General features: G+C 43.4%; 51 protein-coding genes (1 of these 51 running past the window's edge). 26 read left to right on the top strand and 25 right to left on the bottom strand.

Annotated elements, in window-relative coordinates; all coding sequences use genetic code 11:
- A protein-coding gene (locus tag NG798_RS16115) for a protein kinase (protein WP_261224706.1) crosses the window boundary here: on the bottom strand, nt 1–222 show its beginning. Its footprint begins 1,191 nt before the window's first position; the window shows 222 of its 1,413 coding nt (coding positions 1–222); its start codon is at nt 220–222; its stop codon lies off the left edge, out of view.
- 368 nt (nt 223–590) lie between these two features.
- On the opposite strand from NG798_RS16115, the gene acsF reads away from it, so the two are divergent.
- The 5 genes from acsF to NG798_RS16090 all read left to right on the top strand — a co-directional run bounded on the left by acsF (nt 591) and on the right by NG798_RS16090 (nt 5,058).
- Nucleotides 591–1,664 (top strand): magnesium-protoporphyrin IX monomethyl ester (oxidative) cyclase, encoded by a 1,074-nt coding sequence (acsF, locus tag NG798_RS16110; RefSeq protein ID WP_261224705.1) that lies wholly within the window; start codon nt 591–593, stop codon nt 1,662–1,664.
- Nucleotides 1,665–1,792: 128 nt separating this feature from the next.
- Nucleotides 1,793–2,449, top strand: a complete 657-nt coding sequence (locus NG798_RS16105) for a hypothetical protein (RefSeq protein WP_261224704.1) — start codon at nt 1,793–1,795, stop codon at nt 2,447–2,449.
- Between the two features lie 38 nt (nt 2,450–2,487).
- Nucleotides 2,488–3,369: a hypothetical protein gene (locus NG798_RS16100; protein WP_261224703.1), complete on the top strand. Its 882-nt coding sequence runs from the start codon at nt 2,488–2,490 to the stop codon at nt 3,367–3,369.
- Entirely contained in the window at nt 3,354–4,745 is a 1,392-nt protein-coding gene (locus tag NG798_RS16095) for a site-specific DNA-methyltransferase (RefSeq protein WP_261224702.1), read from the top strand. The genes NG798_RS16100 and NG798_RS16095 overlap by 16 nt, the downstream gene beginning before the upstream one ends.
- Nucleotides 4,746–4,848: 103 nt before the next feature.
- A complete protein-coding gene (locus NG798_RS16090; RefSeq protein WP_261224701.1) occupies nt 4,849–5,058 on the top strand; it encodes a hypothetical protein in 210 nt (69 codons plus the stop codon).
- Between the two features lie 52 nt (nt 5,059–5,110).
- On the opposite strand, the gene NG798_RS16085 is transcribed toward NG798_RS16090, so the two are convergent.
- Entirely contained in the window at nt 5,111–8,467 is a 3,357-nt protein-coding gene (locus tag NG798_RS16085) for a PAS domain S-box protein (protein WP_261224700.1), read from the bottom strand.
- Nucleotides 8,468–8,693: 226 nt separating this feature from the next.
- On the opposite strand from NG798_RS16085, the gene NG798_RS16080 reads away from it, so the two are divergent.
- Nucleotides 8,694–9,413, top strand: a complete 720-nt coding sequence (locus NG798_RS16080; protein ID WP_261224699.1) for a response regulator transcription factor — start codon at nt 8,694–8,696, stop codon at nt 9,411–9,413.
- Between the two features lie 191 nt (nt 9,414–9,604).
- Here the strand turns inward: NG798_RS16080 and NG798_RS16075 are convergent, their stop codons facing one another.
- Nucleotides 9,605–10,030, bottom strand: a complete 426-nt coding sequence (locus NG798_RS16075; protein WP_261224698.1) for a response regulator — start codon at nt 10,028–10,030, stop codon at nt 9,605–9,607.
- 1,098 nt (nt 10,031–11,128) lie between these two features.
- Complete coding sequence (locus tag NG798_RS16070; RefSeq protein WP_261224697.1) at nt 11,129–13,039, bottom strand: acetate--CoA ligase family protein; 1,911 nt, start codon at nt 13,037–13,039, stop codon at nt 11,129–11,131.
- Between the two features lie 200 nt (nt 13,040–13,239).
- Between NG798_RS16070 and NG798_RS16065 the strand changes: the two genes are divergently transcribed.
- Together NG798_RS16065 and NG798_RS16060 are read left to right on the top strand one after the other, a co-directional pair.
- Complete coding sequence (locus NG798_RS16065; RefSeq protein ID WP_261224696.1) at nt 13,240–13,437, top strand: hypothetical protein; 198 nt, start codon at nt 13,240–13,242, stop codon at nt 13,435–13,437.
- A gap of 258 nt (nt 13,438–13,695) precedes the next feature.
- Nucleotides 13,696–14,538 carry a cyanophycinase gene (locus NG798_RS16060; RefSeq protein WP_261224695.1) on the top strand — a complete coding sequence of 281 codons (843 nt, stop codon included), beginning with the start codon at nt 13,696–13,698 and terminating at the stop codon, nt 14,536–14,538.
- A gap of 367 nt (nt 14,539–14,905) precedes the next feature.
- On the opposite strand, the gene NG798_RS16055 is transcribed toward NG798_RS16060, so the two are convergent.
- The gene (locus tag NG798_RS16055; RefSeq protein WP_261224694.1) at nt 14,906–15,139 is read right to left on the bottom strand and encodes a hypothetical protein; all 234 of its coding nucleotides are present in this window, start codon (nt 15,137–15,139) and stop codon (nt 14,906–14,908) included.
- A 581-nt stretch (nt 15,140–15,720) separates the two neighbouring features.
- Here NG798_RS16055 and NG798_RS16050 point away from each other — a divergent pair.
- On the top strand, nt 15,721–17,373 hold the full coding sequence (locus NG798_RS16050) for an alpha-amylase family glycosyl hydrolase (protein WP_261224693.1): 1,653 nt from the start codon (nt 15,721–15,723) through the stop codon (nt 17,371–17,373).
- Between the two features lie 19 nt (nt 17,374–17,392).
- Here NG798_RS16050 and NG798_RS16045 read toward each other — a convergent pair whose 3' ends face one another.
- The 4 genes from NG798_RS16045 to NG798_RS16030 form a co-directional block, all read right to left on the bottom strand.
- Entirely contained in the window at nt 17,393–17,989 is a 597-nt protein-coding gene (locus NG798_RS16045) for a J domain-containing protein (RefSeq protein ID WP_261224692.1), read from the bottom strand.
- Nucleotides 17,990–18,173: 184 nt separating this feature from the next.
- On the bottom strand, nt 18,174–19,220 hold the full coding sequence (locus tag NG798_RS16040; RefSeq protein ID WP_261224691.1) for a YgcG family protein: 1,047 nt from the start codon (nt 19,218–19,220) through the stop codon (nt 18,174–18,176).
- A gap of 143 nt (nt 19,221–19,363) precedes the next feature.
- A complete protein-coding gene (locus NG798_RS16035; RefSeq protein ID WP_261224690.1) occupies nt 19,364–19,957 on the bottom strand; it encodes an ATP-dependent Clp protease proteolytic subunit in 594 nt (197 codons plus the stop codon).
- Nucleotides 19,958–20,002: 45 nt separating this feature from the next.
- Nucleotides 20,003–20,692, bottom strand: a complete 690-nt coding sequence (locus NG798_RS16030; protein WP_261224689.1) for an ATP-dependent Clp protease proteolytic subunit — start codon at nt 20,690–20,692, stop codon at nt 20,003–20,005.
- Nucleotides 20,693–21,087: 395 nt separating this feature from the next.
- On the opposite strand from NG798_RS16030, the gene NG798_RS16025 reads away from it, so the two are divergent.
- Nucleotides 21,088–22,326: a VWA domain-containing protein gene (locus NG798_RS16025; protein WP_261224849.1), complete on the top strand. Its 1,239-nt coding sequence runs from the start codon at nt 21,088–21,090 to the stop codon at nt 22,324–22,326.
- Between the two features lie 47 nt (nt 22,327–22,373).
- Here NG798_RS16025 and NG798_RS16020 read toward each other — a convergent pair whose 3' ends face one another.
- The 3 genes from NG798_RS16020 to NG798_RS16010 form a co-directional block, all read right to left on the bottom strand.
- Complete coding sequence (locus NG798_RS16020; protein WP_261224688.1) at nt 22,374–23,216, bottom strand: retron system putative HNH endonuclease; 843 nt, start codon at nt 23,214–23,216, stop codon at nt 22,374–22,376.
- Nucleotides 23,213–24,556, bottom strand: coding sequence for an AAA family ATPase (locus NG798_RS16015; protein ID WP_261224687.1), 1,344 nt, complete (start codon nt 24,554–24,556; stop codon nt 23,213–23,215). Before NG798_RS16015 ends, NG798_RS16020 begins: the two co-directional genes overlap by 4 nt.
- 327 nt (nt 24,557–24,883) lie before the next feature.
- The gene (locus NG798_RS16010) at nt 24,884–25,966 is read right to left on the bottom strand and encodes a PIN/TRAM domain-containing protein (protein WP_261224686.1); all 1,083 of its coding nucleotides are present in this window, start codon (nt 25,964–25,966) and stop codon (nt 24,884–24,886) included.
- 182 nt (nt 25,967–26,148) lie between these two features.
- Here NG798_RS16010 and hemW point away from each other — a divergent pair, with 182 nt between their 5' ends.
- The 8 genes from hemW (at nt 26,149) to hpsP (ending at nt 35,243) form a co-directional block, all read left to right on the top strand.
- Nucleotides 26,149–27,414 (top strand): radical SAM family heme chaperone HemW, encoded by a 1,266-nt coding sequence (gene hemW, locus NG798_RS16005; protein WP_261224685.1) that lies wholly within the window; start codon nt 26,149–26,151, stop codon nt 27,412–27,414.
- Between the two features lie 97 nt (nt 27,415–27,511).
- Entirely contained in the window at nt 27,512–28,237 is a 726-nt protein-coding gene (locus NG798_RS16000) for a rhomboid family intramembrane serine protease (RefSeq protein WP_261224684.1), read from the top strand.
- 59 nt (nt 28,238–28,296) lie between these two features.
- The gene (locus NG798_RS15995) at nt 28,297–30,444 is read left to right on the top strand and encodes a cation:proton antiporter (RefSeq protein ID WP_261224683.1); all 2,148 of its coding nucleotides are present in this window, start codon (nt 28,297–28,299) and stop codon (nt 30,442–30,444) included.
- A gap of 30 nt (nt 30,445–30,474) precedes the next feature.
- Complete coding sequence (locus tag NG798_RS15990; protein ID WP_261224682.1) at nt 30,475–30,972, top strand: hypothetical protein; 498 nt, start codon at nt 30,475–30,477, stop codon at nt 30,970–30,972.
- Between the two features lie 10 nt (nt 30,973–30,982).
- Nucleotides 30,983–31,696: a hypothetical protein gene (locus tag NG798_RS15985; RefSeq protein WP_261224681.1), complete on the top strand. Its 714-nt coding sequence runs from the start codon at nt 30,983–30,985 to the stop codon at nt 31,694–31,696.
- 51 nt (nt 31,697–31,747) lie between these two features.
- A complete protein-coding gene (locus tag NG798_RS15980) occupies nt 31,748–32,896 on the top strand; it encodes a retropepsin-like aspartic protease (RefSeq protein WP_261224680.1) in 1,149 nt (382 codons plus the stop codon).
- 12 nt (nt 32,897–32,908) lie between these two features.
- A complete protein-coding gene (gene hpsO, locus NG798_RS15975; protein WP_261224679.1) occupies nt 32,909–34,075 on the top strand; it encodes a hormogonium polysaccharide biosynthesis glycosyltransferase HpsO in 1,167 nt (388 codons plus the stop codon).
- A 1-nt stretch (nt 34,076) separates the two neighbouring features.
- The gene (gene hpsP, locus NG798_RS15970; protein ID WP_261224678.1) at nt 34,077–35,243 is read left to right on the top strand and encodes a hormogonium polysaccharide biosynthesis glycosyltransferase HpsP; all 1,167 of its coding nucleotides are present in this window, start codon (nt 34,077–34,079) and stop codon (nt 35,241–35,243) included.
- Here the strand turns inward: hpsP and NG798_RS15965 are convergent.
- The 7 genes from NG798_RS15965 to NG798_RS15935 all read right to left on the bottom strand — a co-directional run bounded on the left by NG798_RS15965 (nt 35,238) and on the right by NG798_RS15935 (nt 41,894).
- The gene (locus tag NG798_RS15965; RefSeq protein WP_261224677.1) at nt 35,238–35,666 is read right to left on the bottom strand and encodes a hypothetical protein; all 429 of its coding nucleotides are present in this window, start codon (nt 35,664–35,666) and stop codon (nt 35,238–35,240) included. The two genes, hpsP and NG798_RS15965, sit on opposite strands and share 6 nt — an antisense overlap.
- Before the next feature lie 109 nt (nt 35,667–35,775).
- A complete protein-coding gene (locus NG798_RS15960; RefSeq protein ID WP_317619606.1) occupies nt 35,776–37,725 on the bottom strand; it encodes an FHA domain-containing protein in 1,950 nt (649 codons plus the stop codon).
- A 36-nt stretch (nt 37,726–37,761) separates the two neighbouring features.
- The gene (locus NG798_RS15955) at nt 37,762–38,340 is read right to left on the bottom strand and encodes an FHA domain-containing protein (protein ID WP_261224676.1); all 579 of its coding nucleotides are present in this window, start codon (nt 38,338–38,340) and stop codon (nt 37,762–37,764) included.
- Between the two features lie 250 nt (nt 38,341–38,590).
- Nucleotides 38,591–38,992, bottom strand: coding sequence for a type II toxin-antitoxin system HigA family antitoxin (locus NG798_RS15950; RefSeq protein WP_261224675.1), 402 nt, complete (start codon nt 38,990–38,992; stop codon nt 38,591–38,593).
- The gene (locus NG798_RS15945; protein ID WP_261224674.1) at nt 38,976–39,392 is read right to left on the bottom strand and encodes a type II toxin-antitoxin system HigB family toxin; all 417 of its coding nucleotides are present in this window, start codon (nt 39,390–39,392) and stop codon (nt 38,976–38,978) included. Before NG798_RS15945 ends, NG798_RS15950 begins: the two co-directional genes overlap by 17 nt.
- A 101-nt stretch (nt 39,393–39,493) precedes the next feature.
- Nucleotides 39,494–40,807: a cytochrome P450 gene (locus NG798_RS15940; RefSeq protein ID WP_261224673.1), complete on the bottom strand. Its 1,314-nt coding sequence runs from the start codon at nt 40,805–40,807 to the stop codon at nt 39,494–39,496.
- Nucleotides 40,808–41,051: 244 nt separating this feature from the next.
- Entirely contained in the window at nt 41,052–41,894 is an 843-nt protein-coding gene (locus NG798_RS15935) for a prohibitin family protein (RefSeq protein WP_261224672.1), read from the bottom strand.
- Between the two features lie 152 nt (nt 41,895–42,046).
- Here NG798_RS15935 and nfi point away from each other — a divergent pair, with 152 nt between their 5' ends.
- Together nfi and NG798_RS15925 are read left to right on the top strand one after the other, a co-directional pair.
- Nucleotides 42,047–42,706 carry a deoxyribonuclease V gene (gene nfi / locus NG798_RS15930; protein WP_261224671.1) on the top strand — a complete coding sequence of 220 codons (660 nt, stop codon included), beginning with the start codon at nt 42,047–42,049 and terminating at the stop codon, nt 42,704–42,706.
- Between the two features lie 103 nt (nt 42,707–42,809).
- Complete coding sequence (locus tag NG798_RS15925) at nt 42,810–44,768, top strand: tetratricopeptide repeat protein (protein ID WP_261224670.1); 1,959 nt, start codon at nt 42,810–42,812, stop codon at nt 44,766–44,768.
- A gap of 21 nt (nt 44,769–44,789) precedes the next feature.
- Here the strand turns inward: NG798_RS15925 and NG798_RS15920 are convergent, their stop codons facing one another.
- The 4 genes from NG798_RS15920 to NG798_RS15905 form a co-directional block, all read right to left on the bottom strand.
- Complete coding sequence (locus NG798_RS15920; protein ID WP_261224669.1) at nt 44,790–44,999, bottom strand: hypothetical protein; 210 nt, start codon at nt 44,997–44,999, stop codon at nt 44,790–44,792.
- 160 nt (nt 45,000–45,159) lie between these two features.
- On the bottom strand, nt 45,160–46,383 hold the full coding sequence (locus NG798_RS15915) for an MFS transporter (RefSeq protein ID WP_261224668.1): 1,224 nt from the start codon (nt 46,381–46,383) through the stop codon (nt 45,160–45,162).
- A 238-nt stretch (nt 46,384–46,621) separates the two neighbouring features.
- Nucleotides 46,622–47,794, bottom strand: a complete 1,173-nt coding sequence (moeB, locus tag NG798_RS15910; RefSeq protein WP_261224667.1) for a molybdopterin-synthase adenylyltransferase MoeB — start codon at nt 47,792–47,794, stop codon at nt 46,622–46,624.
- Between the two features lie 127 nt (nt 47,795–47,921).
- Nucleotides 47,922–48,380, bottom strand: a complete 459-nt coding sequence (locus NG798_RS15905; protein WP_261224666.1) for a M67 family metallopeptidase — start codon at nt 48,378–48,380, stop codon at nt 47,922–47,924.
- Nucleotides 48,381–48,631: 251 nt separating this feature from the next.
- Between NG798_RS15905 and glgA the strand changes: the two genes are divergently transcribed.
- Entirely contained in the window at nt 48,632–50,107 is a 1,476-nt protein-coding gene (gene glgA, locus NG798_RS15900) for a glycogen synthase GlgA (RefSeq protein WP_261224665.1), read from the top strand.
- A 64-nt stretch (nt 50,108–50,171) separates the two neighbouring features.
- Nucleotides 50,172–53,072, top strand: coding sequence for a poly(A) polymerase (locus NG798_RS15895; protein WP_261224664.1), 2,901 nt, complete (start codon nt 50,172–50,174; stop codon nt 53,070–53,072).
- A gap of 91 nt (nt 53,073–53,163) precedes the next feature.
- Here NG798_RS15895 and NG798_RS15890 read toward each other — a convergent pair whose 3' ends face one another.
- Entirely contained in the window at nt 53,164–53,382 is a 219-nt protein-coding gene (locus tag NG798_RS15890) for a helix-turn-helix transcriptional regulator (RefSeq protein WP_261224663.1), read from the bottom strand.
- Nucleotides 53,383–53,501: 119 nt separating this feature from the next.
- Here NG798_RS15890 and NG798_RS15885 point away from each other — a divergent pair, with 119 nt between their 5' ends.
- Complete coding sequence (locus NG798_RS15885) at nt 53,502–53,849, top strand: hypothetical protein (protein WP_261224662.1); 348 nt, start codon at nt 53,502–53,504, stop codon at nt 53,847–53,849.
- A 177-nt stretch (nt 53,850–54,026) separates the two neighbouring features.
- On the opposite strand, the gene NG798_RS15880 is transcribed toward NG798_RS15885, so the two are convergent.
- Nucleotides 54,027–54,305, bottom strand: coding sequence for a photosystem I reaction center subunit PsaK (locus NG798_RS15880; protein ID WP_261224661.1), 279 nt, complete (start codon nt 54,303–54,305; stop codon nt 54,027–54,029).
- A gap of 290 nt (nt 54,306–54,595) precedes the next feature.
- Here NG798_RS15880 and NG798_RS15875 point away from each other — a divergent pair, with 290 nt between their 5' ends.
- The 3 genes from NG798_RS15875 (at nt 54,596) to NG798_RS15865 (ending at nt 57,608) form a co-directional block, all read left to right on the top strand.
- Entirely contained in the window at nt 54,596–56,140 is a 1,545-nt protein-coding gene (locus tag NG798_RS15875; protein WP_261224660.1) for an FAD-dependent oxidoreductase, read from the top strand.
- A gap of 251 nt (nt 56,141–56,391) precedes the next feature.
- Nucleotides 56,392–57,258 carry an SDR family oxidoreductase gene (locus NG798_RS15870; protein ID WP_261224659.1) on the top strand — a complete coding sequence of 289 codons (867 nt, stop codon included), beginning with the start codon at nt 56,392–56,394 and terminating at the stop codon, nt 57,256–57,258.
- Between the two features lie 11 nt (nt 57,259–57,269).
- Nucleotides 57,270–57,608 carry a DUF2243 domain-containing protein gene (locus tag NG798_RS15865; RefSeq protein WP_261224658.1) on the top strand — a complete coding sequence of 113 codons (339 nt, stop codon included), beginning with the start codon at nt 57,270–57,272 and terminating at the stop codon, nt 57,606–57,608.
- Nucleotides 57,609–57,671: the final 63 nt, after the last annotated feature.

The raw sequence follows: 57,671 nt of genomic DNA, 5'->3' as shown, positions 1-57,671 counted from the left end.
GGTGCCGAGATCGCTGGCAGAAAATTGTTTAATGGCGCAGCGGGGTTTTGAGGGTTTATATTCGTCTTGTGCTAAAAAGGTTCTGCCAAAACCACCGCTGCCAATGAGTTTTAAGGCACGATAACGGTCGGCTAAAAGCATTTTGCTGCCGCAAGTTTGACAAAATACAGCGCCGGTGGGGTTCTGGGGTTTTTGGCAGTGGGCGTTGAGGCAATAGGACATAACGATTTTAGATTTTAGATTAGCGGATTTAAGTTTGGGAATTAAGGGCTTTGGGATGACTCTTGTGTTTGCTGAGGTTCTTGTTTTATGGTGACATAAGCTGAAAAAGACCGCGATAGGGAAACCGTCAAAAGGTGAGAGGTTTCTTGCTATTCTATGTTTCTCACTGTTGTGAGCGCTGGGGCCGTTGACAGCAAAATTTTTACAAAACTTAACAGCGTGTATTAACTCTTAACGAAATTAAAAGTCTTTGCACCTAGAACCACTGGTAAGCTATATTTCGTAGGATAGACACGCAAAGTCGCACAAGCCATCTGGCCACACTCAACTCAAGGCAAAAAACACTTAATAAGAGCCCAAACACAGTTATGGTAGATTCCCTCAAAAAACCAGGCTATGAAGAACTGCGGCCCGGAGTAAAAATCCCAGCCAAAGATACGATTTTGACTCCTCGGTTCTACACGACTGACTTTGACGCAATGGCCAAGATGGATATCTCGGCCAATGAAGACGAACTGAGAGCCATTCTCGAAGAGTTCCGCGCTGACTATAACCGCAATCACTTTGTACGCGATGCCGAGTTTGAGACATCTTGGGATCATATTGATGGGGAAACTCGCCGACTGTTCGTTGAGTTTTTAGAGCGTTCCTGTACGGCGGAGTTTTCGGGTTTCTTGCTTTATAAAGAACTCGGACGGCGGATCAAAGATAAAAGTCCGCTTTTGGCAGAGTGCTTTAATTTGATGTCTCGTGATGAAGCTCGTCACGCCGGCTTTTTGAATAAAGCAATGTCGGATTTTAATATTTGTTTGGATTTGGGCTTTTTGACGAAAAATAAGAAATATACTTTCTTCCAGCCCAAGTTTATTTTCTACGCAACTTATCTGTCTGAGAAAATTGGTTATTGGCGGTATATCACGATTTATCGGCATTTGGAAGCACACCCTGAAAATCGTATTTACCCTATTTTCCGTTTCTTTGAAAATTGGTGCCAAGATGAAAACCGGCACGGCGATTTCTTTGATGCAATCATGCGAGCACAGCCGCAAATGTTGAATGATTGGACGGCTAAACTTTGGAGCCGGTTCTTCTTGCTGTCTGTGTTTGCAACAATGTATCTAAATGATATTCAGCGTTACGGGTTTTATGAGTCGATTGGTTTGAATGCCCGTGATTATGATATCGAAGTAATTAAGAAAACGAATGATACTGCATCTCGTGTTTTCCCCGTAGTTTTAGATGTGGAGAATCCTGAATTCTACCAGCGTCTCGACACTTGTGTGGCAAATAATGCTAAACTGTCGGAGATTGCTAAATCGGATGCGCCTACAATTGTGAAGTTTTGCCAAAAACTGCCCTGCTACCTCTCTAACGTCTGGCAGTTAGGACGGCTTTACTTCATGAAGCCGATTGAATCCGCTCCGGTAGCAACTGTGCGGTAGCACGTTGCAGGAGGTAGTTCGTTAGGTTTCCGGTTTCGCTCCTCTGTTAGTTCGTCTTGCGGTTCTGCTTTGGGTAGAACCGTTTTTTTTGTGGTATTGAGGGGTTTTTGACGCTTTGGGAGGGGATTATGCGGTTTTGGATGGTTGTTGTGGGTTGGGTGGTTTTGGGATGGCAGGGGCGGTGTTTAGCGGAAGATTTGGGTTTGCCGGCAGAAACGATAGAGAGTAGTCCGGTTTTGCAGCGGTGGTTGGATAAGGTGCCAGATGTTTTGGAAGATATCGAGAATGATCCGAGTTTTAAGACTCGTTTGAGGTTGGGTTTTTCTGAGTTTCCTGCTGGGGAAAGAGCCGGTTTTAATGTTGGGGTTGAGGATGTTTTTATTGGCAAGTCTGGGTTAAGTTTGAGTGGCGATTTTCAGGGTTCTTTTGATGGGGAATATAGAAGTTTTGGGGCAAGTTTGCAATATTATTTACGTCCTTTGGGGAGTTATGTAAATTTTGGGCCGGTGGTGGGATATAGAAATTTACAAACCGATAGTTATGAGCGAGATGGGGTGAATTTGGGTGGCCGGTTAATGGTGGTTTTGTCGCGGGGAGGTGCGGCGGATTTGTCTTTGACTCAAACTTGGGTGAAACCGGGGAGTGGCGAAGATGTGGGGATAACAACGCTTTCTGTGGGGTATGCGGTGACGAAAAATTTCCGCATTTCTGCCGATATTCAAAAACAAAATGCACCAGAAGAAAAGGATAGTCGGGTGGGTGTGGTTTTTGAGTGGATGCCGTAGGGGATAGAATTTAAAAAGATTTGGAATAAAAACAAAAGATGACTTCAGGCCCGCGTAATTCCTTTGCAGATTATAAAGTGGATGGACACAACTGGGTAACGTTGACGACAGGAGAATATTATCCAGATATTTTGCAAGTAGCTTGCCAACTTTACGAGCCAGTTTTGGTAATGTTTGGCCAATTGCTGAGAACTTCTGAATCATCGGTGCGCTTGTTCCTCCAGATTTCTGAGGTTCCTAACGCATGGATGCGGGTGCAACTATATCGAGTTTTTCGCAAATATGTCAGCCCTGAAATCCCTGTGGAAATGCTCAGACGAAAGAAAAAAGCAACCGATATATCTAAGCAATTTGGAGGCAGATTTAGGCCGGTGCAAGAAGTGCAAGCGGCTTTTATGAGTCGGCCAATTCCAGATGAAGCGATGTGTGCTTTATTATGGGAATATAAAAGTCGCGGACAAAAAGGATATGACTTGACAGAAAGATTTTTTTCTTTATTTCGTTTGCACTTTCCTGAATTACCAATTCGAGGCCCAGAACGAGCAGGAAAAGATATTTTTATGGGAAAGATTTTTAAAGATTATCCTAATCCCACACGGCCAGTCGATTTTGTGATTTATGATGTTAATGGGCGCGAAATTTTAGCAATCGGATTAGCGAGATATGATTCGGATCGAGGTGGCGCTCAAGAAGATGATAGAACTGGAGGTTATCGCAGTTGTGCAGATGAAATTTTTAGATATACAGAACAACATAACTTAAAAACTAAGATAATTTTTTTGAACGATGGGCCTGGTCTTTTGTTAGGGTCAATGTGGAATGATTACGCCAATATCGAGAGAAGTTCGCCTGATAAAATTATAGTCTTAACGCTGCGAATGGTTCCTGAACGAATTACCCTTGAGTGGCTTCGTTCTTAAAACAAGGAGTTAAAATGGCAACCGGCATCCCCAAAACACAAGGTTACGGCAATATTTCGGAAAGCCTTTCACCGAATAATTTAGATGTCTGCCTTTCCTATGCTGGGAAACTTTCTGAGTCGGAAATTTTGGCAACAGCGCCGGCGGAATGTGTGAGGATATGGCTAGAAAATCAAAGAAAAGATGACGAGTTAGAAAACCGACTTTACTTTGGTGACAATTTACCGATTTTGGCATCTTTATTTAACGATACTACAGTTCGCGGCCAAGTCAGACTAATTTACATTGATCCGCCTTTCGCTACCAACAGTATCTTTCAATCTCGCTCTCAAATGAATGCTTATTCAGATTTGCTAAAAGGCTCTCATTACATTGAATTTATGCGAGAAAGATTGATTTTCTTGCGAGAGTTATTAGCTGAGGATGGCTCGATTTATGTCCATCTTGATGAAAACATGGCTTTTCACATCAAGATCATTATGGATGAGGTTTTTGGTTCTCGTAATTTTCGTAATTGGATTACCCGCAAGAAATGTAATCCCAAAAACTACACCCGCAAAACTTATGGAAATATATCTGATTTTATCTTATTTTACACAAAATCAGATAACTATGTTTGGAACCGGCCTCTCGACCAGTGGACGGAAGAACGAGCACTCAAAGAATATGAATATGTCGAAAAAGAAACCGGCAGAAGATATAAAAAAGTTCCCCTCCATGCGCCAGGCGTAAGAAATGGGGAAACCGGCAAACCTTGGCGAGGAATGAATCCACCCCCAGGCAAACACTGGCAATTTATGCCAAAAACCCTAGATGAAATGGACGCACGCGGGGAAATTTACTGGTCAAGTAATGGCAATCCGCGAAGGAAAATTTACCTGGATGAAAGTAACGGAATTGCCGTCCAAGATATTTGGCTTGAGTTTCGAGATGCTCACAATCAAAATATTAAAATCACCGGCTATCCTACAGAAAAGAACCCAGATTTACTGGCTCGAATTATTCAAGCATCCTCAAACCCTGGGGATTTGGTTTTGGATTGTTTTTGTGGTTCGGGAACTACCTTAGCAGTAGCCTCGCAGTTAGAACGCCGGTGGATAGGAATAGATAATAGTCCCGAAGCTATTTCAACAATTTTACGACGTTTTGCCAAAGGCTGCGAGCGGATGGGAGATTTTGTCAGCCAAAATAAATCTAAGCTTTCTAATCAATCTGATCAAGAACCTCAACAGTTATCTCTATTTAATGCTGATGAACTCAGCCAAAACAGTGACAACATATCAAAACCTTCGGAAAAAATTAACAACTTTTGCCTTTATGCAGCCAAGTCATCTGTTCAAGAATTAGACATAATCTCGACTCAAATCAAAGGTTAAAATAACCGGCCCCTGCTGCAATCTCTTTCTTTTGGGAGTGTAGAATCGCCTCAAAAGCCCTCTAAACTCAAAAATAGAGATTTTTTAAATAGAGGTAAAAACCATGCCGAAAAAATCAGACAAACCGGCTGAAAAAGAAAATAAACAAACCGAACCAGACTCATCGGAACCTCGGATTATCGATCCCCTTGATTTAGTTTATTCCGGTGGTTATTTGGGAGATCCCAGAGAAATATTGTCTAACCCCGCCGTTGCTCCCCAAATGCCAGATGATACACCCAATAACTTACGCGATGACTTCATCCGCGATTAATTAAAAACGCCTTTTTAAACCCCGGTTTTTCTGCAAAACTGGGGTTTTGTAATTAACTGTGACGCGGTAAGATAATCTTAAAAAGAGAACCTTTTCCCAGCGTACTTTCTAAAGAAATCGTCCCCCGCATAAGCTGTACCAAAGAATCAGTAATTGCCAATCCTAAACCAGTCCCCGGAAACCGGCGCGTTAAAGTTTGGTCTACCTGACGAAAAGCCTCAAAAATGTGCTTTAACTCCGTTTCAGAAATACCAATGCCGGTATCCTTGACCAAAATTTCTACGCGGTTCGGTTCAAGATCGCTGACTTCAACTTCAACCGAGCCAGCATCCGTAAACTTAATAGCATTAGAAACCAAATTAATTAACACCTGTCGCAAACAAGATTTGTCTAAAAACACCCAATGATTTTGTAAATTTTCGCTGCGGAATGCCAAGGTTAAATTTTTTTCTTCCGCTTGGGGTTTAAATTGCTGAACAGTGGCATTTATTAGGTGCGTAATTTCAAAAGTTTCGGGTTTCACATCCCGAATACCGGCCTCAATTTTTGACAAATCGAGAATATCATTAATAAGCATCAACAAACTCTTGCCATTATTCAAAATCCGCTGCGCCATGTCCTGTTGTGGCGCCGGTAATTCGTAGCTACGGTTGCGTAACAGCAATTGAGCAAAGCCAATAATGGCATTTAATGGCGTGCGGAGTTCGTGCGACATCGTTGCCAAAAACTGCGTTTTTAAGCGGGCTGCTTGCAACAATTGTAAATTTTGTAATTGAATATGTTCGCGCTGGTGGGCAAGTTCTTTATTTTGAGACGCCAGAATATGATTTTGCTCAGCAACTAATTCTTCGCGTTCTTCCAAAATATGAATTAAACGGGCATTATTAATCGCAATAGCTGCTTGTTCTCCCACCGCTACTAACAATTGCTGCCACATTTCATAATCAAACGCCTGCGGATCATTCCAGTTCCCCGTTGCCAAGACTCCCAACCGGCCCGCCTGGGCAGATTCAATCGGCACACCATACACCGCCGCCGGCAACTCCACACCCTCTCCATCGTCTCCCGGTTCCGAATGGCGCAAAAGACTAGACGCGCCGGTAGAAAACACCGTTGAGAGTAAACCATCTTCGGTATAAAGCGGCATTCTCAGCGGTAAATGTTCAGTGCCGGTGCCCGCAGTCGCCACCAACTCCAGGCGATTTGTTGCAGGGTTATGCAAAACAATCAAGCAAAACATCGCCCCCGGAACCGACTCACAAACGGCATCTACCATTACCTGCAACAACCCAGGCAAATCAGTCAGGCTTTGATTAAGCAAATTCGTCAGCCGTTGCAGGGTTCGTAGTTGCTGTTGCTGTTGGTCTAACACCAAAATCACCTGAGATAAATTCTTGCTCGTTTGTTGTGCTTCGCGGTAGAGTTGCACTTTTTCCAGCGCCGAAGCCGTGCGATGGCCTAAGTCTTCAGCCAATGTTAAATCGGCTGGAGAATAACGGCGGTTTTTGTCAGAAAGCACAAACAATATTGAGCCAAAACTTTGCTGACCTAAACGCAACGGCAAACAAATATACGAGCGAAAATTTAGCTTTTTCAACAAGGCGAAATGTTCCGCATCAACGGCCAGAGTTTGAAGTTGTTGATCCGAAATCCCAAACTCCACATAAATTTCATCCGACTTGTTGATGCCACCGCTATTCAAAGGCTTTAAATAGCTATAAGATCCATCGGCTTCGACAGGATAGCGCTGCTGCAATTGCCAAATTAAATTTTCTTTGGCGGGGTCTTTATGGGCAACAGCAACACACCGGCAAGTTTGGTAGGCATCGACTGCATTAATAACACACCAGTCGCCTAAATAAGGCACAATCAACTGCGCCAAACTTACCAGCACCGTCTCGCTATCTAGCGAACTGGCAAAAAGTGAACTGGCTTCTATAAGCAAGTGCATGGCGCCGATCATTCGTTGTTGCTCTGTGCGGTAGTGTTCTTGTGTGGCAATCAGATTAGCTCGCACGGCTAACTCACGTCCTAACAATTCGTCTTTTAATTGATTTGCAGCTTGCAAATGAATACTGTGTTTGCGGGTGAGCCGGTCAATTTCCCGGTAGAGATTCCCAATTTCCGCTTCCAGTTGTTTGCGAACTGTGATCTCGCGGGTGATAGAAATAATTTCTTCACCGCCAAAGCCGGCTGCTTTGAAACGCGGCAACAGCGTTGTTTCTACCCAGATGTAATTGCCGTCTTTGCGGCGCAGGCGGTTTGTTAGGGTCGTGCTGGCCCTTTCAGAAAAAATGCTTTGATAAATTTTTTGAATTTCTGTTCGCTGTTCCGGGTGGATCAACTCCAGAGCATCGCGTCCTATCAGTTCAGTCGGCGCATAGCCGAGTAACCGTAGCGCTGCCGGCGAAACATAGAGGTAGATGCCGGCCCGCAACCTGCATATTAATTCACTGGAATTTTCGGCTATCAATTGATAGCGTTCTTGCGTCTGTAGCCATAATTCTTCTTTTTGCTTTTGTGCAGTAATGTCGCGCAGCGTCACCAAGGCACCGAGTTTGTCTCCCCTGTTGTTGACAATGGCGGTGCCGGTGGCCAGCAATGAGCGTCTGCTGCCGTCGGCGGATACCACCCTCATTTCCACTTCGCTGACTACTTCGCCGTTTAAGGCTCGCAAGAGGGGGCTTTCGTCGCGCTTGATGGGGGTTTTGCCGTCTGCCTCGTAGTATGAATATTCCAGGGATTGAAGGGTAGTTTGCCCCGAATCAATGCCCGGTTTATTTTGCTCGAAAAAATTTGCTTCTTGTGGGGCCGGTTCGTTGGCCGGTATGCCGTGCAATTGTTTAGCAGCCGGGTTAATAGCGATAATTGCTCCCTCACTATCGCAGAGAACGATACCCTCTGAGGCTTTTGTCCAGAGAGCTTGGAGAAGCTGTTGCTGTTTTTCTAAGGCAGTTTCGGTTTTTTTAAATTTGTCGATGTTGGTGCAGGTGCCGGTGAGCAGGGACTCTGGGCCGTGATTAACTTGAATATGGGCAACAAACCATTTATAGATGTCATCGCGCCCTAAAAGCCGAAATTCTATTTCCTCGACAGTGGCCGGCTGCTGGAAACAGGCTCTCCAGCGGTCGCGGTCTTCTGGGTGAATGACAGCCAGAAAGCTAAAGCCGAGAGATTGGGCTTCGCTGAGTCCTGTAAAGTCATACCACCGGCAATTAAAATAGGCAATTCCCGAAGCACTGCTACCACTCCAGATGATTTGTGGGATGCTGTCGGGATGAGGCTGTTGGCGCTGTGGGCGCGTGGCCGACTGGGGCAGATCCAGGGGAAACCCTTGGCTATCAGTGACGGCTTGCTCTTTTTTGTGCCACTGCGCCTCTGATGCTTGTGGAGGACGGGTATGGTTCATAGCATTTTTATCCAATCCAATCGTCACCCTGTTACAGGCGCAGCTTGGTGGTGAGTCTAAGAGGCTTTTAAAGGGGTGGTCAAAAGTAAGCAGATTTTATAACCTTAATTTATATGGATAAGCCGGCTATCTACAGCTACCCATAGATGGATTCCTCGCAAAATCTTCAACTGCTTTTAGAGTATTTTTTTAATAGTGAAACCAAAATAGGTAAGGCCAAAGAAAGATGAGCGAAATTCGCGTAGTTTTAATTGAAGACCACGATTTGACCCGGATCGGTATCCGCACGGCTTTACAACAGCGTGAGGGTATTAAAGTGGTGGGTGATGCCGCAAATGGTATGGATGGCTTAAAAATGCTTAAATCGCTTAAGCCGGATATTGCTATTGTGGATATTGGTTTGCCGGATATTGATGGCATCGAGGTGACGCAACGCTTTAAAGAATCGATGAGCCCCTCAGATTCGCCGACGAAGGTTTTAATTTTGACTTTTCAAGATAGTGAGCAAGAGGTGCTGGCGGCTTTTGCGGCTGGGGCTGATTCTTACTGCATGAAGGATATTCGTTTTGAACAGTTGCTTGAGGCAATTCGGGCGACTTTTGAGGGGAATTCTTGGATTGATCCGGCGATTGCGGGGATTGTTTTACGTCAAGCTCGCACGACTCCTTCGACGCCGGTTGAGGACAAATCTTTGACGGCAACGGTGACAATTAGTGCGGCTGATCCTGAGTATAGCCAGCTTATTGAGGCTTATCCTCTGACTGAGCGGGAGTTAGAAGTTTTGGAGCTAATCGTGCAAGGTTATAGCAATGCGGCCATTGCTGAGAAGCTTTATATTACGGTGGGAACTGTTAAAACTCATGTTCGTAATATCTTGAATAAATTATCTGCCGATGACCGCACTCAGGCTGCTGTTTTGGCTCTGCGTTCAGGGTTGGTTGGTTGAGCGCATCTATCTTTAGGTAGAAAGATTTGGGCAGAAATGTCTTTCTAACTATCTTTTAAGATTGATTTAAAAAAGCCGGTTGTTTCACGAAAATTAAGAGGAGGAATGAAGGGTTGAGTTTACTGAACCCTTCTGTTTTATTTTGTTTTAGGTCTGATTTTTTTAGGGTAGTTGGTTTTTTCTTTAATTATTTAAAGAGATATCCTTCGCTCAGCAATGGTGGCCACAACTTGAACTAAATTATCTAAGTCTACCGGCTTGCAGATGTGTTCTTCATAACCGGCGGATAATGCAGATGTGCGATTTTCATCTCCAGCGGCGCCGGTGACGGCTATGGCGCGAATGGCTTTACCTTCTTTTGTGGTGTGGCTTTTTAAGGTTTCAATGAGTGCGTATCCGTCGCCATCGGGTAAAGTCATGTCACTGATCAAAATGTCGGGTTTAAACTGTTTGGCAATTTGCACTGCTTCTTGGACGGAAAAACCTGCTTTTACTTCAGCGCCACTTTCTTCTAACACGAAACTAAACAATTCAACAATATCTACTTCGTCTTCAACAACAAGTACACGCAAGCCTTCTAAAACAAGAAATGGTGCGGATGATGTGTGAGTGACCACAATGAAATGCCTCCTTTTTAGGTACACTTGAGATGCCTGTTTCAGTCTTGGCTAATTTTTAAAGCAGCCCGGCGGCACTGTTTAATCATAATGTTTTTAATTTGAGCGTTTTTGAAGAGCGAAATTCTCTACCTAGTTTTGTGTAACTTTTGCATTGGCTTTGTCTAGCTGACTCGCCCGGTTGCTATTTTTAAAAGTTACCTAGATCACTCAATTTTCTGAAAATTTGGCAGGGTTTGGCAAAAATTTTTCAGGCAATTTGAGAATTTCATCAATTTTTCTCCAGTTAAATAAATTGACTCTATTAACGATAATAATGACTATCGTTAAAACCTTCATCTCCCCCCAGTAGTAACTTATTTTTAAATTTTTTAAGAAATATAAAGTTAGTCAATATTTTGCTTACTTAAATATTTCTTTGAGAGAAATCAGCTATCAATGACTGGCATTAATAGTTGGGAGGTGATGTTTTTTGCGGCTTAAGGGTTGGCTGCTTAGAAAACAGACAACAGCGGGCAACCGAAAGCCGGAATTATTATTAAATTGGAGAGCCGGAATTAGAAATCCCAAGAAGGAAAGGCCGGCCTTACTAATAAGACGAGAACGACCGTTTAAAAGTTCCCATGCACCGGGCAGTCCGCATCGACAAAAAAGTTTCAATCTAAAGGCTTAGTTAATAAGAATATAATGCTGTTGACTTTTGTTAGAGTCTATCTAAAGATAGATGTTAAAAGCGGTTTCATCTGGATAAAAATTTTTATTTTCCATTCCTGGGATAGATGCAGGCCAGGAAAAGTTAAGAGGGGAGAATGCCAAAAAGTAGATAAGCTTTTTTAAAGCGAATTTGGAAGGGCAAAAGAAATTATTTATCTGTGAGCCGAGACCGGCAACTAAAATAATTTTGATCGCGTCTAAAAACGTTTCATTGATAGGCGGGCGTAAATCTCGCCTCTACAGAGTGAAATTTAAGCCTTTACATTTCTGCTATCGAAATTAAAAGCTCAAATCTGATATCTCCCATTTAGGAGGGTAGATTGTGGGCTAAAGCCAAGTTGTGCGAACAAAGAAAAGCCATAGCCCAACGGCAAGAAAATCAGCTTAGATAATCGTGCCAATTTCCTTTAAATAAACCCGACTAAACGGTTCATTTTCGCCAAGCTGATATTGTTCTATTAAGCCCTTGCGACGAATCGAGACATTATTTTCGTTTTTGATGATTAGGGTTGCATCATCAGGCAAATCTCGTGTTAGCATCATTTCGGTTTCTGTGGGCTTATCTAGCACAACCATATTGCTGTACTCATAAAACATCCCATCATTTTCCAAAATTTCATCGGGATATTCAGCAATCAACAAATCAAGCTTGGGATGACGCAGTAAACTTTGTACTTTTGTGTTGTAATCCTTGGCAAGATTTTTAAGGGAACGATTGACAAAAGCGCCTTGCTGACAAACAGCACCAATTGTCCATTCGGGATGTTGCAAAAGAATGTGGTCGATAACTTCTTGCAGTTGTTCAAGTGAAATGCGGTTAAAAGTAAGAATCGGAATGCGGGCATCTTTTTCTGAAGCAAAGAAAGTTTTTAAAATTTCTTCACCGACATGAACGCTTTCTCCAATTGCCGGTCTCAAGTGCATGGAGATACCCGGTGCGGAGTTGATTTCTAAAATGCCGAAATTGCCTTCTTTCCAAGACTGAGAAAGACTCGGTGCCATGATATCAATGCCTAAACAAGTGAGGCGGAAATATTGGGCAATGTCTTGGGCAAGGATAATGTTATCGGGGTGAACGGTGCGGGTAGCGTCAATACTAACACCGCCGGCGGAAAGGTTGGCAACTTTTCGCAGATAAACAGTGCGGTTTTTTTCAATGACGCTATCGAGGGTTAAATTTTGCTCTTCGAGATACATTTGCATTGCTGCATCGGACTGAATTTTACTCAGGGGAGAAGTGGGAGTATCCAGACGTGCGGGGGTGCGATTTTCGCGTTCTATTAATTCCGAAATGCTGGAACGACCATCACCAGTCACCGAAGCGGGGCGACGTTCTGTGGCTGCAACAAACCGGCCATTAACACAGAGTAAACGAAAATCGGCGCCGGATAAACTTTTTTCAACAATGATACGCACCGGCTGACCTTCAGGAATTGCTTCTTCGGCGCGTTCAAAAGCAAAAATTAACTCATCTGTGTCTTGGACACCGGCTGTAACACCAATACCTTTATGACCGGCCACCGGCTTAACAGCCACCGGAAAACCTATTTCTTGAGCAGCAGTTATGGCTTGGCTTTGGGTGCTAACAATTTCGCCCTTCGGAACGGGAAACCCTAGTGTTGCCAGCACTGATTTACAATCATCTTTGCGGGTTGTAAAATCCGAATCTAAATGGCTGTCACCATCAAAAGTTGTGGCGATTCCCCGCACTTGTTTTTTGCCATAACCATATTGTACTAAACCTTCATCCCAGAGATAAAAAACAGGAATTTTTTTCTCATAAGCGGTGCGCCATAGTGTGTACACGGTAGGGCCACCATAGGCAGAAGTGCGGAAAATATTTTGTAAAATTTTGATTTGAGAATCTAACTCAAATTCTTGGTTTTGAGTCATCGCCTCAAACCAATCCCAAACAAAATAAATTACCGACCGGCCCGTGCGAGCGTGGAGAGTTTGAACTGCGATTCTGACATAATGAGCGTAGGGTTTTACACTGCTTTGATCGAGGTGTAAATCCATGTCGAGTTTGCCAACTTCTGTAACCGTTCGGGCAAACAGATGAGCGTACGACTGATAAGTTTCCCCGGCCAGATGGGGGTAAAATTGAGTAATTTTGCTAACATAATCAACCAAAGCGAGAGGTTGCAGGTGGCCGGTCAGAGCAAAATCAAAAACGAGAGCAGCTTGATTTAAGTAAGGGTTGGGGCCGCTATAATGCTTGAGGTTAAAGATATCAAAAGCATCAGTTCTTCTGGCATTAATGCGTAGAGTTTGCGTAAGAGTTTCTTGCACCATAGATATTCTGTAATCTAGCTCAACAGATCGAGAGTAACGCTAATGGTGTAAAAATTTCAGCTATCTAAAGGAATAGGCTGTTTGTAGGAGGGGAGATTGGGTACTAGGAAGTTGGAAAGCTATAACTTTTGAGAGGTAACAGGAGGTTTTTTATAGAGTTAAAATTATGGAGCAAAACATTAGGGAGCAGCCAAAAAATTATGATTTACAACCAAGCTGCCATAAGGGAAGAAGTTCATCATTTAGCTGAAGAAGCTTTTCACCGTAAGTTAATTTCGGGTTATGGAGATGGGCCTGATGGCAACGAATATCAGATTGTTTGTGAAGGGAAACCCCGGCATTTTAATTTAGAATATGCCCGTAGCTTCTTGCGGAAAATGATTCATCAAGCCAACTAAACCAGTATCTAGTGGCGATCCCCTCCCAGGCAAGCTTTAGGGGCGTATGGAGTTGGGCTAAGAGGCGGGCCTCGCTTTAGCGCGAACATCGCCAAGACTAAGCGAGTACCCCGGTGTTTCTGTCTGCTTCCTTTTGCCTTAAAAAAAATCTTGGGGGCAGACAGAAAAAATCTGTATAAAAATATACCTTTTGACAGGTTTCAGAGTTAGGTATTGTTCGGCGTAATAGAAATTACAAGACTTTAAGGTTAAAAAAATATGACGGATAACGGTACACAAAAAGGGCAGTTAGTTATTATTGGCGGTGCTGAAGATAAGGAAGGCGACTGCAAGATTTTACGAGAGTTTGTGCGACGTGCCGGCGGGGTAAAGGCTCACATCGCAATTATGACGGCTGCCACCAGTTTACCGCGAGAAGTGGGGGAGACTTATACTCGTGTGTTTGAGCGCTTGGGTGCCGAAACTGTGCGGGTGGTGGATACAGAGCGTCGGGAAGATTCGAGTGATTCGCGTTGGGTGGAGATGATTAATCAGGCAACCGGCATCTTTTTTACAGGCGGCGATCAGGCTCGGATTACGAGTTTAATTAAAGATACTGAACTTGATGCCGCTATCCACCGGCGTTTTAATGAAGGTGCTGTGGTGGGCGGAACTTCTGCCGGTGCGGCGATGATGCCAGATGTGATGATTATTGAAGGCGATTCTGAAACAAACCCGCGTGTTAATACGGTGGCGATGGGCCCCGGAATGGGCTTTTTACCTGGAATTGTTGTGGATCAGCATTTTGCTCAGCGGGGCCGGTTGGGCCGGTTGGTTTCCGCGTTGCTACAACACACGGCGGTTTTAGGAATTGGTATTGATGAAAATACCTCTGTTATTGTCAGTGGAGAGCGTTTTGAAGTGGTTGGTGAAGGTGCGGTGACGGTGATTGATCAAACTGAAAGTACCCACGATAATGTTGAGGGGGTTTTGAAGGATGAGCCAATTGCGGTTTGTGGCGTCAAACTTCACATTTTGCCAAATGGTTATGGGTTTGATTTGAAAAAGCGTAAGCCTATTTTGGAGAATGGGACGATGCCGGCGGTAGCGGCTGTTGGATAGGTTTTTGTATTGTTTATTAACCTCTTTCACTTTGGGAAAGGGGTTTTTTTTATGGAAATTTTAGGTTTTTTATTTAAGGGTAGATTTTCCTAGTGGATGGCGGCACAGGATCAGCAGATATAGCAGTTTTTTTATGTATGACTGTGGGAGAGAAAAACCCGGTAACTTTATCGCCGAGCAGGTTTTTATATAGATTTTTTTTACTATTTATGGGAAATTTAAACGGGTATTTAGTTGGTGATAAAAAACTTGGTAAAGCCTAATAAAATAGGGGAAAAAGCGCCTTTTTGGATGAGAGTGTGTAATAGTTTTTTGAATGGTTGTGATTGACCCACAAAGGCGCTTTTATAATTGATAGTTGCACGGTTTAGGCAGCTTGTTGCTGTTGATTGGGAATGCTTGAAATTAAAGCCCAGCCTTCATTTCTGAGTTTTTGATATGTTGCCCAACCTTTTGAACCCCCAGGAATGCGGTAGTCGGGTACAGAAAATTGAGGGAAAGATGTATAGGGACGCCAGGGTTGGTTGGCTTGAGTTCGCAAGTGTAAAATTTTTTGGCCGTCGTTTCCCATTGCGGATAACCAGCACATTTCTTTAACCATGATAAACTCCTTAATCTATTGTTAGAGGAATTGGGCAGTTTGGATGCTTCCCTGCTTCTTATTTTCAATACTTTAACTAACAATCCGTATTTTTAGGCTTGATTGTCAGAAAGTATTGCGGTTGGCTTTCAGTAGGTTTTTGAGGGCTTCTTTATGGGTTTGCCCCTCAGTCCTTGCTGCTCTTGACTTCATTTTCTCTTGTTTTGTTTCGCTATACCTCCCTCTGTAGCTTCATCTCATTGGGTGATTAAATGTTTCTAAAGTCACAACCTCGGCTGTTATTTTTGTTACGTTTGTTAAGTTTTGTAAAACAAACAACAAAAAAGCGAAAATCTCTCTATTTCTTTAGAGGGATGCAGGCTGTATGTGACCTCGAACAACATAGATTGTCTGCGAATTTAAAAGCTTTTTAGTGGAGCGTTTGTAACAAAAACTACCAATAAGTTTAAAGTTCTTCATTCTCAGGCCGGCGCAACGCTTAACAGTAGAGGCTTTGAATAATTCTGAAAATTCTGTTGCGTAAAATTTCATTACATTTCTGAGAAAAACCGTTTTCAAATCTGAGAAAAAAAGCAAAATTTATGAGACACGCGATTGAGTTTAAGTTGTTTGCACCGAATAATAAAGCTGCAAGTCTGATCGGCTGTTTCTCAGACTGGCAAGAAATCACCATGAATAAGGGTGAGGATGGTTATTTTCGGGCAGTAATTGATTTAGAAGATGGTGTTTATCGCTACAAATTTCGCATCCAAACCCAAAGCAGCAATTTTCAGCCGGATCAATGGGTGGAGGTTAATGATCCATATACCACTGAAATTGAGCCTGATAGAGAAATTAGTGTGTTGCGTCTCAAAGATGGAGCAAAAATTCTTGATACTTATGTCTGGCAATATGATGATCAAGTTTTGCCGCAAAATAACGAGTTAGTGATTTATGAAATGCAAATTCCTGATTTTTGTGGCGATCAAGCTGAAAATGAGGATAAGTTTGCTTTTTTGCTTAGCAAGTTAGATTACCTCTGTGAATTGGGGATAAATGCCATTGAATTGATGCCAATTTATGAAGCGCCAAAACAATATTATTGGGGCTATAAAGTGCGTTATTTCCTTGCTTTGAGAAATGGCTATGGCAGCAGTGAAAATTTAAAGCGTTTTATTGATGAGTGCCATTATCGCGGGATTCGAGTGTTTTTGGATGGTATTTATAATCACTGTGAGGAAGAATGCCCTTTACTGTTGATAGATCGGAATTATTGGTATTACGAATATATGCACTATCCTGATGATCCTGCGAATTATTGGGGGCCAGAATTTAATTACGATAATTATGATCAAAAGTTGCAAATTTACCCGGCTTGGCAGTTTATTGGGGATGTGGTGCGCTTTTGGGTAAAGGAGTTTCATTTTGATGGCATTCGCTATGATGCGGTGCGTCAATTGGCAAATCGTAAGTTTTTGCGCTGGCTTGGGGAAGAGGCAAAAAAAGCGGCGGGAAATAAGCCTTTTTATAATATTGCTGAATATATCCCAGAGGTGGTTGATATTGTGGGGAAAGATGGCGAGTTTGATGGCTGCTGGCGTGAGAGTTTTCGGATTTATGGTTTAGAAAATATTGCGGGGGATACGTTTGATTTGGATAAGATAAAAGGCAGTTTAGATGCAAAAATTCATGGGTATCCGGGCTGTACCAGTGTGATTAATTATCTTGCCAGTCACGATAGAGATCATTTGATGGCTGAGGAGGCTTTTCGGACGGCTGATAAGGTGGAGGCTTTTAAACGGGCAAAGTTAGGGGCTGTTTTGTTGATGACGGCGATGGGTGTACCGATGTTGTCGATGGGTGAAGAGTTTGGGGAGGTAACTTGCCATTTGCCAAATCAAGAAAATAAGCTGAATTGGCAGTTGTTAAATTATCAGCCTCATCGCGATTTGTTTGAGTTTTATAAAAGGTTAATTGATTTGCGGAAAAATGAGCCGGCAATCAAGTCTGATAATATCGAGTTTTTCTGTGAAGATGAGGAGGCGCAGGTGTTGGGTTATTTGCGTTGGTGTGGCGAGGCTTCGCGGGTGGCTGTGGTGGCAAATTTTTCAAATCAGGTTTTGCGGGGATATGAGGTTTCGCTAGAGGGAAGTTGGCGGGATTTATTGACGGGTAAGGAAGTAAAATCTGAGGGTGATAGGTTAGTTTTAGATGTGAAAGAATTGGAGGCTTTGGTGTTGGTTGGGTTGGCTTGAATAACCCAACCAAATAAGGTTAAAATATGCTTTCTAGCCGGCGAAAATCGCGTTCTACTTCTGACCACAGGGTGCGGTTATGGGGGTCGGTTCTGAGGGCTTTTTTGAGGTAAATTCTGGCTTTTTCGATTTGTTTTTCTTCGATGAGTTGTCTTGCCCAACGTTGATAGGTGATGGCTTGCCATTGTCTGACTTCTGGATCTTGGGGGATGCGTTGGGCTAAGCCTTCTATGAGGGCGATGGCGCGGGGAAATTTTTTCGATTTTAGGTGATGTTGTAGTTGTAAGTATGACTGTTGTTTTAATTGTTTTTCTATGTCGGATAGGTTGGGGTTTTGTTGAAAGTTGGGTGATTTGCGGGTAACTTTAGTTTTGGTGGGTTGGGTTTGCACGGGTTCTTTTTTTGGTTGCTGTGGTGCCGGTTCTTCTGGGGGGATGCTTTCAAGTATTAGTTTATAGGCTTGATTAAGTTGGATAAATTTTTCGTGGGCTTGGGGGTTTTGGGGGTTGGCGTCGGGATGGTACAGTCTTGCTAGACGCCGGTAGGATGCTTTGATGTCGGCAAGGCGGGCATCGGATTTTAATTGTAATAGTCGGTAGCAGTCCGCTATGTTCATCTTTTTTTGGGAGAGAGGGGAGAACCATTTTTAATAATAATTTTGGCACAAAGTTTTCTGAGATTGTATTCTGAGATTAAATTAGGCTCTAAAATTTCTAAAGTTTGGGGTGGGGAGTGCTACAAGGAAAGCAAGACTAACTTTTATGCCTATTTTCCTTGTAGGGAAGGGGGGTTAGGTGTTTTTACCAACTGTCGCCGCCTCCATCGCCACTACTGCTTCCTCCGCCATAGTCGCTGCTACTGCTACTTTCATAGCTGCTGCTACTGCTGCTTTCGGAACTACTGCTATTATCTGAACTCCACCAGCTATTACTACTTTCAGGACTGTTGCTAGGCTTAGAAACATCGCTCCTGTTATTGCTTTCAGAGCTACCGCAATTGATTTCTTTTGCTATATTTACATAAGTATTTAAAATCGAGTCGTTAAGAGCATATTCGTCCTCGTAAGTAGAGGTTATGGCATCACTAAAATTTCCCCTAAATTCAAATTTTTTTTGAATTTTTTGGCGTTGAATTATTAAGTTTTTTATTATTAAGTTCAAAACCCGATATAAAAAAATCATTACCAAAATTATCAAAAGAATAACGACCAACAAAAATCCTAACTCTATCCAATCAGAGTCGCTTGAATTTGAGTAAGTTTGAACCGGCACCGGCTGAGTTTGTTGCAGGGGTGCGGAGGAAATCGGCACGTTATTAACCGGCTGATAATTTTGCAAGGTAACAACTAAGGCTTTTGTGCCGGCAATAGTTCCGCCGTTATAGTCGTTTTGCTTAAATCTGGGGGTGATTTGTTGTTTGATGATGTTGGTGACAAAAAAGTTAGGTAAAATGGTTTGGAGGCCGGTGCCGGTTTCAATTTCAACGCGACGATTGCCGGTGGAGATTAAGAAAAGAACGCCGTTATTTTGACCGGCTTTACCGATTTTTAAGCGATTAAATAGGGCTGTAGCGAATTGTTTGGTGGTAGCGGAAGGTGCTGTATCTGAGACTGTGACAACGGCAATTTCGGAGCCATTTTTTGCTTCTAATTGGGAAATCATTTCATTGAGTTGGGCTTCAGTTTCGGGGGTGAGGATATTTGCCGTATCTGTTACCCACCCTCCATTAATACGCCTGGAATTGGGTACTTCTTCGACGGTGAGGGCGGTGGCAGGGAGGCTGATAAATGTGAGAGTGATAAAGGTGATGGTGAAGCTTTTTTTAAGGGTAAGACAGCGAATTTGCATGGTTTTAAGTTGGCTGTTTGCTTTCCTCAAACCACATCAATGCTGTCGGCAATTTCTGTAAAACGTCAAAAACTTAATATTTAGCAATAATAAACCCCACCCTCCAGATTTTCCGGCGGGTGGGGTTTGAGTTTTCGAGAATGTTAACGTTGTTCTTCGATGACTTGATCAATTAAGCCATATTCTTTTGCTTCCGCCGCAGACATGAAATAGTCGCGGTCGGTATCTTTTTGGATTTTTTCGATGGTTTGGCCGGTGCGTTGAGCTAATATTTCATTGAGGTTTTGACGCACACGCAAAATTTCTTTTGCTTCGATATCAATATCGGTGGCTTGTCCGCGTGCTCCCCCTAGCGGTTGGTGAATCATAATGCGGGCGTGGGGTAGGGCTAATCGTTTGCCTTTGCTGCCGGAGGCTAACAAAAATGCTCCCATTGAGGCTGCTTGACCAACACAAATGGTGACGATTTCGGCTTTGATATATTGCATGGTGTCATAAATTGCCATGCCAGCGGTGACGGAACCCCCAGGAGAGTTGATATAAATGTAGATTGGTTTGCTGGAGTCGTCGGAATTAAGATATAGCAAATAGGCGACTATTCGATTTGCTAAGGAGTCGGTTACTTCTTGGCCAAGGAAAATAATTCGTTCTTGACTTAGGCGGGTGTAAATATCAATCCACCGCTCGTATGTACTGCCGGGAAGTCTGTAAGGAACGCTAGGAACACCAATAGGCATAGGAGTTTATTTTTTGTGGGGGTTTGCTGTTGATTTTAACAAGTTTTAGGAGACTGCTGCGAGGGGTTTTGGTAGGTCTTGGGGACTTTCTAAAACCCGGTCGATGAGGCCATATTCTTTGGCTTGAGCAGGGGTCAGGTAAAACATCCGGTCGGTATCTTTGGAGATTTTTTCCATTGACTGGCCGGTGTTTTTTGAGAGTATTTCGAGCATGGTTTGTTTGTTGGCTAAAACTTCTTTTGCTCGAATTTGGATGTCGGTTGCTTGCCCTCTGGCACCGGTTTTTGATTGGTTTAAAACGATGGTGGCGTGGGGTAAACTGGCGCGATGTCCTTTGGTGCCGGAGGCTAAGATCATGGCGGCGGTTCCCATTGCTTGACCAATACAAATGGTGTGGACGGGAGGTTTAATGTAGCTGAGGGTATCGCATATTGCGAAGGCTTCTGTTTCAAAGCCAATTGCTTCGCCGCCATACCAAGATGTGCCGGTGGAGTTGATATAAAAATATATGGGTTTGTCGGCGTCTTCAAATTGAAGATAAAGCAGTTGGGCGATAATTAATTCGGTGACATCTAAGCCGACACTTCGCTTTACGTCGTCGGAAGAAAATAAGGGCATCCCCAGATAAACTATGCGCTCTTTTAAAAGTAGCGATTCTAGGTCTGGAGGGGGGGTGCGGTAGTAGGCATCGCCGTAAGAGTAGCCTGATTGAACGGCCTTTATGGGTGAGTTCATGGGGAATCGCTACCTAATATAATGTCTTTATCTTTTACATAGTAGCGTGGTTGGGATAGGCATTGCGGCTGGGTAAGGGCGTAATTTCACGACCGGCTTTTTGGATGGCCGATGGTTGTGTGGTGAGTGCTTAGAAGTAGGGAGGCTTTAACTGGAATTGAAGCAGGCAAAGGTTCCTGAGTCTGGTTCTCAGCCTGAGTCGATTTTTTGAGCTTGCTGAGGTTGCTGAGTCTGGGAGTAGGGGGGGGAAGATGGGAGTCGGCTTTTTTGGTCAGTTCTGGGTTGGCTAATTTATGCTGAGTAGTAGTGGGATGTCTGGAAACTTCTGCGGAAGGGGGACATTTGCTGCTGTTGTTTTTTTTATAAATGTTGATTTTGCAGGAATTGGTCTGATTATGCGAGTGAATTTGCAACCGGCTTGGAATGATGGCAATTTGGATGCGTCCCAATCAAGCAGTCAACGGCAACTTTCGATTTCTGTGTCTGCGATAGCGGATTCGATGGATCGCAGTGTGCCTCTGAATTTGTGTTTGATTTTGGATCACAGTGGTTCGATGGGGGGCCGGCCTTTGGATACGGTGAAGCAGGCGGCTTACCGGCTAGTTGATAGGCTTAATCCTGGGGATCGGCTTTCGGTTGTGGCGTTTGATCACCGCGCAAAGGTGATTGTTTCTAATCAAATTATAGAGGATAAGGAGCGTATTAAAAAGCAAATTGAGAAGCTTCATGCGGAAGGCGGTACTGCTATTGATGAGGGGTTGAAACAGGGGATTGATGAGTTGGCAAAGGGGAAAAAGGATACGGTTTCTCAAGCGTTTTTGCTGACGGATGGGGAAAATGAGCATGGTGATAATGACCGTTGTTTAAAGTTGGCTGGTTTGGCGGCGGAGTTTAAGATGACGCTGAATACTTTGGGGTTTGGTGATCATTGGAATCAAAATGTTTTGGAGAAAATTTCTGATGCGGCGGGGGGTTCTCTTTCTTATATTGAGCGTCCTGATCAGGCGACGGAAAAGTTTTCTTTGGTGTTTAATCGGATTCAGTCTGTGGGTTTGACTGATGCTTATTTGTTGTTTGAGTTGATGCCAAAGGTGCGTTTGGCTGAACTTAAGCCGGTGGCTCAGGTGGCTCCCGAAACGATTGAGTTGCCGGTGCAACAAGATGGGAATAAGTATATGGTTCGTTTGGGGGATTTGATGAAGGATTCGCCGCGTATTATTGTGGCGAATATGTATGTGGGTCAGTTTCCGGCGGGCCGGCAGTTGTTGACTAATGTGCAGGTTCGTTATGATGATCCGACGGCGGGAAGGCAAAATGTTTTGTCGGATGTTGTGCCGGTGGATATTAATGTTTTGACGAGTTATGTGCCGGCGCCTAATGCGGAGGTTCAGCAGCATATTTTGGCTTTGGCTAAATACCGGCAAACTCAAATTGCTGAGGCAAAATTACAGCAGGGTGATCGTGCGGGGGCTGCAACGATGTTACAAACTGCGGCGAAAACTGCTTTGCAAATGGGTGATAAGGGGGGTGCTACGGTTTTACAAACAAGTGCGACTCGTTTACAGGCGGGACAAGACCTTTCTGAGGCGGATCGCAAGAAAACTCGAATTGTTTCTAAGACAGTTTTGCAATAGTTTTGTCGGGTGGGTGAAAGGCCCACCCTATGATCTGGTGTTGGCTGTTAAGGCAGAGCGTCAACACGAGCCCACTCACCATAGGCGGGACTGCGCTGGCTAACTTGTTTTAAAAGGATAATTGCCTCTGGAATGCGAAAGTGATGAGCTAGGTAAGGGAGAATATACACCAGAGCAAATGCACTATACTCAGCAGTAGGCTGGCAGTATTCTGTTAACAATTGGATGGCTTCTGATTTGTGGTGAGGGTCAGCAATTGTTTGAGAAAATGTTAACACGCAGAGCATATCTTTGACTATCTTTTTCCGGTGCTTAAATAACTCCTTGCGGGTGCCGCTAGTGCTATTGAGGTCAAAGATCTCTACAACTTTCTTACCCCTGTCATCACGACCTTCTATTTTCGCACCATCCACTTGATCCCAAGAAAATTTTAGATGCTTATTGATCTCTGTAACCCCATCGCTTGGATTGATCAGCAAGGGATTGCCACTAGAGTCGAGGGGAAAGTTTGTTCCTTTATGTTGAGCATTGTTGCAGATTTCGCATGAAAGTAAAAGATTTTGCCAATCAAAGGTTAGGTGTAGATATTGGGGGTCTCCTTTTGGGAAAAAGTGTTCGATATGACCATAGCCTGTGGTTGTAACTTTGCTTTCACAATAGGCACATTTTCCATTAAATATGGTTTCTAGCTCAGATTTAATGTTTTTGTGGCGATATTTGTTTATAGCATCATCGTGTTTTTTCTTCGTCTTAGCAATCTCTTGCGGCGTTGCTTTAGGATTAGCTTGGATTGCGTCTAAATTTTTTTTTGCTGCCTGTAATTCAGACAACCACTTAGCGCCATTTCTTTGTAAAATAGCAGGAGTTCTGGGTTTAGAGACAGAAATCACGGTAGATGAGCCTCCAAAAAAGCCTGGGTTCGCGCCTCTAAGCTTCCTGGTTCGGGTGGGCCTCCTATGGGCTGCGCTTCTTTCATAAATTTTCTGAGTGTTTCGTATTCTTTGCGTTCTTCGCCAATCAAATCATTTATCTTTCTTGTCAGTTCGTTGTATCGTTCAATTTTCTCTTGCGTGGCTGGAGAATAGGTGGATGTTAAACCAAATGCAGGACTTCTCAAAATATAATCAGCATCATAAGCTGAAATATCTTTTACTGGCGTAACCTCAACTTCCCCATTAATCATATCGAAGCGTAAAGTTAGAGCATCTTCTCCCGCGCCAGCAGCTACTAAAGGACTGTGGGTAGCGACGAAAAATTGGAGATTCGGAAATACTTCCCGCAGCCAACCAGCTATATATCTTTGCCAAGATGGATGTAAATGAATATCTAGCTCATCGATCAAGACAACTCCAGATGCCTGAGTGGGATCGTCAAGGTTGGGAAAGGCTTGAAGTAAACGCCATATTAAGTCACCCGCCAAGGCTATGATACTGCGAAAACCATCAGACAAGCTAATGGTTGGAACTTGTTGCTCGTCTACTGAAAACATGATCAAACCATCCGTAGTAATCTCAGAAATTCTTACATTTCCGGGGATAAGTTTGATAATAGCCGCTTCTCCTACAGTCCGCATTTGTCGGGCCTTGGTGTCATTAACATCTTTAGCAATGCGGTAGTCTAAATGAATCATCCATTCTTCAAATGAACTCAAAGGTCTATTATCATTAAACTGTGTTGCAAAATTGCTGGATCGCTTTGGTTGGTCTAGTCGTGGTATGCGACGTATGTCTTCTCGTGAAAGTCTACGAAAGGCACCATAACCGACAGCAAACCATCCTTGAGTTGTTGACGCAAAGGCATTTGTTCGTAACTGGCTGAGAATTTCTGATTCTTCCTCAATCAGTGTTCGAGGGGGATAAGTTTCTTTGCCAATTTTGAGACGATTGTTACCCGTAAGGAAATAGGAATAGGTAGGGGATAATACCTTGTTACCATTATTATTTCGTAAGGTTCCAGCATCTACATCTTCTTGATATAACACAGCCTTGAGCTTGCCTGGTTTTGAGGAGTCGCGCACCCAGCCGATTGTATCTGACAAAAGTTCTTTAGCCGCTTCTGGCCCTGCTAAAAGGAGTGCCATTGCTTGCAGGAATGTGGTTTTTCCAACTCCGTTTTCTCCTAAGAGAGTAATCCAGTAGTAAGGTTTGTCCCCTCTTTTGTTGCGAGTGAAGGATAACTCCTGTTCTCGAAAGCCTTTGATGTTTTCAAGACTAATTTTTTTGACCCACATTCATTTTCTCCTTGAAGATAAGGCCACAAAACGCCCTCAATAGTTTCTCGGTGTGATATCGACTCTTATGCCGCTTGCTGCTGCTTCCTTATTAACTAATCATTTTACTATATTGGGTGTGGTACTGCCCCCTATCCCTTCTTGTTGGCTTTCCATGTTCCGCCATAAATGTAATGAGGGTTGTTGTGGGAAATGTGGGGCCAACATTGCGGGCATATAAAAATCCAAGGCCCCAATTCTTCTGCTTTGACGCGATAAAGAACTGGGGCTGGTTGATTGCATTGGTGACAATTTTTTACTCTGTTTGTGCGAGCCATTGTCGCCTTTTTATCCTGTTATAACTGATGCGTGGGGACGAGCGAAAATCATCCGACCGGCAGAGGTTTGTAAGGCAGATGTTACTGTTACTCGCATTTCTGCACCGATGTGAGTTCCTGCTTCTTCTACTACTACCATTGTGCCGTCTTCTAAGTAGCCGACTCCTTGGGCCGGTTCTTTGCCTTCTTTGACGATTTTTAGCTCGATTGTGTCTCCTGGTAAGTAGTGGGGACGAATGGCTTGGGTGAGGTCGTTGATATTTAAAACCGGCACTTTTTGAACTGTGGCAACTTTGCTTAAATTGTAGTCGTTTGTGAGCAAGGTTCCATCAATTTCTTGCGCTAAACGCACTAATTTTGCGTCTACGGTGTGGATGTCTTCGTAGTCGGCGGGGTGGATGGTGATGCGGTCTGGATAGGCTTCCATGAGCCGGTTTAAGATGTCTAATCCTCTGCGGCCTCTGACTCGTTTTTGATCGTTGGAGGAGTCGGCGACAAGTTGCAATTCTTGGAGGACAAATTGGGGTACTAATATTTGGCCTTCGACGAAGCCGGTGCCTAATAATTGTTCAATTCTGCCGTCAATTATGCAACTGGTATCTAAGACTTTTGTTGCTACCGGTTTGAGGGTTCCTTCGGCGACTAATAGGGTTTCGACGCTGCTGGGATTAATTAATCTCAAAAAAGCGCGTCCGTGAGTGTCGGCTAAGTTGATGCCGGTGAAGGAAAATAAAATACTTCCCACCACCGCCACTAAGGGTTTAATGAAGTTCAACTCTGAAGGAATGGGAAATAAAAATATCGGTGCTAACATTAAGTTGGCAACTAAAAGGCCGATGACCAAGCCGACGGCGCGGGTAAGTAAGACTTCGACCGGCATTTGCCGGACTTGGGTTTGAATGCGCCGGTAGGTGGTTTGCGCCGACAAGCCAAAGGCTAAGCCAATTATGCCGCCAAAACCGGCGGTGACAAGGCGCAACCCTGAGATGTTTGTTACTTGCTGCATGGCGCTGCTCGGTAGAAGTTCTACGCCGTAATAACCAATTCCTGCGACTGCTAGGATGAATGAAACTATAATGATGACATCAAGCATTGTTTTGGGGGGATAAATTGCGGTTTGAATTCCGTTTTTTGGAATTCTGGGCGATTAATTGTTACTTGTTTCACAATTAGCGCTTTTTTCTATTATATCCTGTCGGTCTTTTTTACTCTATTCCCCAATAACCCTTAAATATTTTTCTAGTTTTCCCCATCGTGCCAGATTTTTTTACTTCTATGGTTGTTTCTGACTCTGCAACCCGTGCGGCGGGTATGCCAACTTCTGCTTATCTTCATATTCCTTTCTGCCGGCGCCGGTGTTTTTATTGCGATTTTCCTGTCTCTGTGGTGGGGGATCGCAAGCACGGCGAGAATTCTAACTCGATTCAGCATTATGTTGAAGTTTTGTTGCAGGAAATAAGCATAACTTCAAATTTTTGTCAAGAGGCGGGGGCGAGGATTGGGGCGGACAGGGGGGCTCTGGAAACGGTGTTTTTTGGTGGGGGTACGCCGTCGCTGTTGTCGGTGAGTCAGGTGGAGCGAATTTTGGAGGCGCTTGATCGGCATTTTGGTATTACTAAAAATGCGGAAATTTCTATGGAAATTGACCCCGGTACTTTTAGTTTAGAACAGTTGCGGGGATATGCAAAGGTTGGGGTTAATCGGTTTAGTTTGGGGGTGCAATCTTTTGATGAGGAGTTGTTGCGTTTGTGTGGGCGTTCTCATACGGTTGGTGATGTTTATGCGGCGGTGGATTTGATAAAGCAAGTGGGGATCAAAAATTTTAGTATTGATTTGATTTCGGGTTTGCCTCATCAAAGTTTGGAACAGTGGCAAATGAGTCTTGAGAAGGCGGTGGAAATTGGGCCTGCTCACGTTTCTAGTTATGATTTGATTGTGGAGGAAAAAACGCCGTTTTATCGGTTTTATGCGCCGGGGAGTGAGCCTTTGCCAAGTGATGAAATGGCGGCGGATATGTATCGTTTGGCGCAAAAAGTTTTGACGACTGGGGGATATGATCATTATGAGATTTCTAATTATGCAAAGGCGGGTTTTGAGTGCCGGCATAATCGGGTTTATTGGCAAAATAAATCGTATTATGGTTTTGGTATGGGGGCGACAAGTTATGTGTTTGGTGAGCGGTTTGCTCGTCCGCGTAAAACTTGGGAATATTACGAGTGGGTGAAGGAGGGATGTAAGGAAGAGGAAAATAAGGCTGAGGAAAATGATCAATTGTTTGAATGTTTGATGTTGGGTTTGCGGTTGGCAGATGGTGTGAATTTGGCAAGTTTAGCCGGCAAGTTTGGTGGAGATACGCTGGATAAAATTTGGCGTTGTTTAGAGCGATATTATCGCTGTGGTTGGGTGCAGGTTTTGGATGAAAAACGAGTGCCGGTTGAGGTGGAATTTTTACCGGCTGCCGGTTGGTTGCGCTTAAGTGATCCAGAAGGTTTTTTGTTTTCTAATACGATTTTGTCGGACTTACTGACGCAGTTTAGTTAGGGGGATTTTTTGGCTGGTTGGGTTTTTAGGTGGGGGCTGGCACGGGTACACAGCCCCTACAGGAATGGGTAGTTTATAGTCATAAATTTAACATCCTATGATTCCTATTGCAGATAATATTCAATCTCAACAAAAGCCGGTTGTTACTTTATTTTTAATTGGTTTGACGGTGGCGGTTTTTTTGGGGGAGTTGAAGTTAGAGTTAACGGGGGAGTTAACGGAGTTTTTGCAAAATTGGGGTGTGGTGCCGGCGAATTTTGCTAGGGTGGCTGGGGATGCGATTTATCAACAAAATCCGGCGGCGGCGATTATCTTAATTTTTATGGCTGTCCGTTCTTTGTTGGGGGGGATATTTTTGCACGGTAGTTTTGCTCAAATTTTGGGAAATATGTTGTTTTTGTGGGTTTTTGGAAAGCGGGTTGAGGAGGTTTTAGGAGGCGGGAAGTTTTTACTATTTTATGTGATTTGTGGTGTGAGTGTGGGGTTGGTTCAGATTTTTGCGGAACCGAGTTTAAATGTGCCTTTGGTGGGGGCAAATGGGGCTATGGCGGGGGTTTTGGGTGGTTATTTATTGCGGTTTCCGAGGGCGAAAATTGAGACGATTTTACCGATGGTTGTGGTGTTTGTGCCGGTGGAGTTGCCGGTGCTTTTCTATGGGGTTTGGTGGTTTATTCAGCAGTGGTTTTATGGTATTGGTTCTTTGGCGGTGGAAGGGGGGGTAAATGCGGCTGGTGTGGGGTATTGGGTGCATGGGGTAGGGTTGATTTTTGGGGCGTGTTTGGTTTGGGTATGGGGAAAGCTAAAGATTTTTAGAAAATTTTAAACTGTTGGGAATTTAGACTATAAAATTTAAGGTTATCCACAAGGGTTTGGGAAAGAATAATGCCGACAGTTGTTTTAGTTTTAGTTGAAGTTTTGATTGTTATTGCTTTTTCTCGTTTGATGGGGATAGGGTTTCGCTGGCTGAAGCAACCTTTGGTGATTGGAGAAATTGTTGCCGGGATTATGCTTGGCCCTTCTTTATTTGGGTTGATTGCTCCTGATTTGGCGGGGTTTTTATTCCCAGCAAAAACTCTACCTTTTTTGGATGTTTTATCGGAGGTTGGGTTGATATTTTTTATGTTTTTAATTGGGTTAGAACTCGACCCAAAATATCTAAAAGGAAATTTAGATATTGCTATTTTAACTTCGCACGTTAGTATTTTAACGCCGTTTTCTTTGGGGAGTTTGCTGGCGTTGGGGCTTTATCCGCTGGTGTCGAATTCGAGTGTTTCTTTTACGGCTTTTGCTCTGTTTTTAGGGGCGGCTATGTCGATTACGGCGTTTCCGGTTTTGGCAAGAATTATTACAGAAAATAATTTGCAAGGAACTCGTTTAGGTACTTTGGCGCTTACTTGTGCGGCGGTGGATGATGTGACGGCTTGGTGTTTGTTGGCTGTGGCTATTGCGGTGACGAGAACTAATAGTTTTGTTGGGGCTTTGCCGACGATTTTTGAGGCGTTGCTTTATATTGGTTTTATGTTTACGGTAGGGCGTTGGGTGGCTGCTAAATTTGGGAAATATTATAAGCGAACAGGCCGGCTAACTCAGTTTATGTTGGCGGGTATTTATATTACAGTTGTGGCTTCGGCTTTGATTACAGAATTAATTGGAATTCATTTGATATTTGGGGCGTTTTTGGTTGGATCTGTAATGCCAAAAACGGGTAATTTGACGCGGGATATCGCAGAGAAGACGGAAGATTTTGTTTTGATTTTTTTGCTGCCAATTTTCTTTGCTTACAGTGGGTTGCGGACTGAAATCGGTTTGTTAAACCGGCCTGAATTATGGTTATTGTGTGGGGCAGTTTTAGCGGTGGCAATTATTGGCAAATATGTGGGTACTTATGTGGCGGCGCGGGTTTGTGGGATTGAGGAACGCGAGGCTTCGGCGCTTGGTTGGATGATGAATACTCGCGGTTTAACTGAGTTGATTGTGTTGAATATTGGGTTGAATTTTGGGGTGATTTCGCCGCTTTTGTTTACGATGTTGGTAATTATGGCGCTGGTGACTACTTTTATGACTTCGCCGCTTTTGGAATGGACTTATCCGAAGCATTTAATTAAATTGGATATGGTGGAACCGCAGCAGGGTGAAGTTGAGCCAAGTTATCAAGTTTTGGTGCCGGTGGCGAATCCGAGAACTCAAAAAGGTTTATTACAGTTGGCGTTAGGAATTGCTGGCAATAAATTACAACTGGCGGCGGTTTATCCGTTGAGTTTAATTGAGTTGGAAGAGGATTATTTATTTCAAAGTATGCCGATAGAAGCGGATCGTTTAATTCGAGAAAGGCATCAACGTTTGGATGAGTTAATTGCTACTTTGGAACCGCCAGAAATGCGGGAGGTGGTGCGTCCAATTGTGCGAATTTCTAATGATGTGGCGCGGGAAACTTCGCTGATTTCTAAAAATGATCAGGTGGATTTAATTTTGGTGGGATGGCACCGGCCGGCTTTTACTCAAAATCGTTTGGGGGGAAGAGTTGGGCAAATTCTTAGTAGTGCGCCGGTGGATGTGGCGGTGTTTGTGGATCGTGGACATAATCGCTTAAATTCTTTGTTGGTACCTTATTCGTCTAATAATCACGATGATTTGGCTTTTGAAATTGCTTTGCGGCTTTTAATTAATGATGAAAATCGCAGCTTAGTGGTTTTAAAGGTGCTGGAAACTGAGCAGATGACGGGTGATTTTAGTTATGAATTTCGCTCGGTTATGGAGCAGTTAGGGGAGAATGTTCGTGAGCGCATTGAGGTAAAAACTGTGCAATCTTCAGAGCCAATTTCTGCGGTGGTAGAGGCTTCTAAAAAGGTTGATTTGACAATTGCTGGAACGAGTCGTGCTTGGGGAATTGAGCGGCAAACTTTAGGACGTTATACGGATGAGTTGGTGATTCGCTGTGAGTCATCTTTGTTAATTACGCGGCGCTATTCTCAGGTGGCTTCTCACCTCGCTGGGGCGTTTATAAAGCAGTCTCCTGCTGTTAATTTGTAATTATAAGGTTGCTTGAGAGGAATCAAAAAAATGTCTCATTTCAATTTAAAGTCTTTGTCTTTTTATGCAGTGGCAATTGGTTCGGTAGTGGCTTTGTTTAAGGGGGTTAGTGTTTATGGAGAAACTGCTCTTAAGGCACCGCCGGCCATTGGAGGTCGTTATCAGATTCCGCTTAAAAGTTTGGCTGGTTGTGGTTCGGATAAAGCAATTTTGACAATTCACCAATCGGGAATTTATTTAACGGCTTCTTTGGCGGAAGAAACAGGCTTGCAAGAACCAGTTAGAATTGAGGAAAAACCGGAACTGGCGGGAAAGTTGGAGGGTCAAAATTTGGGGTTATCTGGTTTGGTGGAGGGTGCTAAGTTTTGCCGGCTGCAAAAAGAAAATAAGTGGTATGAAGTAACGATTTTGGCGGAAATGAAAGAGGATAGGCTGAAAGGTAAAATGATGTTGCTTGGTTTGAAAAAACCATTAGAGTTTACGGCAAAACGCCAACAAATTGAGCAAGATAGCCCCCAAACACATTAAGAGGAAAGTTATGTTTTTTAAAAAAAGTCGGTTTTGGCTCTGCCTGATTTTTGGATTTATTTTTGTGGCTGTTGCCGGGAGTTCTCATGTTAATAGTTCTGCCTCAAATGGACAGAATTTAAGGGCTGATATTTCGAGTTTTCTTAAGGCGGGGTGTGTGCAGGAAGGTGAGCAGTTAAATTGTTCTAAAATTCAGTTAAATGAAAAATTTGGCTGCCAAGAAATTCTGATTCCCTCGAAGGCTCTAGGGGGTGTTTCTCCTAAAGTTTCAATTGCTGAATGCCGGTTTGTAAGTAGGGGTGATGCTGCTCAAGGTATTTCTCGCAAAGGTTGCCGTTTACCTTTATATAATCAGTATATTGTGTACACAAAGGGGGAATTTAAAGCTTTGAAAAATGCTGATGAGTTTCGCAAGTTTTTCGGGCCGGTGGATACAGCCGAAGAGGCGTTAAGCTTTGGGGTTGCTCTGACAAATTCTTATGCTGCTTATAATGTTAAACCTCCGAAAGGATACCGGGTTTATGTCTCTAAAATTAAGGATACGGAGGTAAAAAAAATAAAGAATGGCTATCAAGTTCGCTTGTTTGATTATCAAGTTTGCGGCTGTGGGCCCCATCCCTATTTTGCGGTTGAGTATGAAGTCACAAAAAATGGGGAAGTTAAGGAAATTTCCCGCCAAAAACTTTATGAAGACCCTCAGCAAGATGGGTTATGTGTTGATTAAATTGAAACGGGGTTTATAATAGGGAAAGTCTAGCAACTATGAGATAGAAAAATGAAACGTTTCTGGAAAGTTGCCCTAAGCATTGGTTTTTTATCCACCGGCACTCTGACTTTAATCAGTCTGCCGAATTTTGCTCAAACGCCAACTCCTCCTGCCGGTGAAGCAATTTTAGAAGAAGTTGTAAACTGCGTTAAAAATAGCATTTCTCCTGAACAAACCGGCTCGCTTGAAGCCATAGAAACTGCTTCTACCCAATGTATATTTAAAGTTGTAATGTTAGCCCCCGATGGCAGTATTCGCCGCGATGCAAAAGAGCGAATGATTGCTATTGTAAAAACAACGGGAATTACTTTACCGCAACCTTCCAGTCAGGGACAAGCAACTATCACAATGCAGCCTGTTCCTGAGCAAAAATTGTTAACTGTGCCGGTGAATTTAGGCGGAAAACCGGCCAGTTTTTTACTTGATACCGGCGCTTCTAATTCTGTTGTGGATGCGAAAATTGTTGAGCAATTGAATGTGAAAGGAACCCCCATTCCTAAAGAGTTATTAGCGTTTATGGTGGTGGGCGAAAATTGTGCAGAAATAAACGCAACAATTCACCCGTTGCCGGTGTTAGCGGTGGAGGCGGCAAAAGTTGAAGGTGTGACGGGAATGGCATTACCACAAACTGCCATTCCTGCGAAGGTTGGGGGGGTTTTGGGAATGGATTTTATCAGCGGTTTTGATATGATTTTAAACCCTAAAACTTTGGAATTGCAATTTTTACCTTCAACAACTCCCACATCAGATGCCATTCCCCTCACAGGAAATATGGGAATTATGACGGCAGAAGTTAAAATTAATGGTCAGGGGCCCTTTACTTTTTTAATAGACACCGGCGCTGAAATGATGGTGCTTTCTGATAAGGTTGCCCCAAAAATTTCCCTTGATTTATCAAAGGCTGAACCGATAGAAGTAAAGGGTTTTTGCGGCAAAGAAATGGGTAAAAAAATGGCCTTAGAACAATTTTCTATCCAGCAATATCAAACTCAAAATCTGGAAGCTGTGGTGTTAGAAAGTAAGGTGTTACAGTTTCTTGGTGTTGATGGCATTGTCGGGCAAAATTTCCTCAATCAATATCAGCAACATTGGCGTTTTGGTAAGCGTAATCAATTGGGTTATCCTGATGTGGGGAGTTTGTCTTTGACTCGTTTATAAGGGGGTGGTTTGATGAAAGTTTTGGTTGTCAGTCACACTTATATTGTTGATCTTAACCGCCAAAAATTGCGAATTTTGGCAAGTTTGGAACCGGGAATTGAAGTGATAGTTGTGGTACCGCGCCGGTGGAAGCCTGGGGGGGTGCAAAATCAGGTAATTGAAACGCAATTTTTAGACGAAGGTAATTTTAAAGTGGTGCCGGTTTCTAATTTCAGCCAAAATCATCAAGGTTTATTAACTTTTGGGGCAGATTTAATTAAGTTGTTGCGAGATTTTCAACCGCAAATTATCCAAGTTGAACAAGGTTCAAGATCGCTTGCTTATGCCCAGTTAATTACTCTCAACCGGCTGTTAAATCTTCAGGCTAAAAATGTATTTTTTACATGGTGGAATTTGCCTTATCAATTAAAATTTCCGATTTCTTGGTTGGAATCTTATAATTTGCAACACACGGATGGATTAATTGCCGGTAATCAGGATGCAGCGGAAATTTTGCAAAAACGCGGTTACAAAGGCGCTGTAAAAGTGATGCCACAGTTGGGGGTAGATGAAACATTATTTTGCCCCCAACCTCAGCCAGAATTACGTCAGCAGTTAGGAATTAAAGAAAATGATTTTGTTGTCGGTTTTGTGGGGAGATTTGTTGAAGAAAAAGGCTTATTAACTCTTGCTAAAACCTTGACAATGTTGAGTAAGTATGAATGGAAATGGTTATTAGTCGGGCGTGGTGAGTTGCAGGAAACTTTGATAATTTGGGCAAAAGAAAATAATCTCGAAAGTAGGTTAATTTTTGTGGAAAGTGTACCCCATGAACAAGTTAGCCGGTATATTAATTTAATGAATGTGTTAGTGTTGCCATCGCAAACTACCGAGAAGTTTAAAACTTTAACGGCGGTGGGGTGGAAAGAGCAATTTGGTCATGTTTTAATTGAGGCAATGGCTTGTGGGGTTCCGGTGATTGGGTCTAATTCTGGGGAAATTCCTAATGTAATTGAAAATGCCGGTTTTATTTTTCCAGAAGGCAACGCAGAAGCGCTTAAAACTTGCTTACTTGAATTGATAAAAAGCCCGGAAATCGCTAGAAATGTTGCTGAAAGAGGTTATAAACGGGCCATAAATTATTATACTAATAAATCTCTCGCTCAACAACAATTAAACTTCTATAAAAGCCTGTTTTAAAATGAAAATCTTACAAATTATTCCCTCAATTTCTCTTGTTTATGGCGGGCCAAGTCAAATGATTTTAGGCTTTGCTGCTGCCCTTGCCCGTCAAGGAATTGATGTCACGATTTTAACTACTAATTCTAATGGCGATCAGGGTCAACCACCGCTGGATGTACCCCTCGATCAACCGGTTTTTCAAGACGGTTATCAAGTGCGATATTTTCGGTGTTCTCCGTTTCGCCGGTATAAGTTTTCTGCGGAGTTATTGCAGTGGTTATATCAACACACAAAAGAGTTTGATATTGCTCATATTCATGCTTTATTTTCTCCTGTAAGTACCGCAAGCGCGATGATTTGTAGGAATCGAAAATTGCCTTATATTTTGCGGCCTTTGGGAACGCTTGATCCGGCAGATTTAGAAAAGAAAAAAGTTTTAAAAAAAGCTTATATTGCTTTGTTTGAAAAACCCAACTTAGCCGGTGCAGCGGCCATTCATTTTACCAGTCATCAAGAAGCAAAAGTTTCAGCACACTTTGGTTTATCAACCCAAGATTTAATTATTCCTTTGGGGGTGAATGCACCGGCGCCGGTGTCACCAAAACAAACACTCGAAACTTCCTCACCGTGCATTTTATTCATGTCTCGAATAGAACCAAAAAAAGGCTTAAATATACTGATTCCTGCTTTAGAAAAACTGTTATCAGAAAACATAAATTTTCATTTTATCCTGGCCGGCAATAATCCCCAAGATGCGGAATACGAAACAAAAATCCGGCTGCAAATTGAAGAATCTACTCTTGCTAATCACACTACCATCACGGGATTTGTTTCTGGGGAAATTAAAGCGAAATTTTTGCAAGAATCCGATATTTTTGTCTTGCCTTCCTATTACGAAAACTTTGGTATTGCGGTTGCCGAAGCTATGGTATCTGGGTTGCCGGTGGTGATTTCTAATCAAGTTTATATTTGGCAAGATGTGGAAAAAGCAAAAGCCGGTTGGGTAGCAAATTGTGATGTGGAATCTTTGGCCGGTGTGCTACGTTTAGCGTTACAAGATCCTGCCGAAAGAAAACAGCGAGGTTTAAATGCCCAACAGTATGCTTTAAAACATTATAACTGGGATAATATTGCTCAAAAAACCATCCAAATTTATCAACAAATTTTACTGTCTAAAAACTTATAACCATTGCCCACCTTTAAACCGCCAACGCGGAAACAAAATTCTCATCAAAGATTGAGAAACAATAAAAACCCCCAACCACACACAACTGTAATGCCCAATAAACACGCCTAAACTGAACTCTTGACGGGGAACGCCAGGCAATTCAAAAAGCGAAAACAACCCGCCTAAAAACACCCCTTCCCAAACACCGGCCAAAAGCTGAAAAACAGCCGGCCAATCAGAATCCCAGCGAAATTTTTGCAAATAATTATAAACCCAATCCCAACCAACCCCAAAAACCGCCACATAAACAAGAATAAAATAAAAAACCGGCCCCGACTTCCCCCCAACTTTTCCCCAGAAAAAAGGCAAAGTAATCAAAACAGCAACCGTCAACAAAAGTAATAAACGAGTTTGCCACCGGCCAAATAAAGTAGGAGTCATATTGATTGTAAATTTTAGATAGAACTAATGAGCAAAAAACAAATATTAGTCCGTAGGACTTTGTTCATGTAGCGGCGGGTTTTAACCCGTCGCTTTCTTCGGTGCGTTGTTAAGGCGATTGATTAAAAACCCATTTCACCCACTCAACAAAAGACCTAAAACCATTGATTTTTTTCACACCCGGTGCCCTTATAAAAGCCAAACTATCCACACAACAAAGCGCCGCATATTGCAACCCCAAAAAACTATCAACCGGCGCATAAGGCCCACCCAAAGTAACAGCACCCGCCGCATACATTCGCCCCTTATTTGTCCGCATTTCCACCAACTCAAACTCATTACTCACACACAACCGGCCCAAATGATTCAACGGCAACTGATAACAACTAACCAAATCATCTAACAAAGGATTTGCCTTCACATGAGCATCAAGACCCGTTGCATCAATCACAAAATCCGCCTGCAAACGCACCTCACCATTAAACTGTTTCTCTTGAATATAAGTCACAACCCTATCATTTTCCTGCTCAACCTTTTTCACTTCCCCAAACTCAATTTTATACCATCCCCGACTCAAACCCTCCTCAACAATATGCTGCCAATCGCCTCTTTCCGCCGTCGTTGTACCCCCCCAATCTGTTAATAATTGCTTGCGTTGTTCAGGAGTAGCTAACTCCAAAACCCGGCGCAAATCACCCCCCCAATTTGCTTTAGGCCAGTTAAAAGGCTGCAACTCATAATGATTCACCACCTTTCTTTGAGCCTTCCCAAAACGATTACCTTGCGGTTTTGGCGAACGCATTAAATGTAGCAAAGAAATATTAGGATTTCGCAACCGCGCCTCATAAACTCTCTGCACAATTCTTGATGCTACAATTCCCCGACCTCGCAACAAAATTGTCCCACCTTTTCGCTCTAAATGTTCATAAATATGGTGGTGGTCTTCATAAGCATTCACCACCGCTTTAAAATCATTTGTTTTTTGGCGATATTCTTGCAAATCAGGCAAAAACTGAATCGCCGGATAACCAGGTGCCAAATGCACATAACGAGCAATTAAAAAAGCGTGTTCTCTGTGTTCAGAACTCGAACGAGAATAAGCAATCGCATACCGCCCATCATCCGTTTTCCGAATCCCCCTCACCCGTCCATAACGATAAATTTGCTCCCAATTAATTCGCTGGCTTTCCCTATCTATTGAATCAAAAACATTACCACTGCGAGGTGTATAAGTTTCGGCAAAAGTTGGTTCCGCAAAAACCTGCCATAAATACTTCAAACTTCCCGCAAAATTACCCTTAAAAAAATCCCGCCAAGCTTCCCGCAACGCATAACTCGGCCATCCCCAAATATTATCAGGACAAGAATCAGAATTAGACCGCAATCTTTCATGCAAAGGAATCTGGGAATTTAAACAAAGCCGGCGATATCTTGCATAGGGTTCTTTTTCCATTCCCAGCGCTATAATTTGCTCAGGTTTTACCCCAAATATTCTTAAAAAATCCACCCAAATAAAACTACCCAAACCGGCCCCAATTGCCCCATAATCAACCTCATCCACCGGCAACTTCATCGCATAAATATCTTGCACCCCCACCACTTGTTTCTCCACAAAACTAGCCGGGGGAAACTCACCCCCCACCACCGGCTCCGCCACCCTTGGATCAGGAATATTTGTATTAGGATTAAAGAAAATTTGCGAATTAGCCGCCAGCGTTGGCTGAGTTGTGATTGGAGCAAAAGAAACAGTTATTTGATAAGGGCCAATTTGTAAAATATCCCCATTTGCCAAAGCAGAACGAGTCTGCCGGTTGCCATTAACAAAAATTCCATTGCGGCTATTTTGGTCAACAACAACCAACCCGCCATTTTCCTCATCAATTAACGCATGAAACCGCGAAATTTCGCCACTATTCAACACCAAACGCGACACTCTACGTTGATTTAATTCCACCGGCATTCCCGCAAAATCCCGTCCCATTGCAATCGGTACATTAAACACCGGCTCGCGTCTTTCCCCCGTCGCCGCATCTTCTAAAACTAAGCGAATTTGCATCATATTAACCTATAATTATTAACCTTTTCCCATCCTCAATCATGGCATAACCACACTATGAGCCGCCGCCAGAGAAGTTCCACACCAAGGACATCCTAAATCTAAACGTTCATAAGGCGAAACGCGATGACAACAAGGACACTCTAAGCCATAATTATTACTCGGAGGTTTAGTAGCCGCCACCGATATTTGAGGAGATGATTGGGGAGATATTTGGGGAGATTTTGAGGGAGATATTCCCGGCACCGGCGGCGGAACTAAAATTGTCGGCGCAATCGTACAATCCACAGAAATTGTCTTTACAACTAGCTGCAAATCTCCCAAATAAATCACGCTATCTTCATCCAGCGGAACTTCCCCCGAAATCAAACGCTTTTGATCAACAACCGGCGGGTTACTTTCCCGCAAATTCCGCAGCCAAAACTTATTATCTTGCTCATTAAAAAAAATCTCAATATGCAGCCCCGAAACCGTTGGGTTAGCCAGCACGATATCGCACTTATTTGGATCGCGTCCAAGACGAACAGTACCCGGATTTTTACTTGAGTGCCGGTCATCAATAACATGAAATTTCACCGCACCGCACTCTTTCCACTCTAAAGTTAATTGATTCCCCATATACTTTGCCAATCATTCCAGAATAACCCACAGACTTTTACTGTTTTAACATCACCCAATTAAAACAAAATTCCCAATCATTTGCTACTATTTCAGCCCGGATATTATTTAATTTTGTAAAGACATTTAAAAATCCCACTATATTTGCTCTACAGGGTTTGGCGTAGTGCTAACCGGAAAGATCCCTAGCTATCAAAGAGATATCTCCGGCTTCCACTACTTGATAATTCCAATGTAAGCGGATTTGATATCAGATAAACAAACTAGGCGACACCTTAAAGTAATCACCAAGTGCTTTAGCCTGTGCTTTGCTAACCGCCCGTTTACCGTTGATAACTTCAGACACAACATCACTCGAAGACTTCATAATGTCTGCTAAATCCGCTTGACTAAGGCCGCTAGATTCGAGAATATGTTGCAAAATCTCGTGAGGCAAACTTTTATCCATCGGATAGTGTTCTGTCTCATAGACTTCTATCAGCGTTACTAACAATTTATGTAAAGCTGTCTCCTCTGGAGTGGTGTTTTTCGCAAAAGTTAGCCGCTCTGCTACTTTCAGGAGGCGAGCGTATTCCTCTTCAGTCTCAATCGCTTGGGGAGCAATTTCTGACAGGAGTTTGCTATAAGTAACTCGGTCAAAAGTAATCGTCATTTTTCCATTTATTTTTGTCGTATTCAGCGTGGGTAAGGAAATATTTGTAGTAAACAGTTTGCTTTTCGTAGTTAATCCCAACAATCAGGCGATAATCATTGCCTTTGATATTAAAACCGGTGAAGTTTCCTACCGCTTCAGCATCTCGGTAAATCTGGCGAACATCCTCCAAATTTTGCCATTCTGCTTGCTTAACATTTGCATACCAGTCATCAATTTGTTTTTTGACATCGGGATACTGATTAGCAGCCGCCCGTAGATTGCGAATCGATATTAAGTGCATTTCTTTTAATTTTAATTTGCATAAAGAAATCTCATCAATATCAATAAAACTGTGAGGAAGTTGCTGGACTGAGGATAGATATCTTAATATTATCTCAGTTTGAGAGGAATTTGTCAACAGCCCTTATCCACCTATAAATAATATCCTCCCCGGCCTCATCGAATCCCTAAACTGCATCGCCGTTTTGGTTTCAACCGGCGCTATTTATCCTCAACCAATCACAACTTTTCAAATTTTACGCGCAACCCATCTTTAGGCCGGCGTGTTGGAATCTCAACCACCTCCAAACTTTGATTTGGCAAAATTTCCCAAGCATAATTTCGCAACAAATAAGCCGCCACAATCTTCATTTCCAACTTAGCAAAAGCAAACCCAATACAAATCCGAGAACCGCCACCAAACCCCACCAAACTCATCGGACGTTTTTTATGTTCTTGACGTTCCAAACTAAAACGATCCGGGTCAAAATTTTGCGGATTTGGATAAACATCAGGCAAATAATGAGTCATCTTAATTGAATACAAAGCCAACCAACCCGCCGGCACATAAAACCCATTAAACTCAAAGGGTTTAACCACCCCACGAAAACCACCTCCCACTGGTGGGTGCATCCGCTCAATTTCTAACAAAATTTGGTCAAGATAAGACATTTGCCCCAACTGTTCCAAACTCAAATCACCCATCAATTCCAGTTGTTTTTGTTCCTTTCTCGCCCGCTCCAAAACCTCTGGATAGCGGCCCAACTCCAAACACAACCAAGTTAACATCGAAGTCGTCGTTTCATGGCCGGCAAACAACAACAACATCGCCTGAGCCGTCAACTCTTCTAAACTTAACTTATTACCCTCCTCATCCCGCGCCTCAATCAACAAACTCAACACATCATTAGTCGGATTTTCTTGACGCTCTTTCACCACCCTTTCTAAATGTTTTAACAACTCATTTCGCGCCGCAATTGCCCTCCCGAACCCCGTCACCGGCAAGCGCACCGGCAACAGCGAAAACAACCCATTTGTCAGCGTAGTAAACAACCCACTCAGCCGGTCAACTTCTGCCCCAGGATTTGCCCCCAACAACAAAACCGTCGCAATTTCAAACGTTAACTTTTTCATCTCCTCAAACCAAACAAACTCCCCTTTTTCCTCCCAGATTTTTAAATATTTTTGCGTAATTTCTTCCATTGTCGAAACATAGCGGGGAAGCGCCGCACCATGCAAAGCCGGCATCATTAAACGGCGATTTCGCTTATGTTCCTCCCCATCCTGCAAAAACAAAGACTCCCCCAACAAAACCTTAAACGTCTCCGGCCAACCAGAACGCCAAGAAAAATACTCCATTCCCGAAGAAAGCACAAACTCATTTGCCTCCGGGCCCACCAAAAAAACCGCAGGTCTTCCCAATAACCGCGTCTTAAAAATCGCCCCATATTTATCATATTTACTCTTAATGTATTGCCGATCAAAAACAAAACTCAGAGTCTCACCAATCACCGGCAAACCCAACTCCCCAGGCGGCAATCGTTTGTTATCCATAACCCACATCTCCACACAAACTAACACCCTCCATCATAACCCCAAATTGCACCCCAAAAAAATAAGAAGCCCCAGTGCTGAAAGCACTTAAGGGGCCAAGGACGCAGTTAGGAGGTATCTTATAGCTCTTATTGAGCCATAAAAAATAGCAAAATCGCTCAAATTTAACAAGATTTTAAGCTTTTTCACCTCCAAGCATCCAAAATAGCCTTTTATTTCCAAAATATTCCCCTGTTTACTCCTCCTATCTTTTTTGCTGAGTCGAATTCAAATCAGCCGGATTAATATTAATAAAAGGAACCGTTTCTCCCCCCATTACCAGAGGGAATTGACCATTCCATTTCTCAATCGCCTGCTGTTGTAACAACTCCGGATTTAACGTTTGCCGGCGCAATCTTTGAGCCTCCGCTTGACCCTTAGCACGGTTAATTTCACCTTGAGCTTCTTTTTCAGCCTTCAGAGCAATAAACTCAGCACGCTTAGCGTCTTGTTCCGCAATTTGTTTGGCCTCAATTGCCTTAGCAAACTCCGCCGAAAACGTCACATCCACCAAAGAGACATCATCCACCATCACCCCATAAGAAGCCAAGCGATTTTTCAAATCATTATCAATTTCTTGTTTCAACTCCGTGCGCTTTGTAATAATCTCCTCAGCCGTTTTTTTCGCCGTCGCCGCCTTCACCACCTCCGACACCGCCGGATTAATAATTCTGGTAATAATTTGCCCTTGATCACCCACCCTTTGATAAACCTCATTTACCCGTTTTGGATCAACGTGCCAATTCACCGCCACCTCGGTTTTCACATCTTGTAAATCTTTCGATGCAGCTTCGGCTTTCACATCATTTTTCTGCACCCTCACACTCGTTTTTTCCACCCTTGTCACCACCGGTATAATTAAATGTATCCCCTCATCTAAAACTCGATTTTGCACCTTTCCAAACTGCATCACCACACCCCGCTCACCGGCATTCACAATCTCAAACGGCTTAAACAAAATTGCCAAAAACAAAAAAATTAACCCACCGGCTGCATAAAAACCAAATTTCAGCAAACCAAAATCAGAACTTGATGATGTACTTCTCATATCTTCTTTCCTTCAAAACAAATTGATCCCTGAATATCTTAAACCTAAATTATCCCACACATCCTCTTACCGGCTTTCCGTAAAAATTATTATAATCAGTAAAACAGCCAACCCCCAGCCCAGCCGAACAAAAAACATAAAACTTTAAACTTATGAAATTTAGCCAACTGCATCCCTGGCCAAATACAACAGCAGAAGCCAGAAAAATTCAAGAAGAATTGCGCTCCCAAGTAATCACAGAAGACCAACTCAACCAAATCAAATATGTAGCCGGCATCGACGTAGGATACGACACAAAAAACAACATCACAAAAGCCGCAGTAGCAGTCTTAAATTTTCCAGAATTACAAAAACAAGAACACGCTATCGCCCAAATAGAAACCACATTTCCCTACATCCCCGGATACCTTTCATTTCGAGAAATTCCCGCCATTTTAGAAGCCCTAGAAAAACTCAATATTCTCCCAGACTTATTACTTTGTGACGGGCAAGGAATCGCCCACCCGCGCCGATTTGGGTTAGCCTGTCATATAGGAGTATTAACAAATATTCCCGCCATCGGAGTTGCCAAAACCCGCTTTATTGGAGAACACGAACCCCTCTCTGAACCACGCGGAAGCTGGCAACCATTGCATCATCAAAGTGAAATTATTGGTGCCGTATTGCGAACCCGCACCGCTACCAACCCCCTCTACATCTCCACCGGCCACAAAATCAGCTTGACAACCGCCATCGAATATGTATTAAATTGCACCCCCAAATACCGGCTACCAGAAACCACACGCTGGGCAGATCACCTAGCCTCAACTTAATAACCCAGCATTTGTTAACTTTTTAAGCAAATTTCATTTAAACAATGAAATAATAAAAAAACCTTATTAAAATAACCATAAAACCAATCTGTAGGTGCGGCTGATGCTCAAAAAACTTTGGCACAAGTTCCTAAACTGGTTAAAACAAATCTTCGGCAGGTCAAAAAATTCTCCACCCCCCGCCACGAAACTCCCCCAACCCCTCAGCAGCACAGAATACGAACACTTTTTCTTGGAACTGCTAAACGGCATAGAAACCGGCTGGCAGTCAGAGCAAATAGAGCGATTTTTTAAAGCCCTCGAACCACGCGCCACCCAGCAAGACTGGGAAGAATGGGTGCAGCAATTTCGCCAACAATTAGAAACCTCCACAACCCCAAATTATGAATTAGGGCGGCGGATGACATTATGTGGAGAAAAACTCGCAGCAATTAACAGCAAACAAATTCTCGCAGAAAACATTCGCACCACCGGCATTGCCATCGTCGCCCAACAAATCGTGCCGGTAGAACCCCCACCACAGTACAGACGTTCCGACGAAACGTCTCTACCCAAACAATGGCAAACCGTGACAACCACAAATTCCCAAACTCCCCCACCCCCAGAAAACGAAATTCAAACTGAACCCCCACAAGAACCACAGAAAGAATGGGGAATCAGCGGCAAATTAATCATTCACGACAATAAAAACAGCGCCGAAGACTGTTTTAATCTAGGCGTAAAAGAACTCGAAGCCGACAATAATCAAACAGCCCTCCAATTTTTTGATCGCACCATCGAACTCGACGCCAACCACCACCGCGCTTGGACAAACCGAGGCAATGTTTTAGCCAACTTAGGCCGGTTAGAAGAAGCCATCCAATCCTACGATCAAGCCCTAACAATTAAACCAGATTTTCGAGCCGCTTGGAATAATCGCGGCGACGTTTTATTTGATGCTCAACGCTACAAAGATGCCATAGAAAGTTACGACCGCGCCCTACAATTACCACCCGAAAATGCCGAAACCTGGTATAATCGCGGCATGGCATTAGGACGAGGATTAAACGATTGGGAACAAGCCCTTCAAAGCTGGAATAAAGCCTTAGAAATCAATTCCAAAGATTACGAAACCTGGTTTAATCATGGCATCGCCTTGGCAGCCTTAAGCCGGTGGGAAGAAGCCATACAAAGTTGGGACAAAGCCCTCGAACTTCAACCGAATTTAGAGGATGCCTGGATTAACAAAGGAGTTGCCTATCAACATTTAGGAAACTATAACGAAGCCATCGCCGCTAACAAAAAAGCCATCACCATCTCCCGAAATATCCCCAGCCTCGAACCGCAACCAGACTTAAGCGAAACAGAAGCAGCAAACCTTTACAATGAAGGCGTAAAATTATATTATACCGGCGAAATAGAATCCGCATTAATCTTATTTGAAAGCGCCCTCAAAATCCAACCCAACTATTATGATGCTTGGAATGGAAAAGGCAACGTCCTCAAAGACTTAGGACAAATTCAACCAGCCCTTGACGCCTACAACCGCGCCATAGAAATACAGCCTACCTATCATTTTGCCTGGAATGGCAAAGGCGTTGTATTATTTTACTTAGGACAAATTTCTGAAGCTTTAGAATGTTTCAACAAAGCTTTAGAAATAGACCCCACCTATCACTTTGCCTGGAATGCCAAAGGTAATGTGTTGAAAGAACAAGGGGAAAATTACCAAGCCCTAGAATGTTATAATAAAGCCTTAGAATTGCAACCTGATTTTCATATTGCCTGGAATAGCAAGGGCAATGTTTTAAAAGATTTAGGGCATTTGGAAGAATCCCTGGAAGCCTATAACCAAGCTATCCACATTGAACCGGCAGATAGCATTTCTTGGTATGAAAAAAGCAATGTGCTTGGAGAATTAAATCTCCTTGATGAAGCACTCTTATGCTTAAATAAAACCCTAGAACTTAAACCAAACGTGCGAGAAATTTGGTTAAAAAAAGCAGATGTCTTAAGAAGTCTAGGACGTTTTGAAGAAGCAATGGAGGCTAATAATCAAGCTATTCAGCTTTGGGAGAAATAGAATAAAGTTATTGTTTAAAACTCAAATTTCCCCAAATTTTTGAAAATTCCCATCTAGTGTGGGTAAGCCTTCTAACTTTGATGCCAGTTCCGAGTCTTCTTGGCAGGTTTTGCTGTTTCGTTCACAAATTACCTGCTGTCTGGAAACTCGACTGCGGGTGTGTTCCCAAGGTAGTTGGATGGGTGAAGAAGTAGATTTATGGAGTCTGACTTCCATCATCGGGCCAAACATGACTTTATCCTCAAAGGGGTTCTTGGGGGGGAGTTTGCACGGGGGGTTGTGCAATTGCTCCCCTTCTTACTATTTTGACTGATTTTTGGGGAGCAAGCAAAAATTGCAACAAATTGTATTAAACCTAATAGGGATCAAAGTAAACACTTTTAGAAATGATTTAAAAATTGTTACGACTTGCCTGTACATTTCCGCTGAGAACAACACAAGCACCGGCCAGCACAAACATCAACACTCCCAACATCGCACCTCCAACAGCGGGAATTTTATCAACCGGCCCAAACACCACCGGCAGCAAACTAGCCCCAGCCCCAACACCGCCAAAATAACCTCCTATGGCCAAACCAGCACGCGAAGCCGGCATTAACCCCAAAGCAAACGGAAACACACCCACATTCACCAAACTTAAACCGGCAATCATTCCCACTAGCCCCAAAATTCCGGCTGCCGGTATCAACCACAATAACAGAGCACAGGCCGCTACAACCATGCCGGTTAAAATTCCCCGCCTGCTTCCCAGACGAGTTGCCAGCCATCCCGCCGGCAAAGCCGCCAACGCTATTAAAATTGCTATCACAAACATCGTCGATTTTACATCCAACTGAAGAGATATATTTGTGCGGAGTAATTTCGGCAAAGTTGACATCGCAAAAGTGATAGCCAAACTAACAAAAATCCCCGTCAGAAAAATTAATCCAAAAGCCGGTAGAGGGAAAGGTGACGCAACAGAGAGAGACGTTTGAGGGGCTGATAGCGGTGGATGAAGCGAACGCAAAACCAGAACCGCCAGCAATAATACAATAGAACCGGCCCCAAACGTCACCACCGGCCCCAAAGACAGCAAAAACTGTTGAGAAACCGGCGCAAAAGCCGCAATTAAACCACCAGCCACCATCAAAAAACTAGCAGCTTGTGGTAATGCCGGCACCGCCGCATATTGTCCCAACAAAGCAATCACCGGCGAACGAAACATAGTCATTGCCAACGACCACAAAATTAAAAAAGCCGGCAATAGATATTTCCAAATTACATTAGGCGGCAAAAAAATCACAAAACAAGGAATTAAAATAAACAAAGCAGAAGACAAAATCACACCCAAAGAAATCAACGGAAACCCTGTTCCCATAAAGCGTTTACCCCGATCCGACATCCCGCCAAAAAACGGTTCCATCCCCACCGCTAAAATATTTTCAATCAACAAAATCGTAGCTGCAAAAGCCGCCGGAAACCCAAATTGACCCAATAACTTTGGCAAATAAGCTTTATAAATTACCCAACTTAAAGTAATAGCACCTTGTACCAACGCCAAAGCCAAAACACAGCGCCATAAAATAACCCGGCCATTTCCAGAAGAAATTGCCGGTGATAAATCCGAACTTTTCATAATTCCTCATTTGTCATTTGTGAATTCTCTAAGGCCGGCACAAAGGGATAGCCCCCACAGTAAATTCCCTATCCAAAAACTAACCTAAACCCAGAAAAAAACATCTGCGTTAATCTGCGTTAATCTGCGGTTATTAAACCCCATTAAATATCACCTCCCCAGAAGCGCGGGCCGGAAAGCCCGCGATAATCACAGGCATTTCACCTATGATAGGGAGGCATAACAAACACTTCCCAAATTAATACTCCGGCACCGAAGAATCGACTTCACGACTCCAAGCAGTAATCCCGCCTTTAACATTAGTCCCCTCAATACCGGCATCCTTCAAAATACCTAAAGCTTTTGCCGACCGGCCACCCATTTTACAATGAGCAATCAGCCTTTTTCCATCCATCAACTCCTTAACTTTCTTCACCCCATCCCCGTTTTCAATTTCCGGCAAAGGCACCAAAACCGAACCCGGAATTTTAGCAATATCATACTCATTGGGATTGCGAACATCAAGCAACACAAAATCTTTTGCACCGCTATCAATCAACTCTTTTAACTCCGTGACCGTCATTTCCGACTGTTCCATCTTACGTTTTTCCTCCTCAGCTTTTGCCTGCGTCACACCACAGAAAAACTCGTAATCAATCAACTTATCAATCACCGGCCTTACAGGATTTGGACGCAATTTCAACTCGCGGAATTTCATATCCAACGCATTAAAAAGCAACAATCTACCGCTTAAAGTTGCGCCTTGACCGAGAATAATTTTGATTGTTTCTGTCGCTTGAATGCAGCCAATAATTCCCGGTAAAATGCCTAAAACTCCCCCTTCTGCACAAGAAGGAACCATTCCCGGCGGTGGTGGTTCCGGGTATAAATCGCGGTAATTTGGCCCGTCTTGGTAATTAAAAACACTAGCTTGTCCTTCAAAGCGGAAAATTGAGCCATAGACGTTTGGTTTATTCAACAAAACACAAGCATCATTGACTAAATACCGAGTTGGGAAATTATCAGTGCCATCGACAATAACATCGTAAGCTTGGAAAATATCGAGGGCGTTGTCAGCGGTGAGACGGGTTTCGTAAAGATCAACTTTGCAAAACGGATTAATTTCTAAAATCCGACTTTTTGCCGATTCAATTTTGGGTTTTCCTACCCAAGAAGTGCCATGAATAACTTGTCGTTGGAGGTTAGAGTTATCCACCACATCAAAGTCTACAATACCAATTCTGCCAATACCGGCAGCAGCGAGGTATAGCAATAAAGGCGAACCGAGTCCGCCTGTGCCAATACAGAGGACACTGGCAGCTTTGAGGCGTTTTTGTCCCTCTACTCCGACTTCAGGTAAAATCAGGTGTCGAGAGTAGCGTTCGTAATCGTCTTTTGTTAGTTGGATTTCATCCAAGTTTGGGTTTAACATAATTTTCGCTCATGGCGGGATTTTTTATTTTATCGAGATTTGTCAAATGTCCATAGTCCCTAGTCCCTAGTCCCTAGTCATAAGACATTTGACTAATGACATTTGACCAATGACTAATGACATTTGACTAATGACTAATGACTATTTCTTCGGGTTGGAAATGGCCGGTGTCGTCTAGCGTCCAGTTTTGCAGGTCTGTTGCTTTGCCTTGACTGACTGAAATAATGATATAGGAATATTGAGGCCACGCATAGAGCCGGTCGCATTCCGAGGGAATGGCTGGGTTATCTGTATGCGAGTGATAGATTCCCAGTATGCTGAGATTGAGTTCTCGGCTTTGTTTTTGGGCTTTGAGCATAAATTCTGGGGCGATGGCGTAGCGGGTTTGTATTGTGCGGTTGCTGGTGTCGCCGAGTTCGCTTGCGGTTTGCTTGTTCCAGATGTTTTGGGCGGGCCAAATTTCGAGGATGGTTTTGTTGGGGCCGGTTGTCGTGCCAATCAATAAACCACAACATTCTTCAGGATAGACGCTTTCGGCTTGGTTATAGAGAATGCTGCGGTGGGAGGGGTTTAGATAAAGAGGCATTTGACAGGTTTAGCTTCTAGTACGATAATTTTGGGAAGTTTTGCCAGGTCGGAAAATTTCTGTGTCTGACAGTCGGAGCGTTTGGTATTTTGCCAAGCGTAGCAGTTTTTGATCGCTTATTTGCTCCTTGAGGGTGATTTGCATGAAAACATGAAAAGCAAAATTTAACCTGAGTGTTAGCTTAGTTCGGGGATTTTTTCTGTTACAGTTACCATAAAAAATCAAGGTTAAATTGAAGTAAGGAGTAAATAATGTACATTGTGCAAATTGCCTCAGAATGCGCCCCTGTTTGCAAGGTGGGAGGCTTGGGTGATGTGGTTTATGGGTTGACTCGTGAGTTGGAAATTCGCGGTCATACTGTGGAGATTATTTTGCCGAAATATGATTGTATGCGTTACGATCATATTTGGGGTTTACATGAGGCTTATAACAATTTGTCGGTGCCTTGGTATGGGGCGGCAATTAGTTGTAATGTCTATTGTGGTTGGGTTTATGGCCGGTTATGTTTTTTTATTGACCCCCAATCTCCAGATATCTTTTTTAATCGCGGTTGTTATTATGGCTGCAATGATGACAATATACGTTTTGCTTTTTTCAGCAAGGCGGCTTTGGAGTTTTTACACCGCACAAATAAACGTCCTGATGTTATCCATTGTCACGACTGGCAAACCGGTTTGCTGCCGGTGATGTTGTATGAAATGTACAAGTATCACGGTATGGAATATCAGCGGGTTTGTTACACAATTCATAATTTTAAACACCAAGGTATTGCCGGGGCAGAAATTTTGCAGGCCACCGGCTTAAACCGCCCTGAATACTATTTTGAGTATGACCGGCTTCGGGATAATTTTAACCCCTTTGCGCTTAATTTTATGAAGGGGGGAATTGTTTACTCGAATTATGTAACGACGGTTTCACCAAATCACGCCTGGGAAGCTCATTATACAGAAGTTGGTTGTGGTTTAGGGCATACGATCCACCAACACGAACATAAGTTTAGTGGGGTGTTAAATGGCATTGATTATGATGTGTGGAACCCCTCAGTAGACCGTTATCTGCCTTATCATTATGAGGCGGATGATATGACCGGCAAGGAATATAATAAAAAGGCTTTACGGGAACGTTTAATGCTGGCTCATGGGAAAAAGCCTTTAATTTGTTATATTGGCCGGTTAGATGACCAAAAAGGTGTACATTTGGTACATCATGCTATTTATTATGCCTTGAATCGTGGCGCACAATTTGTTTTGCTGGGATCGGCAACAGAAAAAAGTATTAATGACCGTTTCTGGCATGAGAAAAATTTCCTTAATGATAACCCGGATTGTCATTTGGAAATTGGGTTTAATGAAGAGCTTTCTCATTTGATTTATGCCGGTGCTGATATGATAGTGGTGCCGAGTAATTATGAACCCTGCGGCCTAACGCAGATGATTGGGTTAAAATATGGTACAGTGCCGATTGTCCGGGGCGTTGGCGGTTTGGTGAATACGGTTTTTGATCGTGATTATGACAAAACAAAGCCGACAAAAGAACGTAACGGTTATGTGTTTTATCAAACCGATGATCAAGCCTTAGAATCAGCGATGGATCGGGCAATTGGTTTGTACCAAGTTTATCCCAAAGAGTTCCAAAAACTCCGTCAGCAAGGGATGGAGTATGATTATTCTTGGAACCATCCGGGGACTGATTATTTGGGCATTTACGAACATATTCGCCACAAATAAACCGTACCCTGTAGAGGCGGTGCCCCTGTGCCCGCCCCACCGTCTCGCTAAAGCGTGAAAAAAAATGCAAACAAGCCGCTGTATATGCGACCGTATTTTATGGGATGCTCGTCTCAATGCTGAGGCGTTTACCGTTGGTTATGCAGTTCGTCAGCGGCATCCAGAAAACCAGCAAAGCAACGAAATACGAGAAAAGCCTTTTTTACAATGGGTTTCGCAGACAGATATTCCTTGGCATCGCATTCGTTATATTCGTTGCGCTGATATCCTGGTTTGGGAACGTGACCGGCATATTGATTTATTTTCTACCAATCAGCTACCCTCTGCGGCATTTGTAAGCGAGACGGTTTCGGAAACTCCGCTACCTCCACCCCCAACTTTCAACCAGGCTACCGTTTATCAAAATATCTCACAATCTTGGCAACCTCAGCATCAGGTTGAGTCTGTCTCGCTGTCTCAGTTGACAGTCGTAACTTATAACGTGCTCTGCGATACCCACGAAAGCGAACGCATCCAAACGGCAAAGAGAATTCCGGCAATTATTTCGCAAATTAAAAATTGCAACGCCGATATTATTGCCTTACAAGAAGCAACACCGGCCTTACTTCAAGCCTTGTTATCCGAAACCTGGCTACGAGATTATTTTATCAGCGAACCGGCCAACACTTCTCAACTCACCCCCTACGGTTTACTCTTAATTTCTCGATTGCCTTTTACCCTCAAAGATTATCGCTTTTCTTCTCATAAACGAGTTTTAGTTGCCAGCTTTTCCATAAATAATCAACCTCTGCAAGTTGCAGTTGTGCATCTTACCAGCAACCGCGCTTATAACGCCGCAGAATTACAGACAGAACAGCTTAAAATTATCCTGAGTTATCTTAACTCTCTCCCCGGAGATTGCCTGATAGTTGGAGATTTTAATAATGCCGGTGTGCGAGAAGCAACTTTAAGAGAAAATCATTTTTTCGATGTCTGGCAAGGGTTACGCCCCAATGAAACCGGCTACACTTTTGACCCCCAAACCAATGCTTTAGCTGCGGTGAACAGTCAAACCGGCACCCCATCGCGCCTCGATAAAATTTGGCTACGAAGTCATCAAAAAAACTGGCAACCGCAAAACATCGAATTATTTGCCACCACAGCAATTCCCGAAACCCAAAATACCCTTTATCCATCGGATCATTTTGGCTTAAAAGCAATTTTGGAGTATGTAGAAAAACCCCTGTTAGCGGTGCAAACCGTCAAGCCGGTTTATCAAAGTGCGATTGTGCTTATTCCCCCGATGGAAATATGGCCGGTGATTCAAAAAATCCGCCAAAAGTATGACAGCAAAGTAGGCCGGTGGATGCCTCATATTACCTTGATTTATGGCTTTGTCCCAGAAAAGTTTTTTGCAGAAGCAGTGCAATTAATTCAACCCCACTTAGAAAGTCTACAACCCTTTGAAATTACCCTGAGTGAGTTTGACACTTTCCAACACCGCCAAAACTGCACAGCTTGGTTACGACCGGCCCCCAATCCCCCGCAAGCACTTCACCAATTACAAGCAACACTTCAGCAACTTTTCCCCCAATGTAATGAACAAAGTAACAAATCGAGGGCCGGTTTTACACCCCATTTAAGCGTCGGACAATTTAAGAATCCCGCTGAAGCTCAAGCATTGCTGCCGGTTTGGCATCCTCTCACCTTTCGCGTCGAGTCGGTAGCCTTAATTTCCCGGCGGGGCGATGAACCTTTTCAAGTGCAGCAGATCGTGAAATTGGGAAGCCAACCGGCCAGCCAGTTGTTGCAAATAATCCGCAAAATAGAACCAGAACTCACCCACCAACAACGAGAAAACCGCTCCTTAATTCTGGCAATTATTCAACAAGCTTGTCAGGAATGCCTTAGCGGTGCCAAGTTAGAGCTTTTTGGTTCAGCGCGTTTAGGCGTAGAAACCCCCGAAAGTGATATAGATGCAGTTTGCGTTATCCCCGCCAAAATTTCCGAGACTTCATTTTTAAGACAAGTTGCGGAAAAGTTGCAAGGTTTATCTCAGGAATGCCGGTTAGTCGAGGGCACCTTGCCAACTTTGCGCTTACAACTCGAAGGCTTAGACGTTGATTTGCTTTGTGCTTGCACGAATTCAAACCCTAGAGAAAAGCATCAACCGCTATCTTTAAAAGGCTGCTGGGAAGCCGACGAATTGCTATCACAGGTAGAAAAAAGAGTGCCGGTTTTCCAGTTTCGGGAATTTTTGCGAATCGTGCGGGCTTGGGCAAAAGTCCGCTGCATTCACGGCAATGCTTGGGGATTTTTGGGCAATTTTTCCTGGGCATTATTGGCGGCGATTTGTTGCAGAGATTTTCCGAAACACCAAGAAATTACCCTCGAAAATTTGCTCTCACATTTTTTCACAACACTTTCAGCCCATGACTGGAAAAACCCCCTCTCACTGAGTGAGGCGGGCCGGTGCTATCAAGTTAAAGTACCGCCTGATTGGTTGCCAATTATTTCAACTCTCGAACCTTGTCAAAATACCGCCCGAAATGTAACAAGATCAACCGCCGAAATTATCCGCCGGGAATTTGCAAGAGGGAAGGCTATTTTAGCTGAGGATAAAAGTGGAGAAACTTTGTTTAAACCGGCTTCTTTAATAACACAATCTCAGCAGTTTATTATCCTCACAGTAACCCCGACAAATTCCCAAGACTTAAAAATCTATGCCGGCTGGATAGAAGGGCAAATTATCGGCTTAGTAATAGACTTAGAAAAACAATTAAAAGCCTTTGTTAGACCTTGGCCTGCTATCACTAATAACGCCGGAAAGATCGAGATAATTTTAGGTTGGGATATACCTGTAAGCTTTAATTATCAAGCATTAGAAAGCATAATTAATAATTTTATCTCGCGCTTTCAGGAATCGAAAGAACAAAGCCAAGAATGCCGGTGGAAATTTCAGCTAAAAAATCCCGATCAAATGTAAGCTTAACTTGAAGCAAACCCAGGCAGGTTATCACCTCCTCCCCATAAAGTGCCGGCGGATCACCGGCACATAAACTGATAGTTAAATTGATTTAAAACTTACTATCGCCGTGAACTTCAAACAACTCATCCCAAGTACAACCAAAAGTATCCTTAAGTCTGCATACCGCATCCATATCAACCTTCGGCATTAACTGCTTGGAATAGCGAAGCACCGTTGCATAAGTCACACCAGAACGCCGACTCAACTCATGCAGACTCCACTCTTGGGCCTCAGATAACTCTTTAACTCTCACTCTCACTTGGTACATAGTAGCCTTCTCCAGGTTTAACATTAATTTATTGCAAATTAAGTGTTGACATTTAGAACTCAACATGATAATATTAAAGCATAAACCAAAACAAAAATCTCCCCAACCGAGAGGACGCCATGAAACTCCCCCGTCGCCTAATTAACCCCAAAAGCTTCGTAATCACCATCAACCAAATTGCCAAATTCCTCAAAATCGACCCCAACCGCATCCTCCGCTACGAAAAATGGCCCCACGTCCTCTGGGTGCATATCAAAAACTACGGAGGCTTATTCATCAGCTACCGCAAACTCGAACAATGGATTACAGCTTGCCGAGTCTTGCTACAAGCAACCCAAAACCTCGACCAACTCAGCATCCTCTGGAAAGCCATTAAAAAAGAAGCCAAACGCTACTCCCTCGAAGGCATCAACCGGCTAACCGCAATTTGGCAACAGCAAAAAGCAATTTTAGAGTTGAGGTTTTAAAAATTCAACTCTCAATTAATTGCCAATTTTATATAAAAAATAAACCCAGGCTGGCTTGTACAAACCAACCTTGAGATTTTATATCTTAAATTTTAGCTATGAGATTTTATTTGAAATTTAAAGACAAAATAAGAGTAGGTTAGGTAATGTAACCCAACCTACATAAACAGTCATTTGTTAAATTGCCCCTGCCGTACTTAAAGTTAAAATTGTTAGGGCACCCAAAATATGACCGGCACTCATCGCAGCCAAAAACGCCGGCACACTCACATTATTAAAAAGAGAAGGAAAAGGCAAAGGCATTTTCGGGCCCACATGAGGATGCCAAATCACACGGCTGAGAACAAACAAAGCCAAAAGATTGCAAACCCCCATAACGATAAATTCGGTAGTTCCGTTGGCATTCGTAGAGGTATAGGTAGACTGCATGACAGCCAGTAACATTGAATTAAGCATGATTTCAGCGACTCCTGTTCAAAACTTTTAACAAATAAATTGCTTAATGTTGATATTAGCGAGTTAAAGCACCGGTGCTATCTACCCCTAGACTCAAACTGCCTCACAATTTAATTAGCTTAGAAAATTAATCCTAAAGACAGAGAAAGTTATTCCTTAATTCCTAACTTTTAGGAGATGCTTGTTTGCCAAAAACAGGCGATGACAGCCAAAATAAAAGCGGCGGAAGCCCCACCGGCCCCCAAATAAAAGCCATAATAAAAATAAAACCTTAACAGGAGAAACCCTAAATGAAATTTCCTAACAAACCGGCCTCCTATTGGCGACAAAACACCCCAGAAACCCACTATCCCCAACTGATAACCGACGAAAGCGTAGATGTTGCCATTGTCGGGGCTGGCATCACCGGCTTAACATTAGGATACCTGCTAAAACAGGCCGGTTTAAAAATTGCCATCATCGAAGCCAAAAAAATTGGACATGGCACCACCGGCTCAACAACCGCTCATCTCAGCGAAGTTCCCGACGCCGGTTATCAAACCCTCATTTCTTATTTTGGCCAACAAAAAACCCAACTCGTCGCCCAATCTCGCCGCCGCGCCATCGAACAAATTAGCACCATAATTGCCCAAGAAAATATTAACTGCCAATTTCAGCGCGTCCCCAGCTATCTTTACACAGAAACTCGCCAAGATATTGACTACTTGCAAGAGGAAATTCAAAGGGCGAATTTGCTGGGAATAAACGCCAGTTTCAGCCCCCAAATTCCCCTACCCTTCGCCACGCACGGCGGAATTTTATTTCCCAATCAAGGCCAATTTAACCCCTTGCAATATCTGCAAAAACTAGCAGAACTGATCGAAGGAAACGGCAGTCATATTTTTGAAAGAACGCGAGTTTTAGACATCAGCGACAGCACCCCCTGCAAAGTTTATACCGATCACGCCAGCCTCAAAGCTACTAACGTTGTCCTCGCCACCCATACCCCCATTCACGATTTATTTCATCTCCCAGACTTGTTAGCAATGACGGCAAAAATTATCGCCTATCGCTCCTATGTTTTGGGCATAAGACTTGTCGAAAAACGCTTTGGGCCCACAGCCCCCGTCCCCACCGGCTTATTTTGGGATACCGATAAACCCTATCATTACACCCGCACCTACCACGACGAAACCGGCCCGCTTTTAATAATTGGCGGAGAAGACCACAAAACCGGCCAAGATATTGATACCGAAGCTTGTTTTCAACGCTTAGAAGAATATGCTCGCAGCCGTTATGACGTTGATTCTATCCCTTATCAATGGTCAGCCCAATTTTATGAACCCATCGATGGATTACCCTATATTGGTAAACCCAGCACCCATTCTCACCTTTATCTCGCCACCGGCTACTCTGGTAACGGTTTAACTTTTGGCACCGTTGCGGCCATGCTTTTAGCAGATTTAATTCAAGGGAAAAATAACCCTTGGAGTGAGATTTATGACCCCAACCGAATGCCTTTATCTGACACCGGCCGGCTCCTTACAGAAAGCCTTGATTATGCCACCCATTTAATTACAGATCGGTTTAAATCTGATGCTAAGAATTTCTCGGAAGTTGGCATTAATGAAGGCAAAATTCTTGATATCAACGGCGAAAAAATCGCAGCCTATCGCGATGAAACCGGCACTCTTCATGCTTTAGGTGCCATCTGTGCTCATGCCGGTTGTGTTGTGCATTGGAACAAAGCAGAAAAAAGCTGGGATTGTCCTTGTCATGGTAGCCGGTATAGCCCCACCGGCCAAGTTTTAAACGGCCCTCCTCTGGCCGGTTTACAACCTAAAAAAGCCAATTAATTGTCATTTGTCAAAAGTCGGGGCAATTCTCTTGTGGTTGCCCCCTCCCCAGTTGCCCTCAAAACCTTGTTATCAAGGATACATTTCCTAGAAAAATTTCGGTTAGCATTCCCCTATCGCTAAACAAACAAACTCAAGATAAAAGGCTATCTTTAGTCGTAGATAGAGTTATGCAAAAAGGCTGATTTCTCTAGGCGAAATAAAGATTATTTCTAATAAGAGAGTACATTAAAAAATCAAAAAACTCCCTCATGCCAACCAAAGATAAAGAACAACTGCAACCACCCCAGCATCAAAACCAACAACCGGGTATCGAATCAGAAATGACCCCCCGGCCAAAATCTGATGATTTTAACTACAAAGGCAGCGCCAAACTGCTCGATAAAGTAGCCCTGATCACCGGCGGCGATAGCGGAATTGGTCGTGCAGTTTCTATTTTATATGCCAAAGAAGGCGCAAAAATTGCCATCGTTTATCTCAACGAACATGACGACGCCAACGAAACAAAACGCCTTGTTCAAGAACTAGGCCGGCCTTGTTTATTAATTGCCGGTGATCTGGGCGATGAAGAATTTTGTAAACTCGCTGTTCAGCAAACTATCGACACCTACGGCAAACTTGATATCCTCGTCAACAACGCCGCTGAACAACACCCCCAAAACAGCTTAGAAGATATTACTGCTGAACAATTAGAGCGTACTTTTCGCACTAACATTTTCTCAATGTTTTTCCTAACCAAAGCTGCTTTACCCCACTTCAAAGAAGGCAGCGCAATTATTAACACCACCTCCGTCACCGCCTACGAAGGCAACCCCCAACTGCTTGATTATTCCTCCACAAAAGGCGCAATTGTTGCCTTTACTCGCGCTCTATCTCAATCTTTGGTGGAAAAAAATATCCGTGTCAATGGCGTAGCCCCTGGCCCCATTTGGACACCGTTAATCCCCGCCACATTCTCCGAAGAAAAAGTCGCAAGTTTCGGGCAACAAGTCCCCATGAAACGGGCCGGTCAACCCGAAGAAGTTGCCCCTTCTTATGTCTTTTTAGCCTCCGATGATGCGTCCTATATGACCGGCCAAATTCTACACCCCAATGGTGGTAAAGTCGTCAATGGCTAAAGCTAAATTCCATGCAAACAGAACATAAAACAATCATCACCGCCGGCATCCTGTTGGGTATAGGAGGAGCCGGCTTTTTTGATGGCATTGTCTTTCACCAAATTCTACAATGGCATCAAATGCTCACCAGCGCTGTCCCCACCCTCAGCCTCTCCCAAATGAAAATAAATACTCATTGGGATGGTCTTTTCAATGGCTTGATGTATATCATTACCGCCAGCGGCGTCTATTTTTTATGGCGGGCCGGTCAGCGTCAAAAAATACCCGCTTCCCCCCACACTTTCGGCGGCTCTCTGTTGCTAGGAGCAGGATTATTTAACCTCATCGAAGGTTTAATTAGGGCTTGCTGAATAAGTTAGGAAAAATCGCGCTCGCTCCGCCAGCCGTAGCCATCGCACTTGATGGGTGATTCA

Source organism: Ancylothrix sp. D3o (assembly GCF_025370775.1).
Classification (GTDB): Bacteria; Cyanobacteriota; Cyanobacteriia; order Cyanobacteriales; family Oscillatoriaceae; genus Ancylothrix.
Note: the sequence above shows the minus strand (reverse complement) of the source record. Positions and strands in the feature narration are given on the sequence as shown.

Coding starts and splice junctions, on each gene's coding strand:
- acsF (WP_261224705.1), top strand. CDS start 591: ATGGTAGATTCCCTCAAAAAACCAGGCTATGAAGAACTGCGGCCCGGA.
- NG798_RS16105 (WP_261224704.1), top strand. CDS start 1,793: ATGCGGTTTTGGATGGTTGTTGTGGGTTGGGTGGTTTTGGGATGGCAG.
- NG798_RS16100 (WP_261224703.1), top strand. CDS start 2,488: ATGACTTCAGGCCCGCGTAATTCCTTTGCAGATTATAAAGTGGATGGA.
- NG798_RS16090 (WP_261224701.1), top strand. CDS start 4,849: ATGCCGAAAAAATCAGACAAACCGGCTGAAAAAGAAAATAAACAAACC.
- NG798_RS16085 (WP_261224700.1), bottom strand. CDS start 8,467: ATGAACCATACCCGTCCTCCACAAGCATCAGAGGCGCAGTGGCACAAA.
- NG798_RS16080 (WP_261224699.1), top strand. CDS start 8,694: ATGAGCGAAATTCGCGTAGTTTTAATTGAAGACCACGATTTGACCCGG.
- NG798_RS16070 (WP_261224697.1), bottom strand. CDS start 13,039: ATGGTGCAAGAAACTCTTACGCAAACTCTACGCATTAATGCCAGAAGA.
- NG798_RS16065 (WP_261224696.1), top strand. CDS start 13,240: ATGATTTACAACCAAGCTGCCATAAGGGAAGAAGTTCATCATTTAGCT.
- NG798_RS16060 (WP_261224695.1), top strand. CDS start 13,696: ATGACGGATAACGGTACACAAAAAGGGCAGTTAGTTATTATTGGCGGT.
- NG798_RS16055 (WP_261224694.1), bottom strand. CDS start 15,139: ATGGTTAAAGAAATGTGCTGGTTATCCGCAATGGGAAACGACGGCCAA.
- NG798_RS16050 (WP_261224693.1), top strand. CDS start 15,721: ATGAGACACGCGATTGAGTTTAAGTTGTTTGCACCGAATAATAAAGCT.
- NG798_RS16045 (WP_261224692.1), bottom strand. CDS start 17,989: ATGAACATAGCGGACTGCTACCGACTATTACAATTAAAATCCGATGCC.
- NG798_RS16040 (WP_261224691.1), bottom strand. CDS start 19,220: ATGCAAATTCGCTGTCTTACCCTTAAAAAAAGCTTCACCATCACCTTT.
- NG798_RS16035 (WP_261224690.1), bottom strand. CDS start 19,957: ATGCCTATTGGTGTTCCTAGCGTTCCTTACAGACTTCCCGGCAGTACA.
- NG798_RS16030 (WP_261224689.1), bottom strand. CDS start 20,692: ATGAACTCACCCATAAAGGCCGTTCAATCAGGCTACTCTTACGGCGAT.
- NG798_RS16025 (WP_261224849.1), top strand. CDS start 21,088: ATGCGAGTGAATTTGCAACCGGCTTGGAATGATGGCAATTTGGATGCG.
- NG798_RS16015 (WP_261224687.1), bottom strand. CDS start 24,556: ATGTGGGTCAAAAAAATTAGTCTTGAAAACATCAAAGGCTTTCGAGAA.
- NG798_RS16010 (WP_261224686.1), bottom strand. CDS start 25,966: ATGCTTGATGTCATCATTATAGTTTCATTCATCCTAGCAGTCGCAGGA.
- hemW (WP_261224685.1), top strand. CDS start 26,149: ATGGTTGTTTCTGACTCTGCAACCCGTGCGGCGGGTATGCCAACTTCT.
- NG798_RS16000 (WP_261224684.1), top strand. CDS start 27,512: ATGATTCCTATTGCAGATAATATTCAATCTCAACAAAAGCCGGTTGTT.
- NG798_RS15995 (WP_261224683.1), top strand. CDS start 28,297: ATGCCGACAGTTGTTTTAGTTTTAGTTGAAGTTTTGATTGTTATTGCT.
- NG798_RS15990 (WP_261224682.1), top strand. CDS start 30,475: ATGTCTCATTTCAATTTAAAGTCTTTGTCTTTTTATGCAGTGGCAATT.
- NG798_RS15985 (WP_261224681.1), top strand. CDS start 30,983: ATGTTTTTTAAAAAAAGTCGGTTTTGGCTCTGCCTGATTTTTGGATTT.
- NG798_RS15980 (WP_261224680.1), top strand. CDS start 31,748: ATGAAACGTTTCTGGAAAGTTGCCCTAAGCATTGGTTTTTTATCCACC.
- hpsO (WP_261224679.1), top strand. CDS start 32,909: ATGAAAGTTTTGGTTGTCAGTCACACTTATATTGTTGATCTTAACCGC.
- hpsP (WP_261224678.1), top strand. CDS start 34,077: ATGAAAATCTTACAAATTATTCCCTCAATTTCTCTTGTTTATGGCGGG.
- NG798_RS15965 (WP_261224677.1), bottom strand. CDS start 35,666: ATGACTCCTACTTTATTTGGCCGGTGGCAAACTCGTTTATTACTTTTG.
- NG798_RS15960 (WP_317619606.1), bottom strand. CDS start 37,725: ATGATGCAAATTCGCTTAGTTTTAGAAGATGCGGCGACGGGGGAAAGA.
- NG798_RS15955 (WP_261224676.1), bottom strand. CDS start 38,340: ATGGGGAATCAATTAACTTTAGAGTGGAAAGAGTGCGGTGCGGTGAAA.
- NG798_RS15950 (WP_261224675.1), bottom strand. CDS start 38,992: ATGACGATTACTTTTGACCGAGTTACTTATAGCAAACTCCTGTCAGAA.
- NG798_RS15940 (WP_261224673.1), bottom strand. CDS start 40,807: ATGGATAACAAACGATTGCCGCCTGGGGAGTTGGGTTTGCCGGTGATT.
- NG798_RS15935 (WP_261224672.1), bottom strand. CDS start 41,894: ATGAGAAGTACATCATCAAGTTCTGATTTTGGTTTGCTGAAATTTGGT.
- nfi (WP_261224671.1), top strand. CDS start 42,047: ATGAAATTTAGCCAACTGCATCCCTGGCCAAATACAACAGCAGAAGCC.
- NG798_RS15925 (WP_261224670.1), top strand. CDS start 42,810: ATGCTCAAAAAACTTTGGCACAAGTTCCTAAACTGGTTAAAACAAATC.
- NG798_RS15920 (WP_261224669.1), bottom strand. CDS start 44,999: ATGTTTGGCCCGATGATGGAAGTCAGACTCCATAAATCTACTTCTTCA.
- NG798_RS15915 (WP_261224668.1), bottom strand. CDS start 46,383: ATGAAAAGTTCGGATTTATCACCGGCAATTTCTTCTGGAAATGGCCGG.
- moeB (WP_261224667.1), bottom strand. CDS start 47,794: ATGTTAAACCCAAACTTGGATGAAATCCAACTAACAAAAGACGATTAC.
- NG798_RS15905 (WP_261224666.1), bottom strand. CDS start 48,380: ATGCCTCTTTATCTAAACCCCTCCCACCGCAGCATTCTCTATAACCAA.
- glgA (WP_261224665.1), top strand. CDS start 48,632: ATGTACATTGTGCAAATTGCCTCAGAATGCGCCCCTGTTTGCAAGGTG.
- NG798_RS15895 (WP_261224664.1), top strand. CDS start 50,172: ATGCAAACAAGCCGCTGTATATGCGACCGTATTTTATGGGATGCTCGT.
- NG798_RS15890 (WP_261224663.1), bottom strand. CDS start 53,382: ATGTACCAAGTGAGAGTGAGAGTTAAAGAGTTATCTGAGGCCCAAGAG.
- NG798_RS15885 (WP_261224662.1), top strand. CDS start 53,502: ATGAAACTCCCCCGTCGCCTAATTAACCCCAAAAGCTTCGTAATCACC.
- NG798_RS15880 (WP_261224661.1), bottom strand. CDS start 54,305: ATGCTTAATTCAATGTTACTGGCTGTCATGCAGTCTACCTATACCTCT.
- NG798_RS15875 (WP_261224660.1), top strand. CDS start 54,596: ATGAAATTTCCTAACAAACCGGCCTCCTATTGGCGACAAAACACCCCA.
- NG798_RS15870 (WP_261224659.1), top strand. CDS start 56,392: ATGCCAACCAAAGATAAAGAACAACTGCAACCACCCCAGCATCAAAAC.
- NG798_RS15865 (WP_261224658.1), top strand. CDS start 57,270: ATGCAAACAGAACATAAAACAATCATCACCGCCGGCATCCTGTTGGGT.